This is a genomic window from Micromonospora sp. B11E3, from assembly GCF_039871625.1.
Lineage (GTDB): Bacteria > Actinomycetota > Actinomycetes > Mycobacteriales > Micromonosporaceae > Micromonospora.
The window spans coordinates 1-46,150 of sequence record NZ_JBDPMC010000053.1; the positions used below are offsets into that span (position 1 = coordinate 1).

The following is a 46,150-nucleotide window of genomic DNA, read 5'->3' on the forward strand; positions in this document are numbered from 1 at the left end:
GGGAAAGAGCCCGGTGCGACCGCGGGGCAGGGATGCCCGGTCGGGCCAAGGAGTGCCTCGTCACGGGCACCGGGACCATGTACAACGACCGGCAGCCGGCCCGCATTCCACCCGGCCCGAACCCGGCGAGGGCTCGCCTCGATCCGGAAAGCCGACGGGGGCGTCGTGCTACCTCCGGGGCATCGGTTGCTGCTCGGTCGTGCGTCAGGTGTAACGACCCCGCCCCGGCCACGATTCCGCCCCCACGATGCCGCCGATCACACCAGCAGCAGCCGCGAACCAGACACACGGTGGCGAATCGCCGCACCCGGGCCGGGATGACCCACTCCATGCCACCGACATCGGGGCATCCGGAGGGCTCGGACAGCCCCATGTCGCCACCATGGAGTCGATCACGGCACCGGCATCCACCCCTGCCCCGGCCACGATTCCGCCCCGACGCCGGTCACACCCCAACCGCGGACCGGACATACGGGGCCGATCGCCGCACCCGGGTCGGGTGATCCACCCCCATGTCGCCGACATGGTGGCATCCGGAGACCCTCGGACACCCCATGTCGCCGACATCGAGCCGATCAAGACGCGGCGGCCACCCCCCCACCGCGATCAAGCCCGTCACGGCTCGAACTTGTAACCCAGCCCCCGAACGGTGACGATGAACCGCGGCGCGGACGGCTCCGGCTCGACCTTCGAGCGCAGCCGCTTGACGTGCACGTCCAGGGTCTTGGTGTCGCCCACGTAGTCGGCGCCCCAGACCCGGTCGATCAGCTGCCCCCGGGTGAGCACCCGGCCGGCGTTGCGCAGCAGCAACTCCAGCAGCTCGAACTCCTTCAGCGGCAACTGCACGGGGGCCCCGTCGACCGTCACCACGTGCCGCTCGATGTCCATCCGCACCGGGCCGGCGGCCAGCGTCGGCGCGCCCGACTCGGCGGCCTCGGTGCTCTGCCGGCGCAGCACGGCCCGGATCCGGGCGACAAGCTCCCGGGGCGAGTACGGCTTGGTCACGTAGTCGTCGGCGCCGATCTCCAGGCCGACCACCTTGTCGATCTCGCTGTCCCGCGCGGTGACCATGATGATCGGCACGTGCGAGCGCTGGCGGAGCTGCCGGCACACCTCGGTGCCGGACATCTCGGGCAGCATCAGGTCGAGCAGCACGATGTCGGCGCCGGCCCGGTCGAACTCGGTGAGGGCGGACGGGCCGGTGGCCGCGACCGAGACCTCGAAACCCTCCTTGCGGAGCATGTACGACAGGGCGTCGGAGAACGACTCCTCGTCCTCGACCACCAGAACGCGGCTCAACACATTTCCTTTCATGACGGTCAGGCCGGACCGGCCTCGATCGAATCGGACGACGATGTCGGCGGGAGGTCGTCCGGGGGACGGGCGGGCAGCCGGATGGTGAACGTCGACCCACCACCAAGAGTGCTCGACACCTCGACCCGTCCGCCATGGTTGCTCACGATGTGTTTGACGATGGCCAGGCCCAGTCCGGTGCCGCCCGTGGCCCGGGAACGGGCCTGGTCGGCGCGGTAGAACCGCTCGAAGATCCGTTCGAGGTCCGTCGGCGCGATGCCGATCCCCTGGTCGGCGACGGCGATCTCGACCTGGTCGTCGTCGGCCCGGGCGGTGATCCGGACCCTGGTGTCCTCGCCCGAGTAGTTGACGGCGTTCTCGACCAGGTTCGCCACCGCCGTGGCGATCTGGGTGTCGCTGCCGTACACGGTCAGGCCGCGCTCCCCCTCGGTCACCACCTCGACGCGGCGGGCCGCCGCGGTGGTGCGGGTGCGGTCGACGGCCTCGGCGACGACCCAGTCCACGGCGACCGGCTCCGGCGCGGGCTGCGGTTCGGCCCCCTGGAGCCGGGTCAGCTCCAGCAGCTCCTGCACCAGCCGGCCCAGGCGGGTCGACTCGTGCTGGATGCGCTCGGCGAACCGGCGCGCGGCGACCAGGTCCTCGGAGAGGTCGGGTGCCGCGCCGGCCGGCTCGGTGGCGTCCAGCAGCGCCTCGGCGAGCAGTTGCAGCGCGCCGATCGGCGTCTTCAGCTCGTGGCTGACGTTCGCCACGAAGTCCCGGCGTACCCGGGCCAGCCGGTGCGACTCGGTGACGTCGACGGCCTCCACGGCCACGCACCCGCCGCCGATCGCCATCGCCCGCAGGTGCACGCCGAGCGGGTCCGGGCCGGCGTTGTCGCGGCCGCGCGGCAGGTCCAGCTCGATCTCGCGCCGCACGCCGGTCCGCCGCACCTGCCCGGAGAGGGTACGGATCAACGGGTGCGCGGCCATCGAGCCGGGCGTCGGTCCGGTGCGGAGCAGACCCATCGCCCGCGCTGCCGGGTTGACGAGGACGGGCACGTCGTCGGGGCCGAGCACCACGACGCCCGCCCGCAGCGAGTCCACCGTCCTGCGTCCGAGGCCGGAGAGAACCGTCTGCTGATCGTCGACCACCACGGGCCTCCCCCTGGCTCCGAGCCGGAGCCCGGCCCCGCCACCGCCACCGGGTGCGCGGCGTCGCCACGCCCGTACGAGGGCGGGCAGCAGCGACCCGACGGCCAGCCCGGCCGCCAGGGCCAGGACCACCGCCGTCGTCACCGCCCACTCCACGCGGCGATCGTAGGGTCATCGTTAACCTTGGCTCCGCCCATAACGGGACGAACCATCATCGCTTTCGGCAATGTTCACTCTCCGGTCCCGCGTCGTTCACCGCCGTTCACCTCGGCTCACCTCCCCCGGCCTACGGTGGTCGCACACCTGCTCAACCACCGCACCGGGCCCCGACCGACGGGCCCGGCGGCCACCGACCACAGGACGTGATGATGCGCGACGAGTTCCGGGCCGACCTGCACACCGTCAGCCAGCTGCTGGTGGACATGGCGGAGGGGGTCCGCGCCGCGATGCGCGAGGCGACCCGCGCCCTGCTCACCGCGGACCGCAAAGCCGCCGAGACCGTGATCGAACGGGACACCGAGATCGACGAGGAGTACCGGCACGTCGAGGAGCGGGTCTGCGACCTGCTCGCCCGGCAGGCCCCGGTGGCGTCCGACCTGCGGGCGATGATCACCGCCCTGCACGTCGCCGCCGACCTGGAGCGGATGGGCGACCTGGCGGACCACGTGGCCAAGACGGCCCTGCGCCGGCACCCGTCGCCGGCCGTCCCGGCGGAGCTGCGGCCGGTCTTCACGGACATGGCGGGCATCGCGGACCGGATGGCGGTGAAGATCGGCTCGGTGCTGGCCAAGCCGGACGCCGACCTCGCCGCCGAACTCGACCGCGACGACGACGCCATGGACGACCTGCACAAGAGCCTGTTCGGGGTGCTGCTCGGCGACGACTGGCCGTACGGGGTGGAGACGGCGATCGACGCCACGCTGCTCGGCCGCTTCTACGAGCGGTTCGCCGACCACGCGGTGAACTGCGGTGAGCACGTGGTCTACCTGATCACCGGGCAGCCCGCCCCGTCGGCGGGCTGAGCATCCGACGGAGGGCTCCCGCCGCGGCGGGAGCCCTCCGTCGCGTCAGCGGCCCTGGTTGGCGACCGCGGCGGCGGCCTCCTTGGCGGCGGCCGGGTCGAGGTACGTCCCGCCCAGGGTGAGCGGGCGCAGGTGCCGGTCCAGGTCGTAGCGCAGCGGGATCCCGGTCGGGATGTTCAGCTTGGCGATCGCCTCGTCGCTGATCTGGTCGAGGTGCTTGACCAGGGCGCGCAGCGAGTTGCCGTGCGCGGCGACCAGCACCGTCCGGCCCGCCAGGATGTCCGGCACGATCGAGTCGTACCAGTACGGCAGCATCCGCTCGACGACGTCCTTCAGGCACTCGGTGCGCGGCATCAGTTCGGTCGGCAGCAGGGCGTACCGGGGGTCGCCGACCTGCGACCACTCGTCGTTGTCGTCGATCGGCGGCGGCGGGGTGTCGTACGAGCGGCGCCAGAGCATGAACTGCTCCTCGCCGTACTCGTCGAGGGTCTGCTTCTTGTTCTTGCCCTGCAGGGCGCCGTAGTGCCGCTCGTTGAGCCGCCACGACCGGCGCACCGCGATCCAGTGCCGGTCGGCGGCGCTCAGCGCCAGCTCGGCGGTGCGGATCGCCCGGCGCAGGACGCTCGTGTGCACCACGTCCGGTAGCAGGTTGTGCTCGCGCATCAGCTCGCCGCCGCGCCGAGCCTCGGCCTCGCCCTTGGCGGTCAGGTCGACGTCGACCCAGCCGGTGAAGAGGTTCTTGGCATTCCAGTCGCTCTCGCCGTGCCGCAGCAGGACCAGCGTCCCGACGGTGGGCCCCTCGCTTGCAGTCATGCCGATCATCCTGCCGCACGCCGCGCGCGGACACGCGGGGACCGGTCGTGACGACCACCACGTGGAAAAGCCGGTGACCGGCGTTCCCGCCCGACACTAGGTTGTAAGGCATTGAGAATACATCGGTCATTACCGAAGCGGGGGCGGGCGTGCGCACGATGCGGGGTTGGTTCCGGGACACCACCGGCGGCCTACCGAGAACCTTCTGGTACCTGTGGACCGGCACCCTGATCAACCGGCTCGGCTCGTTCGTCCTGGTCTTCCTGGCCATCTACCTCACCCAGGAACGCGGCTTCGACGAGCTCCAGGCCGGCATGGTGCTCGGCCTGTGGGGCGTCGGCGGGGCGGTCGGCACCACGCTGGGCGGGACGCTCACCGACCGGTGGGGCCGGCGGCCGACGCTGCTCACCGCCCACCTCGGCGCGGCGAGCATGATGCTCACCCTGGGCTTCGCCCGGGACCTCTGGGCGGTCGCGGCCGGGGCGCTGCTGCTCGGCCTGTTCGCCGAGGCGGCCCGCCCGGCGTTCGGCGCGATGATGATCGACGTGGTGCCGGAGCGGGACCGGCTGCGCGCGTTCTCGCTCAACTACTGGGCCATCAACCTCGGCTTCGCCAGCGCGGCGATCCTCGCCGGGCTCGCCGCCGAGGCCAGCTACCTGCTGCTCTTCGTGGTCGACGCGGCCACCACAGTGGTCACCGCCGCGGTCATCTTCCGCAAGGTGCCGGAGACCCGGGCCCCGGCCCCGGCCGTGGCCGTACCGGCCGGCGCCGGGGCGGTCCGCCCGCAGGGCGCGCTGCGCACCATCCTCACCGACCGGGTCTACCTGGGCTTCGTCGCGCTCAACCTGCTCGCCGCGCTGGTCTTCCTCCAGCACATCTCGATGCTGCCGATCGCGATGGGCGAGGACGGGCTCGCCCCGACCACGTACGGGACGGTCATCGCGCTCAACGGGGTGCTGATCGTGGCCGGGCAGCTCTTCGTCCCGCGGCTGATCCGGGGGCGCAGCCGCTCGCACGTGCTCGCCCTGGCCTCCCTGGTGATGGGCGTCGGCTTCGGCCTGACCGCGTTCGCCGACGCCGCCTGGCTCTACGCGGTGACCGTGCTGATCTGGACCGTCGGCGAGATGCTCAACTCGCCGTCCAACTCCACCCTGATCGCGGAGCTCTCCCCCGCGGACCTGCGGGGCCGGTACCAGGGCGTGTTCTCGCTGTCCTGGCAGATCGCCGGGGCGACCGCCCCGATCCTCGGCGGCCTGATCCGCCAGCAGGCCGGCAACGCGACGCTCTGGCTGGGCTGCGCGGCGGTCGGTGCCCTCATCGCCGTCGCGCACCTGGTCTCCGGGCCGGCCCGGGAGCGGCGGGCCGTCGCGCTGCGCCCGGCCGCCACGCGGGTCGAGCCGGTCGGCGAGGTGCGGCCCCCGGCGCCGCAGGTGGCCGAGGCCGCGGCCAGCGCGCCCGCCGCGCCGATCGAGCCGGCCACCCCTGGGTACGCCCCGGACGCCACCGACCCGGGCCGGCGCCCGGTCGCCCCCGCCGGGGCGCGATGAGCGGCGACACGCTGGCGCGCCGCCCCGGCGGTCCTGGTGCCGTATCGGCCTACGTTCGCCTGGTCGTTGCGCGCTGTCGCACTGGGCAGCCTCGTTGAGCCGCTGCCGTGCCTCGTGAGCACCGCGCCAGGGGACGGACGGACCGACGCAAAGCGCCCACCTCGGCCCTCGGGCCGTGGTGGGCGCTCGCACCGTGCCCCGGCGGCGGCGGGCGACACTCACCCCCGTAAGCGTCGCCCGCTCGCGCCGCCGGTCCAACGGATGGCACCGTCCCCCAACGGTGTGCTCCACCCGTCCCCACGCCTCGCCCGTGCACGGATCTGATCGATCCGCCGCTCCCCCGAACGTTTCCGAGCGTAGCGTGGTGCAATAAAGTTAGTTCGCCCTGATTACGGATTTCAACCCGGATCGCTGTCTCGCCGGTCACAGCACCGCCGTCCGATACCGGTCACCGCTTCATCGGGCTCTTCGTTGGCCAACAGCGTCTACCCGGCCCGCATTCCCGCAAACGCTCAGGCGTCCTCACGATGCGGGGACTCCGTACGGAAGAAGTTGCTCTGCCGGCCGTCCCGCATCTGCTCCTGGTAGATGAGGTTCACCTGGCGCTCGTCGAACGTCCGGAACCAGTCGTCCCAGCTGACCTCGCGGACCCGGCTGCTCTCCCGGTAGCCCGGCATGTTGAACGTCAGCACACCCGGGCGACCTTCCCGCTCCGTGCCGGCGATCGTGGCCGGACGGGCGTTGCGCTCCTGCGCCCAACGCCGGATCACGTCGTGGTTGGTCGTCACCAGGCTGCGCCCCGGGCGCTCCGGCCGGTCCTGGAGCGAGGTGATCACCTGGGAGGAGCGCACCGACCGGGACGACGTCGGGCCGGTCCTGGTGCCCGTACGCGCCGGTGCGGTCGCCGTCCTCCGGGCCGGCGCGGCGGCGGCCCGCCGGCCGCGTCCGGCCGCCGTCGCCTTCGCCGTCGCGGCCTTCTTCGCCGGGGCGGCCGCCCTGGCGGGGGCCTTCTTCGCCGCGGCCTTCTTCGTGGGCGGCGCCTTCCTCGCCGCGGCCTTCGTCGCGGGCGCCACCTTCTTCGCCGCCGCCTTCTTCGCTGGTGCCTTCTTCGCGGGCGCCGCCCTCTTCGCCGCCGCGGCCTTCTTCGCTGGTGCCGCCCTCTTCGCCGCCGCGGCCTTCCTGGCGGGGGCCTTCTTCGCCGCCGCCTTCGTGGCCGGAGCCGCCTTCTTCGCCGCGGCCTTGCGGGCCGGGGCCGGCGCGGCCTTGGCGCGCGCCGTCGTCGTCTTCCGGGCGCCCCCGGCGGCCTTCCGCGCGCCGGCCGCGGCCTTCTTGCCGGTGGCCCGGCCGGCCGGCCCTGTCGCGCCCCGCGCCGCGCCGCCCGCGCGGCCCTCGGCGCGCAGCGTCCGGGCCAGGGTCTTCACCAGTTCCGGCTTGCGCAGCGCGGAGATCCCGGAGACGCCGCGCCGCCGCAACTGGCCGCGGATGTCGTCCACCTTCATCCGGGAGATCTCCGACTCGGAGATCTGCGGGGTGTCCGGGGTCTGGTTGCCCGCCTGCCGTCTGGTCGCGGTCGCAGCCCCGCCGCGACCTGAGCTGTTCCGCTGAGCCATGGGACGCTCACGCTCCTCGACAGTCCGTACTCGGCGCGCGGTCGATCCCAGTGCCGCACCGCGCGGTGCGGCATACCCGTCAGGACGGCTCCGAACCTCCATCCGGTGCCTTACCTGCCGCTGCCGCCTTCGGGGCGGACGATGACTCGAAGAGGTGGGCGAACGCGGCGAGGTTGGCCGTCGACTCGCCCCGGCTGACCCGCCACTCCCACTCCCGTCGGATGGCGGTGCCGAAGCCGATCTCCAGCATGGTGTCGAAGGACTCGTCGGCGTACGTCAGCACGGCGCCGAGCAGGCGGTCCAGTTCGTCCTCGTCCAGCCCCGCGAGGTTGACCCGGCCGGTCAGGTAGACGTCGCCGACGGCATCGATCGAGAAGGACACCCCGTACATCCGGGCGTTGCGCTGCAACAGCCACGCCCACAGTTCCTCGCGCCGCTCGTCCGGCTGGCGCATCACGAACGCCTCGATCCGCAGCGCGTGCTCGCCGACGATCAGGTTGCAGACCGTCTTCAGCTTGTGCGTGCCCGGCAGGGTGACCGCGTACGACGCCTCGCCCGTGGACTCGACGGCGAGCTCCCGCTCGGCGCAGACCGACTCGATCAGGGCGGCCACTTCGCTCTTCCGGCTCATCCGGCCCACTCTACGAGCGCGCCCTGCCGTGCGCCCCTCGCCAGGAGTGCGCCCCTCACCAGGAGCAGGTGAGGGCCGGGTCGCCGGCGAGGCTGCTGGCCAGCCGACCCCGGTGCTCGGCGATCGCCTCGCCGTACACGGCGAGCAGGCGGGTGACCGTGCGGTCCCAGGAGAAGTTGCGGGCGTGCAGCTGGGCCCCGCGGCCCAGCGCGGCCCGGCGTACCGGGTCGGGCAGCAGGCGCGCCAGCGTACGGGCCCAGTCGACCGGGTCGTGGCCGTCGATGAGCACGCCGCTGACCTGGTCCTGGACGGCGGTTACCAGGCCACCGACGGCGGCGGCCAGCACCGGCGTACCGCACGCCTGGGCCTCCAGCGCGACCAGCCCGAACGACTCGTTGTGCGACGGCACCGCGACCAGGTCGGCGGCCCGGTACACGGCCGGCAGGTCGTCGCCGGTGCACGGCGGCAGGAAGCGCACCCGGTCGGCGACGCCCAGCGAGGCGGCCAGCTCGATCAGGGCGGTGGGCCGGTCGAGCCCGCTGCCGCTGGGGCCGCCGACGATGACCACGGTCAGCTCGTCGGCGAGCCGGGGATCGCGCTCGCGCAGCGCGGCGGCGGCGCGGATCAGCACGTCGGGCGCCTTCAGGGGCTGGATGCGGCCGACGAAGGCCACCACGTACCCCTCGGTGGGCAGCCCCAGCCGGCGGCGGGCGGCGAGCGCCGCGGCGCGCCGGTCCCCGGCGGCGGGGCGGAACCGGTCCAGGTCCACGCCGGGCTCCACCACGGCGACCCGGGCCGGGTCGGCGTCGTACCGGTGCAGCAGGTCGTGGGCCTCGACGCGGGTGTTGGCGACCAGCCGGTCGGCCTCGGCCACCACCTGTTCCTCGCCGATCACCCGGGCCTTCGGCTCGGGCCGGTCCCCGGCGGCGAGCTGCGCGTTCTTCACCTTGGCCAGGGTGTGCGCGGTGTGCACCAGCGGCACCCCCCAGCGCTCCTTGGCCAGCCAGCCGACCTGCCCGGAAAGCCAGTAGTGGGAGTGGATCAGGTCGTAGTGGCCCGGCGGGCGGGCCGCCTCGGCGCGCAGCACCCCGGCGGTGAACGCGCAGAGCTGCCCGGGCAGCTCCTCCTTGGTCAGCCCTTCGAGCGGGCCGGCGGTGACGTGCCGGACGTGCACGCCCGGGGCCATCTCGACCACCGGCGGCAGGTCGCCGGAGGTGGCCCGGGTGAAGATCTCCACCTCGACGTCGGCCTGGGCCAGCCGGCGGGCGATCTCCAGGATGTAGACGTTCATGCCGCCCGCGTCGCCCGTCCCGGGCAGGTGCAGGGGCGAGGTGTGGACCGAGACGGTGGCGATGCGCCGTGGCCGCGGCCACGGCCGGGCACCCCGCTGACGACCGACACCGGTGTGCAATTCCGCCACGTCCGCTCCCTCTGTCACGGCTGCTGCCGTCCCGCACGACCGGCGCTGTCTCGGTCAACTCGCGCGCCGGGTGTCATCTTCCCCATCGGGCGCGGGAAATGCGTGCCGGCGTCCCTCGGGCGTGACGGACCTCATCACGCCCGTTCCTGGCGTACCTTCCGGGCCACCGGCGCCCGGGTGCCCCGGCCCGGCGGCGTCCGGCTGCCCGGCCCACCGGCACCCGGCTCGCCGGCCCGGCGGCGCCCGCCTCGGCCAGCCGGGCGACAATGGCCCGATGACCTCTGTCGCGATCGTCACCGGCGCCTCCAGCGGGATCGGCGCCGCCACCGCCCGCCGGCTGGCCGCCGAGGGGTTCCACGTGCTCGCCGCCGCCCGCCGCACGGACCGGCTCGCCGAACTGGTCGCGAAGATCGAGGCGGCCGGCGGGGCGGCCACCGCCGTCGAGTGCGACGTCACGTCCGACGAGTCGGTCGCCGGCCTGGCCGCGGCCGCCGCGGCCGCCCCCGGGCCGGTCACCCTGCTGGTCAACAACGCCGGCGGCGCGCGCGGGCTCGACCCGGTGGAGTCCGGCTCGGTGGGCGACTGGCAGTGGATGTACGACGTCAACGTCCTCGGAACGCTCCGGGTCACCCAGGCGCTGCTGCCCGCGCTGGAGGCGTCCGGGGCCGGGACGATCGTGATCGTCTCCTCCACCGCGGGCTTCGTCGTGTACGAGGGCGGGGGCGGCTACAGCGCCGCCAAGCACGCCCAGACGGCCATCGCCGGCACGCTGCGCCTGGAGCTGTGCGGCCGGCCGGTGCGGGTGGTCGAGATCGACCCGGGCATGGTGCGGACCGACGAGTTCGGCCTGGTCCGCTTCGACGGCGACGCCGATCGGGCGGCGGCGGTCTACGCCGGGGTGGCCGAGCCGCTGGTCGCCGAGGACGTCGCGGACTGCATCGCGTGGTGCGCCACCCGGCCGCGCCACGTCAACGTCGACCGGCTCGTGGTGCGCCCGCTGGCCCAGGCCGCCCAGCACAAGGTGCACCGGGTGCCGGACAGCCGGAGCTGATGAAGCCCCAGGGCGTCGTCACCCGCGGGACGACGAACCCCAACCGGCTGCGCCGGGTGGACAACTGGATCGTCGAGACCTGCGGCGACCGGCTGCGGTCCGCGCCCGACCCGCTGGTGGTGGACCTGGGCTACGGCGCCACCCCGGTCACCGCCGTGGAGCTGCGGGCCCGGCTCGCGGCGGGGGTCCGCGCCGACGTGCGGGTCGCCGGGCTGGAGATCGATCCGGTACGCGTGACCGCCGCCCAGCCGGCCGCCGACCCGCCGTGGCTCACCTTCGCCCGGGGCGGGTTCGAGCTGGCCGGGCTGCGCCCCGCGCTGGTCCGCGCGTTCAACGTGCTCCGCCAGTACGACGAGGGCGAGGTCGCGGGCGCCTGGCGGGCGATCACGGAGCGGCTGGCCCCGGGCGGGCTGCTGGTCGAGGGCACGTGCGACGAGCTGGGCCGGCTCGGCGGGTGGCTGCTGATCGACGCGGACGGCCCCCGCACGCTCACCCTGGCCGCGAAGCTCACCACCCTGGCCGGCCCCGCCGAACTGGCCGAACGGCTGCCGAAGGCGCTGATCCACCGAAACGTTCCCGGCGAGCCCGTCCACGACCTGATCCGCGCCCTGGACGACGCCTGGCGTACCGCCGCCCCGTACGCCCCCTTCGGCCCGAGGCAGCGCTGGCTGCGCACGCTGTCGACGCTCCGCGAGGCGGGCTGGCCGATCGTGGACGGCCCCCGCCGCTGGCGCCACGGCGAACTCACGGTCCCCTGGCCCACGGTCGCCCCCCGCTAGATCCCCCGCGATCTTGCACTTTGTGCCCCCGGTTCGTGGCTTTCGCGCCTTATGTCTGGGCGGAAACTGCAAGATCGCGGAGAAGGAGGGGGTCAGATGGTGCAGTTGATCAAGACGGGTTCCGGGTGGAGGGTTACGCCGAAGCGGGCGTGGACGCCGTCGCGGATGTCCCGGGCCAGGGCGACCAGGGCCGCCGTGCTGGCCGTGCCGCTGCGGTTGGTGAGCGCCAGGGTGTGCTTGCTGGAGATGGCGACCCCCTCCGGGCCGGCATACCCCTTGGGGAAGCCGGCGTGCTCGATCAGCCAGGCCGCGCTGAGCTTCACCGTGTCGCCGGCGCCGGGCCAGTGCGGCACCTTCTCCAGGCCGGCGATCCGCCCGCGGAACAGCTCGTACGACTCCCGGTCCAGCACCGGGTTCGTGAAGAACGAGCCCACCGACCGGGTGTCCGGATCGGCCGGGTCGAGCACCATGCCCTTGCCGGCCCGCAGCCGCAGCACGGTGGCCCGGGCGTCCGCCAGGGGCACCCGGTCGCCCACCTCGACGCCGAGCGTCCGGGCCAGTTCGGCGTAGCGGACCGGGCCGGACAGCGGAGAGCGGACGAGCCGGAAGTCGACCGACAGCACCACCCAGCGGTCGCTGTACTTGAAGACGCTCGACCGGTACGCGAACCCGCAGTCGGCCGCGTCGATCCGGCCCACCGTGCCGTCGGTGCGGTCGTACACGTGGACGCCGGTGATCGTCTCGGCCACCTCCTGGCCGTACGCGCCGACGTTCTGGATGGGGGTGGCGCCGGCCGAGCCGGGGATGCCGGACAGGCACTCCAGCCCGGACCAGCCGTTGGCGACGGTGGCGGCGACCAGGTCGTCCCAGGGCTCGCCCGCCTCGACCCGTACCGTGACCTCGTCGCCGTCCTCCGCGACCACCCGCAGCCCCCGGGAGCGCATCAGGACGACCGTGCCGGGGAAGCCGGCGTCGCCGACGACCACGTTGCTGCCCCCGGCGAGGATCAACACCTCCTCGTCCCGCAGGCGCGCCTCCTGCACCTTTTGTACGATCTCCTCGGCGCTGGCAGCGGTCTCGAGCCGCCCCGCGGCGCCACCGAGGCGCAACGTGGTGTATTCAGCCAGCGACACAGGGTGGTCGATGTGGCCTTCGGCGGCGGGCTGGGCACTAACGTCTGACACGCCTTTCACCCTAGGCTGAGGGGAAGCCGCGGCACCCACTGGTGGCCCGGTCGCCCGGGAGGATCGCGATGAGCAGACTGCACGGCACGAAGGATTTCTGGATCGGCGCGCTCCGGGCGGAGGGTCCCGTGTTCGCCGCCGCCGTCGCGGAGGCCCCTCCCGAGACACCCGTGCTCTCCTGCCCCGGCTGGACGGTCGCCGACCTGGCGCTGCACCTCGGCGGCGTCTACCACTGGGTCCACTCGGTCGCCGGCTCCGGCGTGACGACCCCGCCGGACCGCCGGGGGCTGCCCGAGCCGCCCGCCGGCGTCAGCCCGCTGGAGTTCTGGCAGCAGGGGTACGACCGGTTGATGACCCTCCTCGACGGGCTCGACCCGGAGGCGGCATCGTGGAACTGGGCGCCGCAGCCGAAGAAGGCCGCCTTCTGGCCGCGCCGGATGGCGCACGAGACGGCCGTGCACCGCTGGGACGCCCAGCTCGCCGTCGCCGCCGGCGAGCCGATCGAGGCCAAGCTCGCCGCCGACGGGGTGAGCGAGGTGCTGGACACCTGGCTCCCCGCCGGCCGCCGCAGGGTCCCGGGGCAGTGGCACGGGGTGGTGCACCTCAGCGCGCCGGACGCGGCCCAGGACTGGTACCTGCGGCTGCGCGGCGAGGGCGTCGCGCTGCTGGACACCGCCACCATCCTCGACCACGACGAGCACCGCGCCCGGGTCGAGGTCACCGGCACGGCCAGCGACCTGCTGCTGGCCCTCTGGGGGCGGATCAGCTTCGACACCCTCGGCGTGAGCGGCGACCGGAGCCTGCTCGACGGCCTGCGCACCGGCTGACGCCGCCCGCCCGGCCCGCCGAGCGGCGGGCGCGGGGCGGTCGCGCGTGTCGACAGGGCCCCTGCTCCACCGAGGGCAAGGGGGGCCCTTCCTTTCCCCTGGAGGGTGCGTGAGCGAGCTTCGATTTCCCGACCGGTTCGTGTGGGGCGCGGCCACGGCGGCGTACCAGATCGAGGGCGCGGCCCGCGACGACGGTGCCGATGCTGATCACCGAGAACGGCGCGGCGTTCCCCGACGCGCGGGGGCCGGACGGGGGGCGTCGACGACACCGACCGGATCGCCTACCTCGACGGGCACCTGCGCGCCGCGCACGCCGCGATCGCCCGGGGCGTGGATCTGCGCGGCTATCTCGTATGGTCGTTGCTGGACAACTTCGAGTGGGCCGAGGGGTACCGCAAGCGGTTCGGGATCGTCCACGTCGACTACCTGACCCAGCGGCGCACGCCGAAGTCCAGCGCCCGGTGGTACCAGGAGGTGATCTCCCGGAACGGGCTGTGACGAGGCGGTGAGCACGGGCGATGACGACGGCGCAGCGGCCGACCCTGGAGGCGGTGGCCCGGCTCGCCGGGGTGTCCCGGGCGACCGTCTCCCGCGTGGTGAACGGTTCCACCACGGTCGCGGAGCCGATCCAGGAGGCGGTCCGCCGGGCGGTGGCCGAGCTGGGGTACGTACCGAATCTGGCCGCCCGCAGCCTGGTCACCCAGCGGACCGACTCGATCGCCCTGGTGCTGCCCGAGGCGGCCACCCGGGTCTTCTCCGACGACCAGGTGTTCCCGGGCATCATCCGGGGCGTCAGCCAGGAGCTGGAGGCGGCCGACAAGCAGCTCGTGCTGATGCTGGCCGGCTCGCCGGCCGGGCACGCCCGGGTGGAGCGGTACACGAGCGGGCGGCACGTGGACGGGGTGCTGTTCGCCTCGCTGCACGGGGCCGACCCGCTGCCCGGCAAGCTGGCCCGGCTGGGCATCCCGGTGGTGTGCAGCGGCCGGCCGCTGGACGGCGCCGAGCTGCCCTACGTCGATGTCGACCACGTCGGCGGGGTCGCCCGGGCCGTCCGCCACCTGATCGACGGCGGCCGGCGGCGGATCGCCACCATCGCCGGCCCCCGGGACATGGTCGCCGGCATCGAGCGGCTGGTCGGGTACCGGGAGACGGTCGCCGCGGCCGGCCTGCCGGAGCTTGTCGCGTACGGCGACTTCACCCGGGAGTCCGGCACCGCCGCGATGCGGCAACTGCTCGCCGAGCACCCCGATCTGGACGCGGTGTTCGCCGCGTCGGACCTGATGGCGCACGCGGCCCTGCGCGCGCTGCGGGAGGCGGGGCGGCGGGTGCCGGACGATGTGGCGGTGGTCGGGTTCGACGACATCGAGACGGCGGCGTACACCGACCCGCCGCTGACCACGATCCGGCAGCCGATCGTAAAGCTGGGCCGGGCGATGACCCGGCAATTGCTCCGGATCGCGGCGGGCGAGACGGTGGAGCAGGCGCTGCTGCTGCCGACGGAGCTGGTGGTCCGCGACTCCGCGTAAATGGCGTCGCGGCGGGCCGCCGAGGCGGCTAGCGTCGCGCGGATGAGCGATCCCGTGGCGCTGGTGCGCGTACCCGAGCTGTCCGGCGTCGCCGAGTACGCCTACGCCGCGGCCGTCGCCCCGCCGGCCCGGCTGGTGTTCACCGCCGGGGCGTGCCCGCTGGACGCCGAGGGTCGTACGGTGGCGCCGGGCGACCCGTCGGCGCAGGCCCGGCAGGTGATGGTCAACCTGGAGACCGCGCTCGCCGCGGCCGGGGCCCGCCTCGCCGACGTCGTGAAGACCACCGTGTACGTGGCGTCCGGCCGGCGGGCCGACCTGGTGGCGGTCTGGGAGGTGGTCCGGGACGCGTTCGGCGACCATGACCCGCCCAGCACCCTGCTCGGGGTGGCCGTGCTCGGCTACCCCGACCAACTCGTGGAGGTGGAGGCGGTCGCCGCCGTCCGCGACCCGGAGCCGCCCCGGACATCGACACCGGGGTCGGACCGGTGATCCGCGCCGCCCGGCCCGCGGACGCGCCCGCCGTGGTGGCGCTGCGGGCGATGGTGCATCCGTACGTCGTGCGGGGCGTCGCCTCGACCCGTCAGATGATCGCCGAGCCCTCGCCGGGCGAGGACTGGACGGCCTTCGTGGCGGAGGTGGCCGGTGAGGTGGTTGGCTGGGTGTCGGCGTACCGCGCGGGCCGGACGTCCGAGGCGGGGTTCGGCGACGTGTCGCTGCTGCACGTCCACCCCGCGCATCGCGGCAGCGGCATCGGCACGGCGCTGCTGGGCGCGGCGATCGACCACCTGACCCCGCTCGGCGTCCGCCGACTGCGCGGCTGGGCGCTGCCCGACGCCCTGCCCTTCGCCCGTCGACACGGCTTCGCGCCGAGCCGTGAGCTGCGCTTCTCGGCGCTGGAACTCCGCTCCGTGCCGCCACCGCCGGCCGCGCCCCCGCACGTGCGACTGCTCCCGCTGACCGACCTCGACCCGTACGCGCTGTACCTCGCCGACCGCGCCGCAGCGGCCGACGAGCCCGGCGACGTGCCGATAAACAACATCAGCTACGAGAGCTTCCGGTACGAGGTGTGGGACAACCTCGGCCTGGACCGGGAGGCGAGCGTCGCGGTCGTGGCCGGCGGGGCGGTGGTCGCGCTCAGCCTGGTCAAGCGGGACGGGGACCGGATGTGGTCGGACTACACCGCCACCGTCCCCGAACACCGGGGCCGGGGGCTCGCCCGCCTGGCGAAGACGGTCGCCCTGCACCGGGCCGCCGCCGGGGGCGTCCGCGTCGCGTACACCTCGAACGACGCGGCGAACGCGCCGATGCTGGCGATCAACGCAGGGCTCGGATACCGGCCGATCGCCAGCCAGTGGTCCTGCCTGTGGAGTGGGTGACCGACACTCAGGCCGCGCGCGCCGGGCAGAGTCCAGCGAGCGCGAAGTGGTCGACGTCCCCGGCGACCGTCGCCGTCGCGCCCACCAGGGTCCAGCCGGCGGGCACGCTCACCCACGCCACGCTGGCGCCCCGGTCGTCCGCGATCACGCCGCCCTCGCTGGGCAGCGCCAGGGCCACCGAGCCCCCGTCCGGGGTGGCGAACAGGGGCGTCACCGCGAGGAACCGGGCCGTGGCGCCGTCTGCGGGCAGGCCGAAGGCCCAGACGTCCTCGCCGGGCAGGGGCCCGCCGCCCAGGCCGGGCGAGCAGACTGGCTCGCGCGTACCCGCCCGCGCCGGCACCTGCCCGGGACCGATCTCGATCAGGGTACGCGGGCCGGGTGGCGGCCACGCGGGCAACGCAGCGGCCATGCCCGGCGTGGGCGACGCGACCGTGCTCCCGGTGGGCGTCGCGGCGACGTGGGCTGCGGCGGGCGCCGGCCGCGGCTCGCCCCGGACCAGCCCGGCGGCCCCGAGCACGGCCAGGCCGGCCGCCGTCGCCCTGACCGCCCACCTCACCCGCGTGACATCCACTGGCGACTCCTATCGGGATCCACACCCTCCGCACCCGATATTACCGGTTTCGCCCGATTCCCCGGCTCTCCTGCCGCCCGCTCGCCACTCCAAGATCTGCACAACTTCAGGGAAGATGCCGGCTGTCGGCCGCCGCGAGCAGCATCTTCCCCGAAGTTGTCGACTCGCCGGGGCGGGGCGGGGCGGGGGTCAGGGGGTGGTGAGGCGGCGGGCCACCTCGTACGTCGGGGTTCCGAAGAGGACCAGGCGGGACTCCGTGACGCCCGACGGGGAGGCGGCCCGCAGCACGGCGAGCGCCTGGCGTACGGCGTCGGAGACCGGCCAGCCGTACACGCCGGCCGAGATCAGGGGGAAGGCCACGGTGGCCGCGCCCAGCCCGTCGGCGACGGCGAGGCTGTTGGCGTAGCAGTCGCGCAGCAGCGCCGACCGGTCCTCGGTGGACGAGTACACCGGGCCGACCGTGTGCACCACCCAGCGGGCCGGCAGGTCGCCGGCGGTGGTGGCGACCGCCTGGCCGGTCGGCAGCCCCCGGCCGTACCGGGACGCGCGCAGCGCCCGGCACTCGGCCAGGATGGCCGGCCCGCCGCGCCGGTGGATCGCGCCGTCCACTCCTCCGCCCCCGAGCAGCGACGAGTTGGCCGCGTTGACGATCGCGTCGACCCGCTGGGCCGTGATGTCCCCCTCGACCAGGGTGATCTCCATGTCAGCGCCCCTGGGCGGACTCGATGGGCTGGCCGAGCGACCGACGGGCGAGCAGCGTGGCGCCCGCCACCGCGGCCGGCATGACCAGTACCGCGCCGAGCGGGATGAGGAAGCAGACGAAGACGGCCACCCCGAAGCCGAGGGTGGTGGGCCGGTCCGCCTTCAGCAGCGCCCGGCGCTCCGGCAGCCGCATGCCCCGACGGTAGAACGGCGCCCCCGCCAGCTCCAACGCGAGGAACCAGCCGCCGATCGCCGCCCCGATCACCGGTACGACCGTCTGACCGACCACCGGGATGAATCCGGCCGCGAAGAGCGGGATGCCGACCAGCACCGAGATCGCGACGAGCCGCAGCGAGTCGACGACGCTGCGCCGCAGCGACGCCCAGAACGGCACGTCCACCTCGCCGGGGGTGCCGCCGTACCGGCCGTCCACCAGCTCGGAGATCTTCTCGTAGAACGGGTCGCCGATGGCCAGGGTGACCGCGGTGAAGGTGAGCACCCCGAGCAGCGCGGCGAGCCCGAGGAGGGCCAGCCCGGCGACCACCCGGACCAGGCTGCGGGCGGTGGTCGACCAGTCGTCGGCGAACGGCGTCACCAGCGCGGCCAGGTCGTCCACGAAGTAGACCAGGGTGGCGAACGCCCCCACGAAGAGCACCCCGGAGATCAGCGCCGGGACGACCCCGAGCAGCATCATGCCGGGGCTGCGGACGTACAGGCCGATGCCGCGCAGCAGGAGCCCCACCCCGGCGAAGAACCGGCGTACGGCGCTGGTCACGGGCGCGGCGATACTGCTGGCGGTGTCCACGACCGCAGAGCCTAACCGCCGCGGCCCAACCCGGCCGGACACAATGGGCGGGTGCGGGCCTCGCGGTTGATCTCCTTGGTGCTGCTGCTCCAGTCCCGGGAGACGATGACGGCCGCCGAACTGGCGCGGGAGTTGGAGGTCTCCGAGCGGACGGTGTACCGGGACGTGCTGGCGCTGTCCGCCGCCGGGGTGCCGGTGTACGCCGACCGGGGCCGGGCCGGCGGCTACCGGCTGCTCGGCGGGTACCGGACCCGGCTGACCGGGCTCACCCGCGACGAGGCGGAGGCGCTGTTCCTGGCCGGGCTTCCCGGGCCGGCCGGGGACATGGGGCTCGCCGACGCGGTCGCCTCGGCCGAGCTGAAGGTGCTGGCCGCGCTGCCGCCCGCGCTGCGCGACGCCCCGGCCCGCACGGGCCAGCGGTTCCACCTGGACGTGCCGGGCTGGTTCCGGGACGCGACGCCGCCGCCGTGGCTGGCCGAGCTGGCCCGCGCGGTATGGCGGGACCGGGTGGTCGAACTACGCTACCGGCGCGGCGATCGGGAGGTCGTCCGGCGGGTCGAGCCGTACGGGCTGGTGCTCAAGAGCGGCGTCTGGTACCTGGTCGGCCGGGTCGGCGACGGGATGCGCACCTACCGCGTGGACCGGGTCGTCGAGGTGGCGGCGGGCGAGGAGACGTTCGACCGGGACGACGCCTTCGACCTGGGCGGATACTGGCGGGAGCAGGCCGAGGCGTTCCTGCGGAGCATGCTCCGGGCCGAGGCCACCGTCCGGCTCAGCCCCGCCGGCCTGCGCGCGCTGCGCTGGGTGGCGGAGGCCCCCTTCGCGTACGACGAGGCGACGCGCGCCGCCGGCGAGCCCGACGGGGACGGCTGGGTGGTCACCCGGCTTCCGGTGGAGTCGGCCGAGGTGGCGTACGACCTGCTGCTGCGGCTCGGGCCGGAGGTGGAGGTGCTGGATCCGCCGGGGCTGCGCGAACGGCTGGCGGGGGCCGCCGCCCGGCTCGCCGCGCTGTACGGCGAGCCGGGCGGGACGGGTTGACGGGCGGGCAGCGGCCCACGGGCAGGGTTGACTGGCCGGCGACGCACCACCGGGCCGGCCCGGCCGGCGCGGCCGAGGCCGGCCGGGACGGTCAGCGGTAGCCGGTGACGTCGGCCGGCTTCCCGGCCTCGACGACCTCCACGATGTACCGGAAGCCGTCCGGCTGGCTGCCGTCGAGGTCGGTGAAGCCGTACACCCGGGCCAGCTCGCCGCTGGACAGGGACTTGCCGTTCCAGCGGGCCCGGTTCTCGTCCGCGGCGAGCGCGGCGACGGCCCGCCCGACGTACGCCGGGGTCTCCGAGATGAGGAAGTGCGGATCCTTGGCCGCGCCGTCGCGCCAGTTCTCCTCGGTGACCCCGAAGTGCTCCAGCATCGACTCGGACCGGATCCAGCCCGGGGTGAGCGCCACGGCCGTGCCGCCGTGCGGCTCCAGCTCGTGGGCCTGAGTGAAGGCGAGCCGGTTAACGCAGGTCTTGGCCAGGTCGTAGAAGACCGACAGCCGGTAGTGACTGTCGTTGTACTCCCGGGTGCCGTCGCCGACCTCCACCACCAGCCCGCCGCGGTTGCGGATCAGCAGCGGCAGGGCGAAGTGGCTGGTGACGATGTGGGTGTCGACCGCCAGCCGCAGGGTGCGGAAGCCGGCGTCCAGCGGCTGCTCCCACACCGGCTTCTCCCAGGTGATCAGCGGGTCGCTGCCCCAGATGTCGTTGACCAGCACGTCCAGCCGGCCCTGCTCGGCGTCGATGCGGGCGACCAGGTCGCGGACCTGCTCGGGGACGAGGTGGTCGACCCGTACCGCGATGCCGGTGCCACCGGCGGCGGTGACCAGCTCGGCGGTCTCCTCGATGGTCTCCGGCCGGTCCATCTCGGACCGGCCTTCCCGGCTGCTGCGCCCGGTGGCGTAGACGGTCGCCCCGGCCGCCCCGAGCTGCACCGCGATCTGCCGGCCGGCGCCCCGCGTCGCCCCGGCGACGAGCGCGATCTTCCCTGTCAGGGGTTTCGTCGTCATGCGGCCGAGCCTGTCAGCAATACCTGACAGCCGAAGTCCGGTTTCGCGGACGGGTGTGCTGCGGCATGCTCACCGGCATGCACCTGCTGCTCTCCGGCATCGTCGGCTCGGTCGCGTACGGGCTGGCCGGCCCCGGCTCGGACGTCGACCGGATCGGGGTGTTCGCCGCGCCGACGGTCGCCTTCCACGGCCTGCACCCGCCCCGGGAGTCGGTGGTCACCACCGACCCGGACGTCACCCTGCACGAGTGCGCGAAGTACGCCCGCCTCGCGCTGAGCGGCAACCCGACGGCGACCGAGCTGATGTGGCTGCCGGCGGAGTGCTACGAGGCCCGGACGGAGTTCGGCGAGCGGCTGATCGCCATCCGGTCGGCGTTCCTGAGCGCGCCCCGCGTCCGGGACGCCTACCTCGGGTACGCCACGCAGCAGTTCCGGAAGCTGACGGCCCGCGACTCCGGCATCGGTGGCCGGCGGCGCTCGGCGAAGCACGCCCGGCACCTGGCCCGGCTGCTGCACCAGGGGCGGGTGCTCTACGCGACCGGGGTGCTGGAGATCCGGCTGGCCGACCCGCAGTGGTTCCACGCCTTCGGGGATCGGGTCGCCGGCGGCGCGCTCGACGAGGCGAAGGCGCTGGTCGCGGCGGCGGAGCGGGACTTCGACGGGATCCGTACGCCGCTGCCGGACCGGCCCGACGAGGAGACCGTGGAGCGCTGGCTGCTCGACGTGCGGGCCGCCCACCTGCCGCCGGAGCCGGCCCGCCGCTGAGGCCCTGCTCCTGTAGCGGCACCGCGGAATTGCGGTGCGGTCGCGGCACCCGGTCGGTACGCTGCCCGGACGTCCTCGACGACCGCAGGGAGGTGAGCACCGTGTCCGTCACGACATTCCTGTGCTCCCACCCGGTCACGAGGACGCGGGCGTCCTGACGGGAGCACCCGCATCCCGAAGGGAACCCATGACCGACCTGGTCATCCGCCCGCTCGTCGCGGGCGAGGAGAAACTGTTCGACTCCCTGGCCGACCCCGGTCTCGTCGGGCGCGCCGCGTTCGGCGAGACGTACCTCGACATGGTCGCCGGCGGCCAGTACCGCCCCGAGTGGAGCTGGGTCGCGCTGCGCGACGGCGCCGTCGTGGCCCGCGCGGCCTGGTGGGGCGGGCCGGACGACGACCACCCGCTGGCGCTCGACTGGTTCGACTTCACCGACGCCGACGCGGCGGTCCGGCTGCTCCGTGCCGCGCCGCTGCGGGCCGAGTACTCGATCTCGCTGCCGGTCGGGTGGCGCGACGACCCGACGGCCCGCGCCCAGGCCGAGGCCCGGATCGCGGCGGCCACCGAGGCCGGCATGTCCGTGCTGGTGTGGCGGTACCGGTACCGCTGGGCCCCGGACCGCGGGCTGCCCGACCGGCCCGGCCGGCTGGAGTTCCGCCCGGAGCCGGACGACGCGGTCGTGCTGGACGTGCTCCGCCGCATCGGCGAGGGCAGCCTGGACGCGCACACCCGGCACACCGTCGCCACGTCGGGGCCGGACGCCGCCGCGCGGGAGGAGCTGGACCTGCTGCGCTGGCTGCCCAGCCCGCGCGGCTGGTGGCGGCTCGCCTGGACGCCGGACGGCGAGCTGGTGGGCCTGACCGTGCCGGCCCGCAACCACAGCGTCCCGATTGTCGGCTTCGTCGGCGTGGTGCCCGAGCAGCGCGGGCACGGCTACGCGTACGACCTGCTGGTCGAGGCGACCCGGCTGCTGGTCGAGGCCGGCGCGACGGAGGTCGTGGCGGCCACCGACCAGACCAACCACCCGATGGCCGCCACCTTCGAACGGGCCGGCTATCCGATCGAGCGGGAACGCGTCGACCTGGTCTGATCCCACGGTCGGCCTGAGCCACGGCTCCCGGCGCGCGTACGCCGCCGGGAGCCGCCTCAAGCCGCTACCTCGGTGTCGGCGCCCACGCGTTACCCGTTGAGGAACCCGGAAATCCGCTCCCGCAGGTCGGCGCGTTCCGTCCAGAGCACGCCCGGGCGGTCGTACACGTGCAGGGTGGCCCGGGGCAGGGCGGCGGCGAGCTGCTCGGCGACCTCGACCGGGTGCAGGTCGTCGCCCGCGCAGGCCAGCACCAGGGCCGGGGCGGTCACCGCCGCCAGCGCCGCCCGCTCCGGCAGGGCAACCTGGTCGGGCAGGGCGACCAGGCCGGGCGCCAGGCCGTCGCGGAGCAACTGGTCCAGCCGCTGCCGCAGGTACGCCCAGCCGGCCGGGGTGTTGCGCACCGCGGGCGGCAGCTCGTACGAGACGACCTCGGCGACGGCGGAGGCGTCACCGCTGCCCACCGCGTCGAGCAGGTCGATGATCCGGTCCCGGGCGACCCTGCCGCGGGGGCGGTCGAGCACCGCCGGGAGGAAGAAGACCAGCCGCTCGAAGCGTTCCGGGCTCTCGGCGAGCAGCCGGCAGAGCGCGCCCGCGCCGAGGCTGGCCCCGAACGCCCGGGAGGCGCCTTCGAGGTCGGCGACGGCCCGCAGGTCGCGAGCCAGGTCGAGGTAGCTCCACGGGCCGGGCGGCGAGTCGGAACGGCCGTGCCCGCGGAACTGGAAGAAGACCTTGCGGCCGGCGACCCCACTGCCGAACGGGCGGGTGGTGGCGATGCCGCTGCCCAGCCCGTGCGCGAACACCGTCACGGGGTCGCCGGCGCCGGTGACCAGCCGCTCCAGCCGTACGCCGTGCGGGGTGGCCACCAGCTCGGTCTCCGGCTCCGGCAGCGCCGGCCGGCCGGTACGCGGGGCGCCGGGACCGGGGCCCCAGGTCCGTGGCCCGCCGTCGGGCGGCGGCGGCCAGCGGAACCCTCTCACCAGGACGATCCCCGGCCGTCGTGCAGGTCGCGCAGCCCGGCCCGGACGTCGAGCAGGTAGATGAGGGCCGCGGCGACGCCGATCAGCCCGAAGATGTTCAGCACGTTCTGGGTCAGCAGGGTGAGCACCAGGCAGACGGCGAGGATGGCGATCCAGCCGCCCTTGGGCAGCGTGCCGATCGCCGAGAACGCGTCGCCGCGCTGGATGATCGCGTGCACCAGTGCCACCCCCTCGATGACGAGGGCGAACACCAGCAGCAGCGTGGTGATCCAGTACTGGATCTCGAAGGCGAAGATCGGCGCGGCGATGGCCATGCCGGCAAGCTTATGCCGACGACCCCGGATCCGTCCGCCGGGACGCATCCAGGGCCGTCTTCGGCATCCGCCCGGGCTGGATCACTCGGCCGTCGGCCGGGTGCGCCGGGTCCTCGGCAGCTTGGCCGACGGGGTGTCGCCGTCCGCCGGCTTGGCGCTCTCCGCGGCCGACCGGCCGGCGGTCGTCCGGGTCGCGGTCGCCTTGGTGGCGGTCGCCTTGGTGGCGGTCGCCTTGGTGGCGGTCGCCTTGGTCGCCCGGGTGCGCGGGGTCCTAGCGGCCGGCTTGGTCTCGGCGGCCTCGGCCACGTCGGCCGGAGTCGGGACCTCCGTCGCGCCGGTCTTCGCCACCGTGACGGCGGCGTCGCCGGCCGGGGCCGCAGCGGGAGCCTGGGCGGCGGCCGGGGCCGGAGTCGGGGTGGCTGCCGGGGCGGGAGCCGGGGTGGCGGCCGGGGCCACGTTCAGCCCGGCCTCGGTCGCCTCGATGTCGGCGTTGACCGTGTCGGCGGCCTCCAGCACGCCGGCACCGACCACCCGCTCGCCACGGGCCACCAACTGCGCGTACGCGGCCAGGGCCCGCTCCTGGGCGGCCTGGGCGCCGGCGACGACGGCGGCGGCGTTGCGGGCGGCCAGGTCGCGCAGCCGGTCGGGGTCGGCGGCCTCGCGGAGCCGGTTGACGTCGGCCACCGCGCGCAGCTTGTTCAGGTCGGCCGCCTCGCGGAGCCGGTTCAGCTCGGCCGGGACGGACCCGCCGCGCAGCTCGGCAGCGGTCTGGTTCGCCGTACGCAGGGTCTCGGTGGCCTTCTGGCGCAGCTCGAAGCCGGCCACGACGGCCTTGCCGCCCAACTCGGCGACGACCCTGCCGCCCAGGTCGGTGACCACCTCGGGCAGCCTGCGGAGCTGCTCGATCGCCAGGTCGCCGGCGCCGGCGGCGGCATAGAGCGGGGCCGGGATGCGGTTGGTCTTCGGCTGGGTCATCATTTCTCCTCTTCGACCGCCGCGGCGGTCTTCCGGGCCGCCTCCGGGGCGGCCTCCCTCGCGGTGGTGCCGCTGCCGGGGGCGGGCGCCGGGCCCGCCTCGGTGACGGCAACGGATTCCAGTACGGCCTCGGTTGGGCTGCCCTCCGGGCCGACGGGTCCGGTCGCGGCCGGGTTGACCGTGGCGGGCGCCTCCGGCGCCGTGCCCGGCGTGGCCGCGGCCGGCGTTCCCGCCTGGGCGGCGGCGCCGCTCGGTGCGGCGTCCGCGGCTGCCCCTGCCGCCTCGGCGGCCGCCGTGGCCTCGGCGAGTCGCGCGTTCTCCCGCCGGAACGTCTCGTAGATCTGGCTGAGCGACTGCTTCTGGGCCATCGTCAGGTCGGGATCGACCGCGATCGCCGCCAGCACGCCCTGGCCCTCCTTGTCGTCGAGCAGGCCCGCCCGCAGGTACATCGCGGGGGTGGAGACCCGCAGCGCGCTCGCGAGCTGCTGCAGCACCTCCGCGCTCGGCTTGCGCAGGCCGCGCTCGATCTGGCTCAGGTACGGGTTGCTGACGCCCGCCTGCTCGGCGAGCTGCCGCAGCGAGATCTTCGCGTTGCGGCGCAGATCGCGGATGAACCCGCCGATGTCGGGTAGGTCCTTGGGACTGGCCATGCCTCGACCGTAACCCCGACCGCTAGCAACTGCAAGCAGAACGCTTGCCGCAGTTAGCGGGGTCTCACCCGGCTCGTTGCGGCCCGTCCGTCCGGTCCGTACCGTTCCCTCGTGACGAAGATCGAGATCAACGGCGCGTCCCTGGCGTACGACGACGCCGGCAGCGGCAGCCCGGTGGTGCTGCTGCACGCGGGCATCGCCGACCGGCGGATGTGGCGGGCCCAGGTGCCCGTCCTGGCCGAACGGCACCGGGTGATCGCCGTGGACCTGCGCGGCTACGGCGACTCCGAGCTGCCGCCCCACGCGTTCGCCCACCACGACGACGTGGCCGGCCTGCTCGACGCGCTGGAGCTGCCCCGGGCCGCCCTGGTCGGCTGCTCGTTCGGCGGCGCGGTCGCGATCGACACCGCGCTGGCGCACCCGGAGCGGGTCGCCTCGCTCGCCCTCTTCGGCACGGCCGTCTCCGGCAACGAGTGGTCCGAGGAGGCCAACGACCTCTGGGACGAACTGGTCGGCGAGACCGATCCCGAGGACCTCGCGGCCAGCGCGGCCGGCGAGGTGCGGTTCTGGGTGGTCGGCCCCGGCCGCCGGCCCGCGGACGTCGACCCGGAGCTGATCCGGTTCGCCGAGGAGATGGACCGCCGGGCGCTGGCCTCCGAGCTGACCCTGAGCGCCGTGGACATGACCGAACTCGACCCGCCGGCGGTCGGGCGGCTCGGGGAGCTGCGCGTACCGGTGCTGGTCACCGCCGGCGCGGCCGACGTGCCGGACATCGGGCGGCTCGCCGACCGGATCGCGGCCGAGGCGCCCGGCGCGGTGCGGCTGCCCGACGTCCCGGACGCCGGGCACCTGCTCCCCCTGGAGCGCCCCGACGCCGTCAACGCCGCCCTGCTGGACTTCCTGAGGTGACGAGGAGGGGCCCCGTCGACAAGGGGCCCCTCCCCACGGCTCACCAGACGGGGCGGACCGCCCCGACCGGTACGCCGCCGCCGAGCAGCGGCTGCTCGGCGTACTCGTCGAGGACCGGCGCCTGGACGCCCAGCCGGCGCAGCGCGGAGACCAGGACCGGCATCCGGGCCCGCCCCGCCCCGTCGTCGATCTTCAGCGCGACCGCGCCGACGCCCGGCAGCGCGGCGGCGATGACGCCCTCCGCGCCGATCTTCGCCAGCACGCCGGGCAGCCCGCGCATCAGCCGGGTGTCCTCCGCCCAGGTGCCGCCGACGATCTCCGGGTGGGCCCGCATGGCGTCCGCGACGGTCCGCTCCACGGAGCCCGGCTCGCCGGACACCAGCCGCAGGTACGCCCGGGCCAGCCCGGTGAGCGAGACGGCGAGCACGGGAGCGCCGCAGCCGTCCACCCCGACCGCCGACGCCTCCTCGCCGCAGAACTCCTCGACCGCCGCACGCAGTTGGCGCTGCAGCGGGTGCTCCGGCCACCAGTAGCCGTCGCGGGGCCAGCCCGCAGCCAGGCAGGTGAGCAGCATGCCCGTGTGCTTGCCGGAGCAGTTCATCTGCGTCCGGGTCGGCCCGCCGCCGGCCCGCAGCACCGCGTCGCGGGCCAGCTCGCCGACGGGCAGGTCGGGCGGGCAGTGCAGGGCCGACTCGTCCAGCCCGGCGGCGGCCAGCAGCGCGGCGACCCGGGCCAGGTGGAACTCCTCCCCGGCGTGGCTCGCCGACACCAGCGCCACGTCGGCCGGGTCGGTCAACGACAGCCCGGCGCGCAGCATCCCGATCGCCTGCATCGGCTTGTTGGACGAGCGGGGGAAGACCCCCGAGCGCACGTCCCCGGCGGCGGCCACGGGCGCGCCCGCCGCGTCGAGCACCACGACCGAGCCGCGGTGCAGGCCCTCCACGAAGTCGGAGCGGACCACCTCGGCGAGCGGCACGCCGCCCTCGTACGTCGTTGTCACGACGTGGACGGTACCGACGCGCCCAGGCGGGCCGGAACGGGGGTGACCAGGCCGGTTGCCCGGGCGGCGACAGGGGCTCGCGCCGAGGCGGTGCTTACCGCCGGGGCAGCACCGCCGGCCACCCGCGGGTAGGACCGGACAGGCTCACGCCACCGTCGTCCGTTGGATTCCGAGCAGCTCACGGGCCTCGGCGGCGGTCAGCGGTGGGCGCTGGGCGAGCTGCGCGAAGCCGACCGCCCGGGCGACCAACTGCATGTTCGACTCGACCGGCTGGCCCTTCGCGTACGTGATGGTGTCCTCCATGCCGACCCGCAGGTGCCCGCCGGCCGACAGGGACGCCAGCAGCACCGGAAGGGTGGTGCGGCCGACGCCGGTGGCCGAGAAGGTGGTGCCCTCGGGCAGGTCCCGCAACGCCTGGTGCGCGGCGGCCAGCGCCTGAAGCGTGCCCGGCATGCCGCCCGGCACGCCCATCACGAAGTCGACGTGCACGTGCCCGCCGAACGGCAGCCCGTACTTGCCCAGCAGCCGTTGCAGGGAGGTCAGGTGGCCGAGGTCGAAGATCTCGTACTCGGGCACGATGCCGCGCTCCTGCATCCGGGTGTGCAGGTCGACGATGAACTCCCAGCGGTTGAGGAAGACGTCGTCGCCGAAGTTGACCGTGCCCATGGTGCAGGAGGCCATGTCCGGCCCCGCGTCCAGCACCGCCAGGCGGTCGGCCTCCGGGTCGGTCACCGCGCCACCGGAGGAGAGCTGCACGATCAGGTCGGTGCCCTCGCGCAGCGCCGCCACCGTCTCCCGCAGCCGGCCCTGGTCGAGGGTCGGACGCGCCTCGTCGTCGCGGATGTGGACGTGGATCACGGCGGCGCCGAGCGCCTCGCACTCCTTCGCCGTCAGCAGCAGCTCGTCGAGCGTGACCGGCAACGCCGGCACATCCGACTTGGCCGACTCCGCGCCGGTGGGGGCAACCGTGATCAACGTCCCTGTTGTCATGCCGGCGATCCTAGACGCCCCGTCCAGGCCCGAGCGGACAGCGCGTCCGGCGGGACCCTACTCCGCGTCGACGGCGGCGGCGGTCTCGCCGACGCGGAGGCGGGCGTCGTCGGGGACGTTGCGCTTCAGCACCGCCAGGGCGATCTGGCCGAGCTCGTGGTGTTGCACGGCCGTGCCGACGAAGCCGACCGCCCGGTCGTCCAGGGTCACCGGCGTGCCGGCGGCCGGCGGCTGGTCGGTGGTCACCCCGTCCAGGTGCAGCAGTACGAGGCGACGCGGCGGCCGGCCCAGGTTGTGCACCCGGGCCACCGTCTCCTGGCCGCGGTAGCAACCCTTGTCGAGGTGCACCGCCGGGCCGACCAGGTCCACCTCGGCGGGAATGGTCCGGTGGTCGGTGTCCACCCCGACCCGGGCCCGCCGGGCGGCCACCCTGATCGCCTCGTACGCCCACAGCCCCGCCACCGGCACGCCCGCGTCGCGCAGCCGGGCGACCACGTCGTCCATGGCCGGCCGGGGCACCAGCAGGTCCACGCCCAACGGGCCCCGGCGGGCCCACCCACCGTCGGGCAGCGGCGCGACCGCGTACCGGACGGTGGGCCGCGGCGGCAGCTCGCCGGAGCGGAACTTCGGGCCCGGCACCGCGAGCGCGTCGGGTTCGGCCAGCCCGGTCACGCCGAGCGTGGCGAGCGCGCCGGTCGCCTCCGGCCCGACCAGGGAGAGCAGGGCCTGCTCGGCGGTCGCGTCGCGCGGGTCGACCCGGCTGAAGAACCGCATCTTCTCCAGGTACGTCAGCAGGCCGTCGGTGGCCCCGGGCTCGGTGTCCAGCCAGGTGGTGACGCCGTCCTCGGCGACCATGGCGTGCTGCTCGACGTGCCCGTGCGGCGAGAGCACCAGCAGCTCGGTGCCCTCGCCCACCCGCAACGTGGCCAGGTGCTGGGTGGTCAGCGTGTGCAGCCAGCCGGTCCGCTCCTCGCCGGGCACCGCGACCACGCCCCGGTGCGAGCGGTCGACCAGGCCGACGGCGGTGTCCAGGATGCGCTGCTCGCGCAGCGGGTCACCGTAGTGGGCGGCGACCCCGCGTACGCCGGCGGCCCGGTGCTCCGGGTCGGGCTGGTCCCGGCTCGCCTCGTCGATCGCCTCGACGGCCACCGCTCCCGCGATCTCGATCATTTCCGCTCCCCGTCCTCGCAGCTTCCGCAGACGCCGAAGAGCGCCACGTGCCCGATGTCCACCTGGAACCCGCGCTGCTCGGCCAGCTGGTCGGCCAGCGGCCGCAGCAGCTCCGGCTCGATCTCGTCGATCGCGCCGCACTCCCGGCACACCAGGTGGACGTGCTGGTGCTCGCCCGCGGCGTGGTAGGTGGGCGCGCCGTGCGAGAGGTGGGTGTGGGTGACCAGGCCGAGGCGTTCCAGCAGCTCCAGCGTCCGGTAGATGGTGGTGATGTTGACCCCGGCGGCGACCTCGCGGACCGCGCTGTGCACCTGCTCCGGTGTGGCGTGCCCCAGATCCAGCACCGCCTGGAGGATCAGCTGCCGCTGCGCCGTGAGCCGCAACCCACGGGCGCGGAGCACTTCCGCGAGGGAGGATTCGGACACCCCCCGATCATAGTTCGGCCGCCGCACCGCCCCCGACACTGCGCCGCGCCGTCCGGGGTGGGGCGGGTTCCCACGCGGGGCGCCGGTTCCCCGCTACGCTTCGCGGTCGTGGTGGCGGCCAGGATCGCGGTGCTCGGGCGGGGGTTGCTGCCCGCCGGGGAGCCGGCGCTGCGCGGCGACGACCTGGGCGTGCTCCAGGGGGACGGGCTGTTCGAGACCATGTACCTGGGCGGCGGGCGGCCCTGGCTGCGCGACGAGCACCTCGCCCGGCTGGCCCGGGGCGCCGCCCGGATCGACCTGCCGCTGCCGCCGACCGGCGTGCTCGTCGAACTCCTGGCAACCGTCTGCGCGGGCTGGCCCGCCGACGTCGAGGGAGCGCTGCGGCTCGTCTGTACCCGGGGCCCGGAGGGCGCGCGGGCGCCCGTGGTGTACGCCACGCTGGCCGAGGTGCCCGCGACCGCCCGGTCGGCCCGTCGGGTCGGGATCTCGGTGGCGACCCTGCCGCTGGGCGTGGCCGCCCACGCCCGCGCCGCCCTGGACTGGCTGCCCGTGGGGACAAAGTCGACGTCGTACGCGGTCAGCGCCGCCGCCCGCCGCTGGGCCGCCGCGCACGGCGTGGACGACGCGCTCTGGGTCTCCACCGACGGGTACGCCCTGGAGGCGCCCGCGGCGAACGTGGTCTGGCTGGCCGGAGGCACCCTGTGCACCGTGCCGCCGGCCGCGACCGGGATCCTGCCGGGGGTGACCGCCGCCTGGCTGCTGGAGCACGCGGGCGAGCTCGGCCTCGCCGCGGCGGAACGGATGGTCACCCCGGCCGAGCTGCGCGCCGCCGAGGGCGTCTGGTTCACCTCCTCGGTCCGCGGCCTGGCCCCCGTCCACACCCTGGACGGAACCCGCCTGCGGCCCTCCCCCCACACGCCCCTCCTCCAGTCCCTCCTCCCCTTCCCACCCCCCTGACCTCACCCGGTGCGTTGATCATGGAGCTGACGGCGGAAACGGAGGCCGAACACGCCGGCAACCCCATGATCGACGGGGAAAGCGGGGGCGGGGCGTCAGCCGGCGACGCGGATCAGGCGGGCGGAGAGGTGCGGGCTGAGGGGCTGGCCGACGGCGGCCATCTCCTGGGCGTAGAGCAGGGCACCCTCGACGATGCCGAAGAGGCGGTGCCCGGCGGTGACCTCCTTGGCGGTGGAGGTACGCACCACCGCGTCGGTCACGAACTCCAACTGGGTGCCCTTGCGCTTGCCGATGTGCAGCTCCATCACGCCCGTGGGCGTGGTCATCAGCGCCTCGATCTCGTCGGTGGCCCGCTCGCCCGCCAGTACGGGCCGCCACCAGCCGACCTCACGGCCGGCGGGGCGCACCGGCCGGCTCTGCTCGTCGAGGATCCAGGCCCGCGACTCGTAGAACAGGAACGGCCGGCCGTCGTGGCTGATCCGGATCTCCTGCGCGTAGTCGAAGTCCTCGATGGTCGGATAGCCGCCCCGGCCCCGGCCCCGCCACACCCCGACGTACGGCAGCAGGCCGTCCAGTGTGGGGTGCAGCTTCGGGCCGACGCGCAGGTCGTGGCTCTCCTCGTACGGATACGGGTCGACCGGGGGCGCGTTCAGCCACGGCGGCTGCAGGGGGTTCTCGTCGCTCACCGGTTCACTCGCCTTTCTTCGTTCGCGACTGCGGGGCTCGCAAACCCGGCTCACTCCTCGCGCTCACCGGGCCATCTCCGTTCGCGACTGCGGGGCTCGCAAACCCGGCTCACTCCTCGCGCTCACCGGGCCATCTCCGTTCGCGACTGCGGGGCTCGCAAACCCGGCTCACTCCTCGCGCTCACCAACGTCCTCTCGAAATCTGCACTGCCAGGTAGACCAGGCCACCGGCGAGCGCGCCCAGGCCGGCGACCAGCAGGCTGACGAACCCGATCTCGGTAACCATCCCGGCCATCCTATGCTGGGCGGCATGGCCCGCACTCTCGTCGTCAAGGCCACCGCAGGCGCCGACGCGCCGGAGCGGTGCGCCCAGGCATTCACGGTGGCCGCCACCGCCGCAGCCGCCGGGGTGGACGTCTCGCTCTGGCTGACCGGTGAGTCGACCTGGTTCGCGCTGCCGGGCCGGGCGCAGGAGTTCGAGCTGCCGCACTCCGCGCCGCTGGCCGAACTGCTGCATGTGATCATGACGACGGGCAAGGTCACCGCCTGCACCCAGTGCGCCGCCCGGCGGGACATCGGCCCCGGGGACGTCCTGCCGGGCGTACGGATCGCCGGGGCGGCGGTCTTCGTCGAGGAGGCCATGGCCGACGGGGCGCAGGCCTTGGTCTACTGACCACGTCGGCCGTCGAACGCTCAGCCGCCGCCGGTCACAGGCAGGGCGGGCCGGTGGTCAGGCGACACCGCCGGTAGTCAGGCCGCGCAGCCGGTGGTGGCGGTCAGCTCCCCGCCGGTCAGGGCCACCGTCACCGGGCCCTGACGGTAGGCGTACACCTCGGGGGCGTCGAGGAAAACGGCGCCGGCGGCGACCGGGGCGAGCGCGCGGGCCGGCTCCGCCGGGACGGGGTCGAGCGTGACGCGGGCGGTGCGGGCCGAGCCGCCGCCGGGGCAGGGCGCGGCGAGCGTCTGCGGCGCGGGTGCGGCCGGGTTGCCCAGCGCGCGCAGCGCGGCGGCCAGCGCGTCCGCCTCCGGGCCGCCCTGGGCGGCGGGCGGGCGGTAGCCGTCGCCGACGGGGCGGCACCCGGTCGCCACGGTCAGCCGGACCCGGCCGTCGCCGGCCGGCCGCCCGGCGACCGCCACGAACTCCCCGGCGTCGGCGCGCAGCCGGGGCCCGTCGCCGGTCGCCAGGACGCCGGCGCGCCAGGTCGCCGGGAGCCGGTCGGAGACCTGCTCCAGCACCGCGCGCGGGTCGTCGCCGCCGGTCATGACCTCGACGGCCCGCTCCAGCGCCGCGCCGTCCAGCATCGGGGTGACCCGGCAGCCGGACGTGACGCGCTCCGGCGCGAGCGTGACGACCCGGCCGCCGGCCGCCGCGACCAGCTCGCCGACCGCCCGGTCGACCACCGGGCCGGCCTGCGCCAGGGTGCGCTGCTCGCGGACGGTCGGCCCGTCGGTGCGCACCGACACCCAGGTGAGCACGGCGAGCAGCACGCCCCAGACCACGGCCGCGGCGAGCAGCCAGCGGGACCGGCGACGGGTGGGCGTCGGCTCGGACGGACCGGTCGGCGGGGCGTAGCCCGCGTGGACAGCACCACTCACCCGCTCATGGTGTCACGTCACGCGCACGGGCCGGTCACCCCGTCGGGGGCGACCGGCCCGTGACTGCGCGATGCGGGTCAGGCGACCGTGACGGCCACCTCGTTGATCCCGCGCGCGGCGGTGACGGCGGTGTCGCCGTTGCCGTGCCGGGACAGCGCCCGCAGCGTCCAGCTGCCGGGCGCGGCGAAGAACCGGAACTGGCCGGCCGGCGAGGTGACGACCTCGGCCGTGAACTCACCGGTCGAGTCGAGCAGCCGGACGTACGCGCCCGGGACCAGTTCACCCGCCTCGGACCGGACGACGCCGGTGATGACGGTTTCCTTCTCGAGGTCGAGGCTGGCGGGCAGCGGCGCGGCCTGGTCGGGCGCGGCGCAACCGGCGGTGGTCGGAGCTGTCATGTCAGGCCTCCCCAGGCTCGTCACCGAGCGCGACCGGCACGCCGACCAGCGAGCCGTACTCGGTCCAGGAACCGTCGTAGTTCTTCACGTTCTGGTGGCCGAGCAGCTCCTGCAGCACGAACCACGTGTGCGAGGAGCGCTCGCCGATCCGGCAGTAGGCGATGGTCTCCTTGCTGTCGTCCAGACCGGCGTCGGCGTAGATCTTGCGCAGCTCGTCGTCGGACTTGAAGGTGCCGTCCTCGTTGGCCGCCTTGGACCACGGCACGCTGATCGCGGTCGGCACGTGGCCGGCGCGCTGCGCCTGCTCCTGCGGCAGGTGGGCGGGGGCGAGCAGCCGGCCGGCGTACTCGTCGGGGCTGCGCACGTCGACCAGGTTCTTGGCGCCGATCGCGGCGACGACGTCGTCCCGGAAGGCGCGGATCGAGGTGTCCGGCTCCTGCGCGACGTACTGCGTCTTCGGGCGCTCCACCTTGTCGGTGACCAGCGGGCGGGCGTCCAGCTCCCACTTCTTGCGGCCGCCGTCGAGCAGCTTGACGTCGCGGTGGCCGTACAGCTTGAAGTACCAGTACGCGTACGCGGCGAACCAGTTGTTGTTGCCGCCGTACAGGATGACGGTGTCGTCGTTGCCGACGCCCCGCTCGGACAGCAGCGCCTCGAACTGGCTCTTGTTGACGAAGTCCCGGCGCACCGGGTCCTGCAGGTCGGTCTTCCAGTCGAGCTTGATCGCACCGGCGATGTGGCCGGTGTCGTATGCCGAGGTGTCCTCGTCGACCTCGACGAAGACGACACCCGGTGCGTCGAGGTTCTTCTCGGCCCACTCTGCCGAGACGAGTGCGGTGTCGCGACTCATCGAATCACTCCCTGGTGAGGATGGACGGTGAGCCTGCGCGTGGAGATCGAAATCTGTGATTGTCGCACCACGCGCGGGCCCCTGGGTTAGGACGGGATCACGGGTTCGTGCGACGGCGCCGCTGCCGGGCGATCAAGGGAGAACACCGGTGGGTACGCGACCCTGTGGCCGGTGGCCGCCTAGGCGGCCGAGGACAGCCCCGCCGTCAGATGACGGGGCGACACAGGCAGGTGGCCACGCGGCACAGGTCGACCGCGCGCCGTTTGGTGAGGAGCGTCCCCATACGCAGGGACACTACCAGCCGTCCCAGCAAACGCCACCGGCCCGACCAGCATCCGGGACGGCCGTTCCGGCCACTCCGACCGGGCACACCGGGCGGGCGGGCCGGCCGGGCAGACCCGGACGGCGCGGCGCTCAGCCCGCGGAGTTGATCGGGACGTCCTTCGCCCCGACGGTCACCTCGAGCCCCTGGGGCAGCGGCTTGACCTCGCGCACCTTCAACCGCAGGGGCAGGTCCTGCAGCGGCACGTCGACCGAGATGCTCCGGGCGTAGTTGTTCAGCAGGGTGCGGGCCAGCGGCACCCGGGGCAACCCCTCGGCGTCCAGGTCGGCGAAACGCAGCGACACCTGGCCCTCCTTGCCGACGCTCACCTCGGCCGTCCCGGTGACGGTCAGCTTCTGGCCGAGGATGTCGACGGGGGCGGTCACGGCGAGCTTGCCGTCCCGCTCGGCGAGGGTCAGCCCGGGCCGGTCGAGGAGCTTGGCGAGGCTGTCGTACGTGATGACGCCCCTGCCGTCGACGGTCTCGGCGACCACGTCGCCCTGCTGTGTGCGCAGGGTCTCCAGCGAGGCCCGGACGTTGCGGGCGTCCACGTTCAGCTCGGTCAGGCTGACCATGTCGCCCCGCACCGAGGCCCGCACGTCGCGCAGCCCGATGGAGATCCGCTCGTACTCGCCGGCCAGCACCTGGGTCAGGAAGGGAAAGCCGCCGACCTGGACGCTGGGCGCGGCCGACTGCGCGTCCTGCTTGGCGATCTCCTGACGGACCTGCTCGGCGATGGCCCGCTCGGCCACCCCGGCGGCCACCCGGTCGGCGACCACGACGAGCCCGACCAGAACCAGCAGCAACACCACGAGCGTGATGAGCACCTTGCGCCCGCGCCGCCGGGGACGCTCGTCGTACGCCGGGTGGGCCTCGGCCACACCGCCTCCTTCTGTCGTACCGGTGCCGCCGTTGCGCGGCGCGCCCCGGTCAATACCCGAGAGGTGAAGATCCCAACCGCCGGCCAGGCCGGCCGGCGGTCACAGGAACAGTACGCACATCGCGTACGCCGCCGGCGCCGCGAGCGCGAAGCCGCCGAGCGGGCCCTGCATGTGCCGGGCGATCCACATCGTCGGCGGCTCGCCGGCCATCAGCCGGCCCGCCTCGGCGTACCCGACGGCGAGGTCGGCCAGGACGGCGGTGGCGGCGGTGACCAGCCCGACCAGGGCGCCGCTGGTGGGCGTGAAGCTGACGAGGAAGCTGCCGAGGAGGGCGCTGGTCAGCGTGCCGACCATCGCACCCGCGACGACGCCCGCCGCGCCCCGCGGCACCTGCGGCGCGAGCCGGGGCCAGGGCAGCACCGCGTCGGTGAGCCGGGCGACGGTGAGCGCGACGCCCGCGGCGGTGAGGCAGATGGTGATCGCCTGGGTGCCGGCCGGGACGCGGCCGAGCACGATCAGGGTGCCGAACGCCACCACGCCGACCACGATCAGCAGAGTGCTGCCGAGCGAGTCGGTGACCCGGACCCGGTCGACCCGGCGGAACAACTGCCCGAGGACGCCGAGCAGGAAGCCGCCAGCGGCCAGGTAGCCGAGGGGGGCCAACCCGGCGATGTCGGACTGCACCGCCGCGGTGTCCGCGGCGGCGGCGACCACGGCGCTGACCACGGCGACCACCAGCAGCGCGGGCGGGCGCATGGCCATCGTCCAGGCGAGGACGAAGAGCAGCTGTACGCCGAAGATGATGAACGCGAACGGCAGCCGGTGCCCCGGACCGGCGGTCTGCGCGCCGAGCACCAGGCCGACGCAGAGCAGCGCGGCGAACCCGGCGACGGTGAGCGAGAGCGGCCGGCGCACCTCGACCGGCTCGATCTCCTCCTCGTCGTCCGCTCCGTCACCCGGCTCGTCGTCCGGCCGCCAGCCCGGGTCGTCGCCCCGGCGCAGTCGCCGGGGACCGCGCCGGCGCGGCCGGGGGCCGTCGTCGCCGACGTCCGGGCCGGTGCGCGGCGTCGGTGGGTGCGCACGACCGGCCGGCCCCGGGCGCGCGTCGTCGGCCCACGGGTCCCGGCCGGCCTCGGGGGAGGTCGAGGGATACACGCCCCGATCGTGCCAGACCACGGCGCCGGGACGGTGGTCGCCGTTTCGGCGACGTTAAAACCTGCGGCGCGAGCGTGGACAAGCCCGGCAAACGGGAAATCACGCAAGGGCGCAGCTCGGGTGGTCCGTTACGCTCGATCCGTTACCCGCCCGTCAGCGACGCCGGGACCACGGTAGTTCTCAGCGCCACTCCCCGCCCCGAGTGTCGCTGGTCGCATGCGGCCACGGCCGCCGGGACGGAGGTGACCGCGTGGAGATCCTGCTACTGGTGACCGCACGCGCGGGTGAGGCATCGATGGTGCTGCCAGCGCTCGACCTGCTGCCACACTCGGTGCGCACCGCGCCGCGAGACGTCCGGACCCTGGTCGCCGGCCCCACGCCCGACGCGGTGCTGGTCGACGCCCGCTCCGAGCTGAGCGAGGCGCGAGCCACCTGCCGGATGCTGCACGCCACCGGGCTCGGGGTGCCGCTGGTCGCGGTGGTGACCGAAGCCGGACTGATCGCGCTCAACGCCGACTGGGGCGTCGACGACGTCATCCTCGCCAGCGCCGGTCCGGCCGAGGTGGAGGCCCGACTCCGGCTGGCGGTGGGGCGGATCAGCAACGCCACGGCCGGGGCCGGCGGCTCGATCCGGGCGGGCGAGCTGACCATCGACCCGGACACGTACGCCGCGCGGCTCAAGGGCCGCCCGCTCGACCTGACGTACAAGGAGTTCGAGCTGCTGAAGTTCCTCGCGCAGCACCCGGGCCGGGTGTTCACCCGGGACCAGCTGCTGCGCGAGGTCTGGGGGTACGACTACTTCGGCGGCACCCGGACCGTGGACGTGCACGTCCGACGGCTGCGGGCCAAGCTGGGCTCCGAGTACGAGTCGATGATCGGTACGGTCCGCCAGGTGGGTTACAAGTTCGTCGTGCCGCCGTCGCGGTCGCTGCCGGACACCGAGGCAGCCCCGCTGTCCGTCTGACCCGGCGGCGTCGCCGGGTCGAAACCCCGCTCGCCTCCCGCCCGACCCCCACCCCGTTCGGGCGAAGTGTTTTCGCATGCCCCTTTTGCCTGACTAGTCGCTTCTACGCTGACTGTCGGGTTGACGGAGGGAAGGGGCGACGGTGCGTGCCATGAACACGGGGGCGAAGAACGGGAAGTTTCGGGAGCGGAAGGGCGGTGTCCGCTGATGGGCACCGGGACCGACCGACGTTTCGTCGTGGTCGCCACGCTCGTGGTGGCGGCGCTGCTCGGCTCCGCGTACGTGCTCGGCCGCAGCATGACGCCGGAGCCGACCGGCAGCTCGGCGCGGCCGACCGCCTCCGCCGACCAGCCGCCCGCGGGCGGCACCAGCCGGAGCCCCGGGGCCCCCAGCCCCGGCCCCAGCGCGACCGGGCGCGACGGCGGGGAGATACCGGGGCTGGAGACCGCGATGGAGGGGCCGTTCGGGAGCCAGGTGACCACCGGCTCCGCGAACGTGGCGCTGACCTTCGACGACGGGCCCGACCCGTACTACACCCCGCAGGTCCTGGAGTTGCTGCGGCGGTACCGCGTCAAGGCCACGTTCTGTGTGGTCGGCGAGATGGCCCAGAGCCACCCCGACCTGGTCCGGGCGATCGTGACCGACGGGCACACCCTCTGCAACCACTCCTGGAACCACGACGTGCTACTGGGCGAGCAGCCCCCCGCCGCGATCCGGGACGACATGCAGCGCACCAACGCCGCGATCCGGGCGGCCGTGCCGGACGCGCGCATCGCGTACTACCGGCAGCCCGGCGGGGCGTGGACCAAGTCGGTGGTGTCCGTGGCCGACGACCTGAGGCTGGTCCCGCTGCACTGGGCCGTCGACCCCACGGACTGGCAGATGCCGGGGGCCGACGTGATCGCCGCCACCGTCTCGGCCAACACCCAGCCCGGAGCGATCGTCCTGCTGCACGACGCCGGTGGCGACCGGCAGGGCACCGTCGACGCGCTGCGCACCCTGCTGCCCGACCTGACCGCCCGGTTCCGGCTGGCGGCGCTGCCGACCGGCACCACCTGAGCGGGCGGGTGGTCGCCGGTGACGGCGCCGCGCCGCCTGAGCGGTCAGCCCGCGCCCGATACGGTTACGGGGTGAGCAGCGCCGAGCCGACGACCGACCGGGTGACCCGGACCCACGTGCTGACCCCGGCCGAGGTGGCCGACGTGCTGACCCTGGCCCGGGCGGCCGGCGACGCCGACGGGGCCGACCCGTTCGACGAGCACACCCTGCTCCGGCTGCGCGACCCCGGGGCGCCGGCCGTGCACCTGACCGCCCGCGCCCCGGACGGGACGCTGACCGGGTACGCGCATCTGGACACGACCGATCCGGGTGCCGGCGTCGGCGTGGAACTGGCCGTCCACCCGGGACACCGGCGGCAGGGCACCGGGCGGGCGTTGGCCCGGGGCGTGCTGGCCAGCGCCTCGGGTCCGCTGCGCGCCTGGGCGCACGGCGACCACCCGTCGGCCGCCGCCCTCGCCGTGGACCTGGGCTTCACCCGGGCGCGGGTGCTCTGGCAGATGCGCCGCCCGCTCACCGCCCCGCTGGCCGAACCGCTACTGCCCGACGGGGTCACGGTGCGCGCGTTCGTCCCCGGGGCGGACGACGACGCCTGGCTCGCGCTCAACACCCGGGCCTTCGCGAGCCACCCGGAGCAGGGCCGCTGGACGGAGGCGGACCTGCGGGTACGCCTCGCCGAGCCGTGGTTCGATCCGGCCGGCTTCCTGCTCGCCGAGGAGTCGGCCACCGGCCGCCTGCTGGGCTTCCACTGGACCAAGGTGCACGACCGGCCCGGGTCGGCCCGGATCGGCGAGGTCTACGTGCTCGGGGTGGACCCGGCGGCGCACGGCGGCGGCCTGGGTCGGGCACTCACCGCCGCGGGGCTGGCGTACCTGCGGGACCGGCGCGGGCTGGACCGGGTGATGCTCTACGTCGACGAGTCCAACACGGCTGCGGTGGCGCTCTACGAGCGGCTCGGGTTCGCCCGCTGGTGCGCCCACGTCAACTACCAGCTCGGCTGAGGCCGGCCGGGGCGCCCAGGGCGGCGCCGGGCGGCTGGGCGGGCGGGGGCGGCTGGGCCGACCGATCGCCGTCGACCTCCCCCACCACGTTTCGCCCCCTTTGCTCTGCACCCACCGACGCAGCGGTCACCGTGGGTAGCCGCTGCGCGGACGGGTGCAGAGCAAAGGGGGCCGTGTGCATGGTGCCGCCCCGCGTGCGGCGCCAAGCACAGCCCAGCCGCGCAACGCCGCGAACACCGGTCCCGCCGTCAGGAACCGGAGCGGCGGCGGCGCCGGGGCACAGGTCCAGCTCGCCGCCGGGCCGGACCTCCCGGGCAGCACGACCGACACCGCGGATGGAGCGCGCAGGCGGCATCACGGGAACGTCACGCGGCGGCATCGGCGCGATAACGCATGACCGGAAAAATCGCATTATTAGCGATAGTGGGCCGCGGGTTCACTTATTGGACAACCCACCCTCAGCCTCCGGCCATCCTCCCGGCCGAACCTGTTCACCCTCCGTTCACTTCCGACCGGCGAACCGGCTACCTGGCCCTCCTAACTTTCAGTTCAGCCGGGAAGCGCCGGCTGCCCCCGGGCCCCGAATCCGGGCTCGTATCGAAGACGTGAAGGGAAACCCCTCAGGTGAAGCTCCAGCGGCACGGCACTATCGCCTGCCTCGCTCTCACTGCGGTGCTCGGTCTCAGTGCATGCGGCTCGGACAACAACGAGCCCGCCACCGGCGCCTCGGCCTCCGGGTCGGCCGCCGCGGCCGACTGCGCCACCGGCACCCTGAACGCTCAGGGCTCGTCCGCCCAGAAGAACGCCATGGCCGAGTGGATCAAGGCGTACCAGCAGAAGTGCAGCGGCAGCACGATCAACTACGAGCCGTCCGGCTCGGGCGCCGGCATCCAGGCGTTCATCGCCGGCACCGCCGACTTCGCCGGCTCCGACTCCGCCCTCAAGCCGGAGGAGCAGCCGCAGGCCGACGCCAAGTGCACCGACGGCAAGGCCATCCACCTGCCGATGGTGATCGGCCCGGTGGCCGTCGCCTACAACGTCAGCGGCGTGGACAACCTCCAGCTCAAGCCGGCCACCCTGGCGAAGATCTTCGCCGGCAAGGTGACCAAGTGGGACGACCCGGCGATCAAGGCCGACAACCCGGACGCCAAGCTGCCGGCGACCACGATCCAGACCGTCCACCGCTCGGACGAGTCGGGCACCACCGACAACTTCACCAAGTTCCTGGCCAAGACCGCGGGCGCGGACTGGACCTTCGAGAACGCCAAGGCGTGGAAGGCCCCGGGCGGCACCGGCGCCAAGGGCTCGGACGGCGTGGCCAGCTCGGTCAAGGGCGCCGACGGCACCATCGGCTACATGGAGTGGTCGTTCGCCGAGAACGCCGGCCTGAAGATCGCCAAGATCGGTAACGGCGCGGGCGAGTTCGCCGAGCTGACCGCCGAGAACGCCGGCAAGACCATCGCCGGGGCCAAGATCGAGGGCCAGGGCGACGACCTGAAGATGTCGGTCGACTACAACACCAAGGAGGCCGGGGCGTACCCGATCGTCCTGGTGACGTACGAGATCGTCTGCAGCAAGGGTCTCGCCGCCGACAAGCTGCCGCTGGTCAAGGGCCTGCTGGGCCACGCCGCCAGCGCCGAGGGCCAGTCGGCCCTGACCGAGCTGGGCTACGCCCCGCTGCCGGAGACGGTCCGGACCAAGGTCGAGGCCGCGGTCAAGAACCTCTCCTGACCGACCGCTCCACCACCACCACCTCCCTCAATCGAAGCGAGCGAGCAGATGGGTGAAACCCCTCACCGCTCGGCCGACGCCGGCACCGGCGGGATCCGCGTGGCCTCAGGCCAGGAGCGGCCCGCCGGTGCCTCGGCGCGTGTGGCCGAGTCACCAGTCAGCACCCGTACCCCGGGCGGGGACGGCCTCGGCGGCGGCGGCGCGCTGCCCCGGGCCCGGGCCTTCGGCGCGGAGCGCGCGTTCCGGGGTCTGACCCTGGCCGCCGGCACCGCCGTCCTGGTGATCATCGCCGCCATCGCGGTCTTCCTGATCGCCAAGGCGGTACCGGCCCTGCGCGCCAACACAGAGAACTTCTGGTCGTACGAGGGCTGGGCGCCCAACGAGACGCAGCCCAAGTTCGGCATCGGCACCCTCGCCTTCGGCACCGTGCTCAGCTCCGCGCTGGCGCTGCTGATCGCCGTGCCGGTGGCGCTGGGCATCGCGCTGTACCTGTCGCACTACGCCCCGCGCCGGGTCGGCACCGCGCTCGGCTTCCTGATCGACCTGCTCGCCGCCGTCCCCAGCGTGGTGTTCGGACTCTGGGGCCGGGACGTCTTCGTCAACCCGGTCCGGGACTTCTCGGCCTGGCTGAACGAGTACTTCGGCTGGATCCCGATCTTCGGCGGTGACGGCCCGTTCGGCAAGTCCATCCTGCTCGGCGCGCTGGTGCTGGCGATCATGGTGCTGCCGATCATCACGTCGCTGTCCCGCGAGGTGTTCCTCCAGACGCCGACCGCCAACGAGGAGGCGGCGCTCGCGCTCGGCGCGACCCGCTGGGAGATGATCCGCACCGCCGTCCTCCCGTACGGCCGGCCCGGCATCGTCGCCGCGGTGATGCTCGGCCTGGGCCGCGCGCTCGGCGAGACCATCGCGCTCGCGATGACCCTCGGCATCACCTTCGGCATCTCGTTCAACCTGATCCAGAACGGCGGCAACACCATCGCCGCGAACATCGCCAACGCGTTCGGCGAGGCCAACGCCACCGGTCGCGGGGCGCTGATCGCCTCCGGCCTGGTGCTGTTCACCATCACGCTGATCGTCAACATCACCGCGCGGGCGATCATCTACCGCCGCCGGGAGTTCACGGAGTCGGCCGCATGACCACTGTCGCCAACCACCGCACCCGCCCGCCGGCCCAGCCGACCACGCTCCGGGCGAAGCGGCTGCCCCGGTACGCCGCCCCGGCGATCGCCCTGGCGGCCATCGTGGTCGCCGCCGCCGTCGTGTCCGGCACCGGCATCGGCGGCCCGGTGCTCACCGTGGTCGTCGCCGCGCTGCTCTACCTGGCCGGGCTCTTCGCCGCCAGCACCGCCGTCGAGGGGCGGCGGGCGGCCCGCAACCGCGCCTGGAGCGCCCTGATCCACTCGGCGTTCGTGCTGGCCGTGCTGCCGCTGGCCTCGGTGGTGTGGACGCTGGTCAGCAAGGGCGCCGAGCGCCTCGACGGCAACTTCTTCGGCACCTCGATGAACAACATCGGGGCGCGGGACCCGAACGGCGGCGCGTACCACGCGATCGTCGGGACGCTGGAGCAGGTCGGCATCGCCACGCTGATCACCGTCCCGCTCGGCATCCTGTGTGCCATCTACGTGGTCGAGTACGGCCGCGGCCGGTTCGCGTTCGCGATCCGGTTCTTCGTCGACGTGATGACCGGCATCCCGTCCATCGTCGCCGGCCTGTTCGTGCTGGCGTTCTGGGTGCTGATCGTCTCGCCGATGTTCAACGACGGGCGGCCGGGCTTCTCCGGCTTCGCCGCCGCGCTCGCGCTGAGCGTGCTCATGCTGCCCACCGTGGTCCGGTCCACCGAGGAGATGCTGCGTCTCGTCCCGGCGCCGCTGCGCGAGGGGGCGTACGCCCTCGGCGTACCGAAGTGGAAGACCATCCTGCGGATCGTGCTGCCCACCGCGCTGCCGGGCATCGTCACCGGTGTGATGCTCGCCATCGCCCGGGCCGCGGGCGAGACGGCCCCGGTGCTGCTCGTCGCCGGCGGCGGCGCGGCGATCAACTTCAACCCGTTCGAGAACAACCAGTCGTCGCTGGCCCTCTTCGTCTACCAGCAGGCCGGCGACGCCTCGAAGTACGCCCCGGCGCGGGCGTGGACCGCCGCGCTGACCCTGGTCGCCCTCGTGCTGATCCTGACGGTCGCGGCGAAGCTGCTGGCCCGCCGCAACCGGCTCGGCCGATGAACCCCGGAGGTACCACCACCATGGCCAAGCGCATCGAAGCCACGAACGTCACCGCCTACTACGGGGGCTTCAAGGCGATCGAGAACATCAGCATGACGGTCGAGCCGAAGACGGTGACCGCCCTGATCGGGCCGTCCGGCTGCGGCAAGTCCACGTTCCTCCGGTCGATCAACCGGATGCACGAGGTGCTTCCCGGCGCCCGGGTCGAGGGCAACCTGACCATCGACGACCAGGACATCTACGACCGGGACGTGGACGTCACCGCCGTCCGCCGCATGATCGGCATGGTCTTCCAGCGGCCCAACCCGTTCCCCACCATGAGCATCTTCGAGAACGTGGTGGCCGGGCTGCGACTCAACGGCGTACGCAGGAAGTCGATCCTGGAGGAGGCGGCCGAGAGGGCGCTGCGCTCGGCGAACCTCTGGGACGAGGTGAAGGACCGCCTCGGCAAGCCCGGCGCCGGCCTGTCCGGCGGTCAGCAGCAGCGGCTGTGCATCGCCCGTACCATCGCGGTCGAGCCGCAGGTGGTCCTGATGGACGAGCCGTGCTCGGCGCTCGACCCGATCTCCACGCTGGCGATCGAGGACCTGATGTTCCAGCTCAAGGACAAGTTCACGATCGTCATCGTCACGCACAACATGCAGCAGGCCGCCCGGGTCTCCGACCGCACGGCCTTCTTCTCGATCGAGAAGACCGGCGACCCCGGCCGCCTGATCGAGTACGACAACACCCAGAAGATCTTCAGCAACCCGAGCGTGAAGAAGACCGAGGACTACATCACGGGCCGCTTCGGCTGACAGGTGTGCAGGGAGGGGCCTCTTCTCAACGCTTTTGCCTGGGGAGGGTCCCTTTCAGCACCCCTGTCCCGGCCCAGCCCTGTCTCGGGCCCCCGGCCCGGGCGGCAGGTCAGCGGGGCAGACGCCGGGTGCAGGGCCCGTCATGCTCGGGCCGGAGCAGACAGCGCCGACCGTTGGCGAGGTGCCTCGGGCAGAAGGCGGGATGCCGTACCCCTGGATGGTCAACGGTGGCGACGGTGGCGTCGTCGCACTCGACGAGATTGTGGAAGCTGAGCGAACGGGCGACGACGCGGGCCACCCGTACGGCGGTGGTCAGGTCGTCGGCGACGACCGGCAACTGGACGAGATAGCGATGCCCGCTCACCTCCGTCGCCCGCCGTGCCGGCTCTCTGGGTAGATCTTGGTAAAAAGTGGCCCCTGGAGGGGCCGTTTCGTACCAAGATTTACGGCGGTCGCCATTCGTGCCGTTCACCAGGTGCCGCCTTTCGGTTGACGTCGCGGGTCTGGAAGGGGCGGGGCCGTCCCACGGCCGGCTCCGGACGGACCCGCCCCGCCCTGCCACCGCAGCTTCGCTCAGCGGTACGGCAGCAGAGCTGGCCCGGGTGCGGGTGCCGGCCGGTAGCCGGCCGGGCGCTGATTTGCGTTCCGAAGCAGGTCACGGGCCCGCGCCTGCTCGGACTGCCACCGGCGGAGGGCGTCCTTGACCCGGTCGGTCTCACGGCGGGCCCGATGGGTCGCGTCGTGTGCGTCGGCCAGTTCGGCGGCGACCCGGTCGAGGAAGGTCAGCACCTCGTCGGGATCGAGGCCGCGCCGCCCGAGGCGGGTGCGGCCGAACCGGCGGGTCCGCACGTCGGCCGCCCGCAGGGGTACGCACGACGCGGACCGGTACGCGGTCCCGCCGGCTCGCTCGCGTACGGCGGAACGACGGCCGAGCAGCCGCTCGACGAGGTGTCTCATGGAGATCCTGCCTTTCGACGTCTGCCAGGAGAGGACGGCCCGCCCCTGAGTTGCCGCCCAGGGGCGGGACCGGGCCCTGCCGTACCGGCCAGGGATGGCGGTACGAAGACCTCCCCTACGGGAGATGACCTTCTGCAACAGTCTGAACACCAGAAGGCGCATAGTCAACCCCACTATTGAGGTTGACTAGTCCCGGGCTGGGAAGGTCGCAGCGTGCCACGTCAGCCGCTGCGTGTGATGGGAACCGCCGAGATCGCGGAATACCTCGGAGTGTCCCGGCAGTGGGTGGAGGTTCTGAGCAAACGTCGGGACTTCCCCGAGCCGGCAGCGGTTCTGAAGGCCGGCCGCATCTGGCGGACGGAGGACATCGAGCACTGGGCGACCGAGCACCGGCCGCGATCCGAGCCCGACGAACCCGCGTAGGGAGGGCCTACCGCTGGGTGCTCTGCTCGTCGGTGGACACCCGCGTGTAGACCAGCTCCGCCATTGCCTGTCCTGTTCATCCGATCGTCGCCGACACCGCTGATCCAGCTGTCATCAAACGCTGTCGTCAACTCGGATCGGCCTGCATTGGATCGGCGGGTCGGATTCCCGTGGTCGGGAGTGGTCCATTGACTCCGTTCCGTAGCTGTCGTCAAATGGTCCTTTTGCCGACAGAGGCATCCGGGGGCGAATGCTGCGTGCCCGGCCAGACGCTCGACCCCGTGTCCTAAAGATCAACTGAATGATCCCCGGTGACATGAGCGTTAGGAAAACCTCATGTCCGGCCCCTGCCAGGCCCAGGCGCCGGGGATCCCGCCGTCGTCGGGCTGATTGTCGATGTGCGACTGACCGGGGTCGGTGGACGTCCCAGCACCGTGGGCGGTCACATCAATGTCGGGATTCGGCCACCCCGGTCCCGCCCACCCCTCCAGCCAGGACGACACCGTGGAGGCGTTCGGGCCGTCCAACGGCCCGG

The 46,150-nt window shown here is 73.9% G+C and carries 51 protein-coding genes and 1 pseudogene; 23 read left to right on the forward strand and 29 right to left on the reverse strand.

Annotated elements, in window-relative coordinates; all coding sequences use genetic code 11:
• Window positions 1–615: 615 nt before the first annotated feature.
• Together ABGB16_RS23140 and ABGB16_RS23145 are read right to left on the reverse strand one after the other, a co-directional pair.
• Window positions 616–1,299 (reverse strand): response regulator transcription factor, encoded by a 684-nt coding sequence (locus ABGB16_RS23140; protein WP_347670190.1) that lies wholly within the window; start codon window positions 1,297–1,299, stop codon window positions 616–618.
• A 20-nt stretch (window positions 1,300–1,319) separates the two neighbouring features.
• Entirely contained in the window at window positions 1,320–2,600 is a 1,281-nt protein-coding gene (locus ABGB16_RS23145; RefSeq protein WP_347670191.1) for an ATP-binding protein, read from the reverse strand.
• A gap of 212 nt (window positions 2,601–2,812) precedes the next feature.
• Here ABGB16_RS23145 and phoU point away from each other — a divergent pair, with 212 nt between their 5' ends.
• Window positions 2,813–3,466 carry a phosphate signaling complex protein PhoU gene (gene phoU, locus ABGB16_RS23150; protein ID WP_347670192.1) on the forward strand — a complete coding sequence of 218 codons (654 nt, stop codon included), beginning with the start codon at window positions 2,813–2,815 and terminating at the stop codon, window positions 3,464–3,466.
• Between the two features lie 45 nt (window positions 3,467–3,511).
• Here the strand turns inward: phoU and ABGB16_RS23155 are convergent, their stop codons facing one another.
• A complete protein-coding gene (locus ABGB16_RS23155; protein ID WP_347670193.1) occupies window positions 3,512–4,279 on the reverse strand; it encodes a phosphoglyceromutase in 768 nt (255 codons plus the stop codon).
• Window positions 4,280–4,428: 149 nt separating this feature from the next.
• On the opposite strand from ABGB16_RS23155, the gene ABGB16_RS23160 reads away from it, so the two are divergent.
• A complete protein-coding gene (locus ABGB16_RS23160) occupies window positions 4,429–5,826 on the forward strand; it encodes an MFS transporter (protein WP_347670194.1) in 1,398 nt (465 codons plus the stop codon).
• Between the two features lie 512 nt (window positions 5,827–6,338).
• Here the strand turns inward: ABGB16_RS23160 and ABGB16_RS23165 are convergent.
• The 3 genes from ABGB16_RS23165 to mshA form a co-directional block, all read right to left on the reverse strand.
• Window positions 6,339–7,325, reverse strand: coding sequence for a hypothetical protein (locus ABGB16_RS23165; protein ID WP_347670237.1), 987 nt, complete (start codon window positions 7,323–7,325; stop codon window positions 6,339–6,341).
• A gap of 190 nt (window positions 7,326–7,515) precedes the next feature.
• Window positions 7,516–8,067: a YbjN domain-containing protein gene (locus tag ABGB16_RS23170; protein WP_347670195.1), complete on the reverse strand. Its 552-nt coding sequence runs from the start codon at window positions 8,065–8,067 to the stop codon at window positions 7,516–7,518.
• Between the two features lie 55 nt (window positions 8,068–8,122).
• Window positions 8,123–9,487: a D-inositol-3-phosphate glycosyltransferase gene (mshA, locus tag ABGB16_RS23175; RefSeq protein WP_347670196.1), complete on the reverse strand. Its 1,365-nt coding sequence runs from the start codon at window positions 9,485–9,487 to the stop codon at window positions 8,123–8,125.
• Window positions 9,488–9,761: 274 nt separating this feature from the next.
• Between mshA and ABGB16_RS23180 the strand changes: the two genes are divergently transcribed.
• On the forward strand, window positions 9,762–10,538 hold the full coding sequence (locus ABGB16_RS23180) for an SDR family oxidoreductase (protein WP_347670197.1): 777 nt from the start codon (window positions 9,762–9,764) through the stop codon (window positions 10,536–10,538).
• On the forward strand, window positions 10,538–11,317 hold the full coding sequence (locus tag ABGB16_RS23185; protein WP_347670198.1) for a class I SAM-dependent methyltransferase: 780 nt from the start codon (window positions 10,538–10,540) through the stop codon (window positions 11,315–11,317). The genes ABGB16_RS23180 and ABGB16_RS23185 overlap by 1 nt, the downstream gene beginning before the upstream one ends.
• 92 nt (window positions 11,318–11,409) lie before the next feature.
• Here ABGB16_RS23185 and ABGB16_RS23190 read toward each other — a convergent pair whose 3' ends face one another.
• Entirely contained in the window at window positions 11,410–12,501 is a 1,092-nt protein-coding gene (locus ABGB16_RS23190; protein ID WP_347670199.1) for a UDP-N-acetylmuramate dehydrogenase, read from the reverse strand.
• 68 nt (window positions 12,502–12,569) lie between these two features.
• On the opposite strand from ABGB16_RS23190, the gene ABGB16_RS23195 reads away from it, so the two are divergent.
• The 5 genes and pseudogenes from ABGB16_RS23195 (at window position 12,570) to ABGB16_RS23215 (ending at window position 16,230) form a co-directional block, all read left to right on the forward strand.
• Complete coding sequence (locus ABGB16_RS23195; protein ID WP_347670200.1) at window positions 12,570–13,328, forward strand: maleylpyruvate isomerase family mycothiol-dependent enzyme; 759 nt, start codon at window positions 12,570–12,572, stop codon at window positions 13,326–13,328.
• 194 nt (window positions 13,329–13,522) lie between these two features.
• Window positions 13,523–13,826: pseudogene (locus ABGB16_RS23200) on the forward strand (family 1 glycosylhydrolase); the annotation flags it as partial.
• A gap of 20 nt (window positions 13,827–13,846) precedes the next feature.
• Window positions 13,847–14,854: a LacI family DNA-binding transcriptional regulator gene (locus ABGB16_RS23205; RefSeq protein ID WP_347670201.1), complete on the forward strand. Its 1,008-nt coding sequence runs from the start codon at window positions 13,847–13,849 to the stop codon at window positions 14,852–14,854.
• Window positions 14,855–14,896: 42 nt separating this feature from the next.
• Window positions 14,897–15,343, forward strand: coding sequence for a RidA family protein (locus ABGB16_RS23210; RefSeq protein WP_347670202.1), 447 nt, complete (start codon window positions 14,897–14,899; stop codon window positions 15,341–15,343).
• A 50-nt stretch (window positions 15,344–15,393) separates the two neighbouring features.
• Window positions 15,394–16,230: a GNAT family N-acetyltransferase gene (locus ABGB16_RS23215; RefSeq protein WP_347670238.1), complete on the forward strand. Its 837-nt coding sequence runs from the start codon at window positions 15,394–15,396 to the stop codon at window positions 16,228–16,230.
• A gap of 7 nt (window positions 16,231–16,237) precedes the next feature.
• Here ABGB16_RS23215 and ABGB16_RS23220 read toward each other — a convergent pair whose 3' ends face one another.
• The 3 genes from ABGB16_RS23220 to ABGB16_RS23230 form a co-directional block, all read right to left on the reverse strand.
• Complete coding sequence (locus ABGB16_RS23220; RefSeq protein WP_347670203.1) at window positions 16,238–16,801, reverse strand: hypothetical protein; 564 nt, start codon at window positions 16,799–16,801, stop codon at window positions 16,238–16,240.
• Between the two features lie 189 nt (window positions 16,802–16,990).
• On the reverse strand, window positions 16,991–17,503 hold the full coding sequence (locus tag ABGB16_RS23225; protein ID WP_347670204.1) for an O-acetyl-ADP-ribose deacetylase: 513 nt from the start codon (window positions 17,501–17,503) through the stop codon (window positions 16,991–16,993).
• 1 nt (window position 17,504) lies between these two features.
• Window positions 17,505–18,308, reverse strand: a complete 804-nt coding sequence (locus tag ABGB16_RS23230; protein WP_347670205.1) for an EI24 domain-containing protein — start codon at window positions 18,306–18,308, stop codon at window positions 17,505–17,507.
• Window positions 18,309–18,359: 51 nt separating this feature from the next.
• On the opposite strand from ABGB16_RS23230, the gene ABGB16_RS23235 reads away from it, so the two are divergent.
• The gene (locus ABGB16_RS23235; RefSeq protein WP_347670206.1) at window positions 18,360–19,346 is read left to right on the forward strand and encodes a YafY family protein; all 987 of its coding nucleotides are present in this window, start codon (window positions 18,360–18,362) and stop codon (window positions 19,344–19,346) included.
• 91 nt (window positions 19,347–19,437) lie between these two features.
• Here ABGB16_RS23235 and ABGB16_RS23240 read toward each other — a convergent pair whose 3' ends face one another.
• Window positions 19,438–20,355, reverse strand: coding sequence for an SDR family oxidoreductase (locus tag ABGB16_RS23240; RefSeq protein WP_347670207.1), 918 nt, complete (start codon window positions 20,353–20,355; stop codon window positions 19,438–19,440).
• A 77-nt stretch (window positions 20,356–20,432) separates the two neighbouring features.
• On the opposite strand from ABGB16_RS23240, the gene ABGB16_RS23245 reads away from it, so the two are divergent.
• Window positions 20,433–21,119: a nucleotidyltransferase domain-containing protein gene (locus tag ABGB16_RS23245; RefSeq protein ID WP_347670239.1), complete on the forward strand. Its 687-nt coding sequence runs from the start codon at window positions 20,433–20,435 to the stop codon at window positions 21,117–21,119.
• Window positions 21,120–21,306: 187 nt separating this feature from the next.
• Window positions 21,307–22,209, forward strand: coding sequence for a GNAT family N-acetyltransferase (locus ABGB16_RS23250; RefSeq protein ID WP_347670208.1), 903 nt, complete (start codon window positions 21,307–21,309; stop codon window positions 22,207–22,209).
• Window positions 22,210–22,298: 89 nt separating this feature from the next.
• On the opposite strand, the gene ABGB16_RS23255 is transcribed toward ABGB16_RS23250, so the two are convergent.
• The 4 genes from ABGB16_RS23255 to ABGB16_RS23270 all read right to left on the reverse strand — a co-directional run bounded on the left by ABGB16_RS23255 (window position 22,299) and on the right by ABGB16_RS23270 (window position 25,125).
• Window positions 22,299–23,186 (reverse strand): alpha/beta hydrolase, encoded by an 888-nt coding sequence (locus ABGB16_RS23255; RefSeq protein WP_347670209.1) that lies wholly within the window; start codon window positions 23,184–23,186, stop codon window positions 22,299–22,301.
• On the reverse strand, window positions 23,183–23,500 hold the full coding sequence (locus ABGB16_RS23260; RefSeq protein WP_347670210.1) for a DUF2516 family protein: 318 nt from the start codon (window positions 23,498–23,500) through the stop codon (window positions 23,183–23,185). Before ABGB16_RS23260 ends, ABGB16_RS23255 begins: the two co-directional genes overlap by 4 nt.
• A gap of 81 nt (window positions 23,501–23,581) precedes the next feature.
• Entirely contained in the window at window positions 23,582–24,478 is an 897-nt protein-coding gene (locus ABGB16_RS23265; protein WP_347670211.1) for a hypothetical protein, read from the reverse strand.
• Entirely contained in the window at window positions 24,475–25,125 is a 651-nt protein-coding gene (locus tag ABGB16_RS23270) for a helix-turn-helix transcriptional regulator (protein WP_347670212.1), read from the reverse strand. Before ABGB16_RS23270 ends, ABGB16_RS23265 begins: the two co-directional genes overlap by 4 nt.
• Before the next feature lie 111 nt (window positions 25,126–25,236).
• Between ABGB16_RS23270 and ABGB16_RS23275 the strand changes: the two genes are divergently transcribed.
• Window positions 25,237–26,034: an alpha/beta hydrolase gene (locus ABGB16_RS23275; protein WP_347670213.1), complete on the forward strand. Its 798-nt coding sequence runs from the start codon at window positions 25,237–25,239 to the stop codon at window positions 26,032–26,034.
• A gap of 40 nt (window positions 26,035–26,074) precedes the next feature.
• Here ABGB16_RS23275 and ABGB16_RS23280 read toward each other — a convergent pair whose 3' ends face one another.
• The 4 genes from ABGB16_RS23280 to ABGB16_RS23295 form a co-directional block, all read right to left on the reverse strand.
• On the reverse strand, window positions 26,075–27,034 hold the full coding sequence (locus ABGB16_RS23280) for an asparaginase (protein ID WP_347670214.1): 960 nt from the start codon (window positions 27,032–27,034) through the stop codon (window positions 26,075–26,077).
• Between the two features lie 144 nt (window positions 27,035–27,178).
• Window positions 27,179–28,024: a 3-keto-5-aminohexanoate cleavage protein gene (locus ABGB16_RS23285; RefSeq protein ID WP_347670215.1), complete on the reverse strand. Its 846-nt coding sequence runs from the start codon at window positions 28,022–28,024 to the stop codon at window positions 27,179–27,181.
• 57 nt (window positions 28,025–28,081) lie between these two features.
• The gene (locus ABGB16_RS23290) at window positions 28,082–29,194 is read right to left on the reverse strand and encodes a folate-binding protein (protein WP_347670216.1); all 1,113 of its coding nucleotides are present in this window, start codon (window positions 29,192–29,194) and stop codon (window positions 28,082–28,084) included.
• Window positions 29,191–29,619 (reverse strand): Fur family transcriptional regulator, encoded by a 429-nt coding sequence (locus tag ABGB16_RS23295; protein ID WP_347670217.1) that lies wholly within the window; start codon window positions 29,617–29,619, stop codon window positions 29,191–29,193. The genes ABGB16_RS23290 and ABGB16_RS23295 overlap by 4 nt, the downstream gene beginning before the upstream one ends.
• Window positions 29,620–29,727: 108 nt before the next feature.
• Here ABGB16_RS23295 and ABGB16_RS23300 point away from each other — a divergent pair, with 108 nt between their 5' ends.
• Window positions 29,728–30,576, forward strand: coding sequence for an aminotransferase class IV (locus ABGB16_RS23300; RefSeq protein ID WP_347670218.1), 849 nt, complete (start codon window positions 29,728–29,730; stop codon window positions 30,574–30,576).
• A 95-nt stretch (window positions 30,577–30,671) separates the two neighbouring features.
• On the opposite strand, the gene ABGB16_RS23305 is transcribed toward ABGB16_RS23300, so the two are convergent.
• A complete protein-coding gene (locus ABGB16_RS23305) occupies window positions 30,672–31,262 on the reverse strand; it encodes an FABP family protein (protein WP_347670219.1) in 591 nt (196 codons plus the stop codon).
• 181 nt (window positions 31,263–31,443) lie between these two features.
• Window positions 31,444–31,548 (reverse strand): small membrane protein MtfM, encoded by a 105-nt coding sequence (mtfM, locus tag ABGB16_RS23310; RefSeq protein ID WP_347670220.1) that lies wholly within the window; start codon window positions 31,546–31,548, stop codon window positions 31,444–31,446.
• A 12-nt stretch (window positions 31,549–31,560) separates the two neighbouring features.
• On the opposite strand from mtfM, the gene ABGB16_RS23315 reads away from it, so the two are divergent.
• Complete coding sequence (locus tag ABGB16_RS23315) at window positions 31,561–31,935, forward strand: DsrE family protein (RefSeq protein WP_347670221.1); 375 nt, start codon at window positions 31,561–31,563, stop codon at window positions 31,933–31,935.
• Between the two features lie 77 nt (window positions 31,936–32,012).
• On the opposite strand, the gene ABGB16_RS23320 is transcribed toward ABGB16_RS23315, so the two are convergent.
• The 6 genes from ABGB16_RS23320 to ABGB16_RS23345 form a co-directional block, all read right to left on the reverse strand.
• Window positions 32,013–32,858: a hypothetical protein gene (locus ABGB16_RS23320; protein ID WP_347670222.1), complete on the reverse strand. Its 846-nt coding sequence runs from the start codon at window positions 32,856–32,858 to the stop codon at window positions 32,013–32,015.
• Window positions 32,859–32,935: 77 nt separating this feature from the next.
• Window positions 32,936–33,256 (reverse strand): DUF1416 domain-containing protein, encoded by a 321-nt coding sequence (locus ABGB16_RS23325; protein WP_347670223.1) that lies wholly within the window; start codon window positions 33,254–33,256, stop codon window positions 32,936–32,938.
• Window position 33,257: 1 nt separating this feature from the next.
• Window positions 33,258–34,106 (reverse strand): sulfurtransferase, encoded by an 849-nt coding sequence (locus ABGB16_RS23330; protein WP_347670224.1) that lies wholly within the window; start codon window positions 34,104–34,106, stop codon window positions 33,258–33,260.
• 205 nt (window positions 34,107–34,311) lie between these two features.
• Window positions 34,312–34,389 carry an Ms5788A family Cys-rich leader peptide gene (locus ABGB16_RS23335; RefSeq protein WP_311202345.1) on the reverse strand — a complete coding sequence of 26 codons (78 nt, stop codon included), beginning with the start codon at window positions 34,387–34,389 and terminating at the stop codon, window positions 34,312–34,314.
• 131 nt (window positions 34,390–34,520) lie between these two features.
• Complete coding sequence (locus ABGB16_RS23340) at window positions 34,521–35,309, reverse strand: DUF2993 domain-containing protein (protein WP_347670225.1); 789 nt, start codon at window positions 35,307–35,309, stop codon at window positions 34,521–34,523.
• 99 nt (window positions 35,310–35,408) lie between these two features.
• A complete protein-coding gene (locus ABGB16_RS23345) occupies window positions 35,409–36,464 on the reverse strand; it encodes a hypothetical protein (RefSeq protein ID WP_347670226.1) in 1,056 nt (351 codons plus the stop codon).
• Between the two features lie 250 nt (window positions 36,465–36,714).
• Here ABGB16_RS23345 and ABGB16_RS23350 point away from each other — a divergent pair, with 250 nt between their 5' ends.
• The 7 genes from ABGB16_RS23350 (at window position 36,715) to pstB (ending at window position 44,235) form a co-directional block, all read left to right on the forward strand.
• Window positions 36,715–37,428 (forward strand): response regulator transcription factor, encoded by a 714-nt coding sequence (locus ABGB16_RS23350; protein WP_347670227.1) that lies wholly within the window; start codon window positions 36,715–36,717, stop codon window positions 37,426–37,428.
• Between the two features lie 207 nt (window positions 37,429–37,635).
• Entirely contained in the window at window positions 37,636–38,487 is an 852-nt protein-coding gene (locus ABGB16_RS23355) for a polysaccharide deacetylase family protein (RefSeq protein ID WP_347670228.1), read from the forward strand.
• A gap of 71 nt (window positions 38,488–38,558) precedes the next feature.
• Window positions 38,559–39,485, forward strand: coding sequence for a mycothiol synthase (gene mshD, locus ABGB16_RS23360; protein ID WP_347670229.1), 927 nt, complete (start codon window positions 38,559–38,561; stop codon window positions 39,483–39,485).
• Window positions 39,486–40,109: 624 nt separating this feature from the next.
• Window positions 40,110–41,216: a phosphate ABC transporter substrate-binding protein PstS gene (gene pstS / locus ABGB16_RS23365; RefSeq protein WP_347670230.1), complete on the forward strand. Its 1,107-nt coding sequence runs from the start codon at window positions 40,110–40,112 to the stop codon at window positions 41,214–41,216.
• Between the two features lie 48 nt (window positions 41,217–41,264).
• A complete protein-coding gene (gene pstC / locus ABGB16_RS23370; protein ID WP_347670231.1) occupies window positions 41,265–42,356 on the forward strand; it encodes a phosphate ABC transporter permease subunit PstC in 1,092 nt (363 codons plus the stop codon).
• Window positions 42,353–43,438, forward strand: coding sequence for a phosphate ABC transporter permease PstA (gene pstA / locus ABGB16_RS23375; protein ID WP_347670232.1), 1,086 nt, complete (start codon window positions 42,353–42,355; stop codon window positions 43,436–43,438). Before pstC ends, pstA begins: the two co-directional genes overlap by 4 nt.
• 20 nt (window positions 43,439–43,458) lie before the next feature.
• The gene (gene pstB, locus ABGB16_RS23380) at window positions 43,459–44,235 is read left to right on the forward strand and encodes a phosphate ABC transporter ATP-binding protein PstB (protein ID WP_347670233.1); all 777 of its coding nucleotides are present in this window, start codon (window positions 43,459–43,461) and stop codon (window positions 44,233–44,235) included.
• A 109-nt stretch (window positions 44,236–44,344) separates the two neighbouring features.
• On the opposite strand, the gene ABGB16_RS23385 is transcribed toward pstB, so the two are convergent.
• Window positions 44,345–44,599: a hypothetical protein gene (locus tag ABGB16_RS23385; protein WP_347670234.1), complete on the reverse strand. Its 255-nt coding sequence runs from the start codon at window positions 44,597–44,599 to the stop codon at window positions 44,345–44,347.
• 209 nt (window positions 44,600–44,808) lie between these two features.
• Window positions 44,809–45,192, reverse strand: coding sequence for a DivIVA domain-containing protein (locus ABGB16_RS23390; RefSeq protein WP_347670235.1), 384 nt, complete (start codon window positions 45,190–45,192; stop codon window positions 44,809–44,811).
• Window positions 45,193–45,405: 213 nt separating this feature from the next.
• Between ABGB16_RS23390 and ABGB16_RS23395 the strand changes: the two genes are divergently transcribed.
• Window positions 45,406–45,615, forward strand: a complete 210-nt coding sequence (locus tag ABGB16_RS23395; protein ID WP_347670236.1) for a helix-turn-helix domain-containing protein — start codon at window positions 45,406–45,408, stop codon at window positions 45,613–45,615.
• The last annotated feature ends 535 nt before the right edge of the window (window positions 45,616–46,150 follow it).

Coding starts and splice junctions, on each gene's coding strand:
- ABGB16_RS23335 (WP_311202345.1), bottom strand. CDS start 34,389: ATGGGGACGCTCCTCACCAAACGGCGCGCGGTCGACCTGTGCCGCGTG.
- phoU (WP_347670192.1), top strand. CDS start 2,813: ATGCGCGACGAGTTCCGGGCCGACCTGCACACCGTCAGCCAGCTGCTG.
- ABGB16_RS23225 (WP_347670204.1), bottom strand. CDS start 17,503: ATGGAGATCACCCTGGTCGAGGGGGACATCACGGCCCAGCGGGTCGAC.
- ABGB16_RS23330 (WP_347670224.1), bottom strand. CDS start 34,106: ATGAGTCGCGACACCGCACTCGTCTCGGCAGAGTGGGCCGAGAAGAAC.
- ABGB16_RS23355 (WP_347670228.1), top strand. CDS start 37,636: ATGGGCACCGGGACCGACCGACGTTTCGTCGTGGTCGCCACGCTCGTG.
- ABGB16_RS23325 (WP_347670223.1), bottom strand. CDS start 33,256: ATGACAGCTCCGACCACCGCCGGTTGCGCCGCGCCCGACCAGGCCGCG.
- ABGB16_RS23180 (WP_347670197.1), top strand. CDS start 9,762: ATGACCTCTGTCGCGATCGTCACCGGCGCCTCCAGCGGGATCGGCGCC.
- ABGB16_RS23265 (WP_347670211.1), bottom strand. CDS start 24,478: ATGATGACCCAGCCGAAGACCAACCGCATCCCGGCCCCGCTCTATGCC.
- pstA (WP_347670232.1), top strand. CDS start 42,353: ATGACCACTGTCGCCAACCACCGCACCCGCCCGCCGGCCCAGCCGACC.
- ABGB16_RS23285 (WP_347670215.1), bottom strand. CDS start 28,024: ATGACAACAGGGACGTTGATCACGGTTGCCCCCACCGGCGCGGAGTCG.
- ABGB16_RS23210 (WP_347670202.1), top strand. CDS start 14,897: ATGAGCGATCCCGTGGCGCTGGTGCGCGTACCCGAGCTGTCCGGCGTC.
- ABGB16_RS23315 (WP_347670221.1), top strand. CDS start 31,561: ATGCTGGGCGGCATGGCCCGCACTCTCGTCGTCAAGGCCACCGCAGGC.
- ABGB16_RS23165 (WP_347670237.1), bottom strand. CDS start 7,325: ATGAAGGTGGACGACATCCGCGGCCAGTTGCGGCGGCGCGGCGTCTCC.
- ABGB16_RS23185 (WP_347670198.1), top strand. CDS start 10,538: ATGAAGCCCCAGGGCGTCGTCACCCGCGGGACGACGAACCCCAACCGG.
- pstC (WP_347670231.1), top strand. CDS start 41,265: ATGGGTGAAACCCCTCACCGCTCGGCCGACGCCGGCACCGGCGGGATC.
- ABGB16_RS23290 (WP_347670216.1), bottom strand. CDS start 29,194: ATGATCGAGATCGCGGGAGCGGTGGCCGTCGAGGCGATCGACGAGGCG.
- ABGB16_RS23195 (WP_347670200.1), top strand. CDS start 12,570: ATGAGCAGACTGCACGGCACGAAGGATTTCTGGATCGGCGCGCTCCGG.
- ABGB16_RS23240 (WP_347670207.1), bottom strand. CDS start 20,355: ATGACGACGAAACCCCTGACAGGGAAGATCGCGCTCGTCGCCGGGGCG.
- ABGB16_RS23260 (WP_347670210.1), bottom strand. CDS start 23,500: ATGGCCATCGCCGCGCCGATCTTCGCCTTCGAGATCCAGTACTGGATC.
- ABGB16_RS23390 (WP_347670235.1), bottom strand. CDS start 45,192: ATGAGACACCTCGTCGAGCGGCTGCTCGGCCGTCGTTCCGCCGTACGC.
- ABGB16_RS23155 (WP_347670193.1), bottom strand. CDS start 4,279: ATGACTGCAAGCGAGGGGCCCACCGTCGGGACGCTGGTCCTGCTGCGG.
- ABGB16_RS23205 (WP_347670201.1), top strand. CDS start 13,847: ATGACGACGGCGCAGCGGCCGACCCTGGAGGCGGTGGCCCGGCTCGCC.
- ABGB16_RS23170 (WP_347670195.1), bottom strand. CDS start 8,067: ATGAGCCGGAAGAGCGAAGTGGCCGCCCTGATCGAGTCGGTCTGCGCC.
- ABGB16_RS23270 (WP_347670212.1), bottom strand. CDS start 25,125: ATGGCCAGTCCCAAGGACCTACCCGACATCGGCGGGTTCATCCGCGAT.
- ABGB16_RS23215 (WP_347670238.1), top strand. CDS start 15,394: ATGGTGCATCCGTACGTCGTGCGGGGCGTCGCCTCGACCCGTCAGATG.
- ABGB16_RS23245 (WP_347670239.1), top strand. CDS start 20,433: ATGCACCTGCTGCTCTCCGGCATCGTCGGCTCGGTCGCGTACGGGCTG.
- pstB (WP_347670233.1), top strand. CDS start 43,459: ATGGCCAAGCGCATCGAAGCCACGAACGTCACCGCCTACTACGGGGGC.
- ABGB16_RS23250 (WP_347670208.1), top strand. CDS start 21,307: ATGACCGACCTGGTCATCCGCCCGCTCGTCGCGGGCGAGGAGAAACTG.
- mtfM (WP_347670220.1), bottom strand. CDS start 31,548: ATGGTTACCGAGATCGGGTTCGTCAGCCTGCTGGTCGCCGGCCTGGGC.